The sequence below is a fragment of the Mesorhizobium sp. M0496 genome, assembly GCF_040321205.1.
Lineage (GTDB): Bacteria > Pseudomonadota > Alphaproteobacteria > Rhizobiales > Rhizobiaceae > Mesorhizobium.
Genome location: NZ_JAMYRC010000053.1, coordinates 1 through 42,041, shown reverse-complemented (window position 1 = coordinate 42,041; position 42,041 = coordinate 1). Strand labels below are relative to the sequence as shown.

Below are 42,041 nucleotides of genomic sequence, written 5' to 3'. Positions count from 1 at the left end.
CCGCCAACTTCGCCTAATGTCATCTCACCCGCAAGCCGCAGACGCGCGCTACCTCTAAACAACCGATAAGGCGGATAGCCTTTGCTCTTCAGACGCGCGGCGCCTGCATTGGCAACTTCTGGGCCGACGCAAAATGCTAACTGGCTAGTCGACGTTTCGTATCTCCGTCAAGCCAGCGACCAGGAGCGACTCGGCAAGGGCTGTGCGCCTTTGAAGGATTGCCCGCGTAAAACAAGGGGAGTCTGTATTGATTAGGTCCGCTTTTGGTCGGCATGCGTTTTCGGTTCATCGACCGAGATGACGCGCAAAGCAGCCATGCCGTTGTCCCGTGTGAGACTCTGATTTGGTGACAAGCAAAACAGCAGCCCCTTACGACTCGCCCCTCTCATCGCGCAAATTAGACACAACGCGGCGGTTCTGCGACCTGCAGGCGGCGTCGGGGCAGTCGCGGACGAGCCTGTCCTTGCCGTAGCCCTTGGCCCACATGCGGTTGCGGTCTATGCCGCCGGCGGCTAGGTAGTCCATCACCGCATCGGCGCGCTGCTGCGACAGCGCCGTTTCGCCTGCGCCGGGATCGTCGGCGAAACCCTGCAGCTTGAGCAGCCAGCGCGGATGTTTTGCTAACCAGGCGATCTGGGTATCGAGCGTGGCCTTGGCGACAGAATCGAGTGCGGCCGAACCTTGCGTGAAATAGGTGCGGCGGCCAACATTGAGGATAAAATCCTCCTCGCTGCCCGGCTGCACGTTCTGGAAGCCGGCAATCTCGGCGTTGGTGACGTCGGGCGTGGACGGGGCTAGCGTGTTGCTGGTCGAGCAGGATGCGGCCAGAACCAGCAGGCCGGCGGCGAGCAGCCGGCGCGTGTTTTCAATTATGCGGTTCATGATGCGCCAATCATTCGACGGTGGTGGAAGCGGGCGCCTGGTCGGCGATGTGCGGCAGCACCTCCACCGCGGTGCCGATCGGGCACCGCTGGTAGAGGTCGATGATGTCTTCCGGGAACATGCGGATGCAGCCGCTGGAAGCGTCGGTGCCGATGCTCCATGGCTCCAGCGTGCCATGCAGGCGGTAGCCGATGTCGGCGCCGTCGCGGTACAGATAGAGCGCGCGCGGCCCGAGCGGATTGTTGGACGCGCCGCCTGCGACCATGGGCGGTAGGTCCGGCTTGCGCTTGCGCATTTCGGGGGGCGGGACCCATTGCGGCCACAGCGCGCGGCGGTCGATCGTCGCGCGCCCGTACCATTTGAAGCCGTCCTTGCCTACGCCGACGCCGTAGCGGATGGCGGTCTTGTTTTCCATGATGAGGTAGAGGAAGTGGTGGCGGGTATCGACCACGACGGTGCCGACCGCCTCGCTGCTGAAATACTTGACGATCTGGCGATGCCATCTCTTGTCGATCTTGGCGAAGTTGGTCTTGCGATAGACAAAATTGTTGTCGCTGGCGGTGCCGGCGAAAAAGGATTTTGCCGCCGCGGCTTGAACAATATTGCCGGTTGCACCGACCGCGACCAGCGCCAGGCCGCCGAGCACGACACCCCTGCGTGATAAAACCATCGGCAATCCCCATGCCTTAAGCCTGGCGGACCATAGTTGAGAATTATTTCGCCTCAAAGTGGAAATGTTGCGTTGCTTTAGTCCGCCGCAAGCGGACAGACGGCTTTTGACATCAGAAAGGGGAGTTTCAAGTCACCGTAGCGCCAGTGAGGAATGGCATGATATCCACGCCGTCTCCCGGGAAGACGGTGAAATGCGGGTGGTTCTCGAACAGGCGGGCGGCGGTCTCGATGGTATCGGCCTCGATGACAATGTAGCCGCAGAAAGGGTTCACTGCGTCGGCGATGCCGTCCTTTGCAACGCGCGTCGTTCTGCCGACCATACCGTGGCGATGAGGGAAGAATGCGGCGTTTCTCTCCTCCCAGTCCGCCTACTGCTGCTAGCCGACGGTATCAATCGCATCTTGTTCTGCCCTGGGCAGGCTGCGAAAGCGGGCAAGTCTTCGGGCTGGCGGATTTGCAGCCTTTGAGGGATAGAGGCCGAATACATATATCGCCGCAGCGATCATCTAGTTTGGTCATGTTGCCGGCGCGCCTCCTCGATCACGTCCCGATTTGAATCTGCCCAGGTCACCAAGGCCATGACTGGGGCGAGAAGCGACCTGCCGACTGCAGTCAGCTCGTAATCCACGCGCGGTGGGATCGTCGGAAAGTGGGTGCGACTGATCAAACCGTCGCGTTCCAATTGACGAAGCGTAATCGTGAGCATCCGCTGCGAGATGCCGTCGATCTGCCGTCGCAATGCATTGAAGCGGACCGGCCCATCCTTCAGGGCCACGAAGATGTAAAGACTCCACTTATCGGCAATGCGATCGAGGATCTCCCGAACGGGACGGCAGTCGGCGTCTTCGCTTGGGGTAGGAAACTCGATGTCACTGAGTGTCATGAATGTGCCTTCTTGCGAACAGTCAGATAGTCACCTTAATAGTGTTGGTCACAGTTTGATACTACCCTATTCACTCAGGAGCCACCAATGACCAACATCCTACTCGTTATCTCTAGCCCACGCGGTCCTCAGAGCCTTTCCACCCGATTTGCCCGTGACATCGCTGAAAGCCTCAACGCCCGTTCTGGCGGCACAATTGTCGAACGTGATCTTGGGGCGGCACCTCTGCCGCATATCACGGCAGCCTATATCGACGGCCGCATTGCGCCGCCCGAGACGCGTACACCCGAACAGATCGAAGCCGTCAATCTCGCTCAAAGCCTGGTCGATGAGGTTCAGGCTGCCGACGTGATTGTCATTGGCTCGGGCATGATCAACTTCGGTCCGCCGACGCAGCTCAAGGCTTGGTTTGACTACATCACTTGGCCTGGCGTCACCTTTCGCTACGACGCAACCGGTGTGATGGGATTGTTGCCCGCCAAGAAAGTTTATCTCGTGACGGCAACTGGCGGCGTCTTTTCGGAAGGCAGGAATGCCCCGTTAGACTTCCAGACCACCTATCTCGCGCATCTTCTCGGCTTTATCGGACTGACGGATATCGAAGTGGTCCGCGTGGAAGGGACGCTCGTAAGCCCGGACGCAGCCAAGGCTGCGATCGCCTCCACCGAAGCACAGATCCGGGCTGCACTAGAGCGTGCCGCCTGAGCCGCAATCTCATCAGTCTGCTACCTCCGGATTGTCGTGCCGGAACGCGGCAATGGTGCGGTGATCCGGGGCCAGCCGGCGTATCAACCAAAGCGCTTGGAGGTCCCGGACGCCTGTCCGCTTGCAGGCACTTGTCCGCTGCAAGCGTCGCCGGTGACCTGCCGCGCGTCAGTCACGCGATATGGACAGCCCCGCGAGAAGCGGCGCGTAGGCGGCGAGCCTGCGGGATACGAACTCCGTGAAGAGCGCCCCCAGCCGTTCCTCGAGCTGAGCGATGCGTCGCAGCACGGTCAGATGCGATGGCGAAGCGCCTCAACGATCATCGCCATCGCAGGGGAGAGCTGTCGCCTGCTCGGATAGTAAAGGTGATAGCCCGCAAATGGCGGACTCCAGTCGTCAAGCACGAGCCTAAGGCATCCCTTGGCGATGTGGTGGCTGACGAGGTTTTCCGGGACATAGGCGATCCCAAAGCCGCTTATCGCAGCCTCGATCATGGGAATGGACGAATTGAAGGTGAGTCGGCCTTCCACCCGTACACGAAGGTCGCGGCCATCCCTGGCGAATTCCCAGGCATACAATCCGCCGAACGTCGCCTGCCGCATATTAATGCAGTCATGATCGACCAGATCCTGGGGTGCGGCCGGAACCGGATGGCGGGAAAAGTACTCCGGCGAAGCCACGGCCACGAGCCTCCAATCCGGCCCGATGCGCACTGCGATCATATCCCTGTCGATGCTCTCACCAAGCCGCACGCCTGCGTCGAAACGCTCCTCCACAATGTTCTTCATACCGTTGTCGCTGTAGAGTTCGACGCGCACGTCAGGATAGTTGCTGAGCAACGGCTGCAGCTTCGGCCAGACGGTCGTCTGGAGCGCATGGTCGGACAGCGTGATACGGACCGTTCCGGAGGGCTTGTCGCGAAAGGCCACCAGGCTTGCAAGGTCGGCTTCGATTTCCTCGAAGCGGGGAACAAGCGATTGGAAAAGTCGCTCGCCGGCCTCGGTCGGCGCGACGCTCCGCGTCGTACGTGTCAGCAGGCGGACGCCGAGACGAGCTTCAAGCTCCTTGATTGTCGAACTCAGGGTCGACTGCGAGGTTCCGAGCTTGGCCGCCGCCTTGGTGAAGCTGCGCTCCCGCGCGACCGCCACGAACCATAGCAGATCCTTCATGCCATCGCGCTGCATTAGGGCACCTCCGGTCGGACATTTATATCATGAACAGATAAGTCCATGCGAATTACTTAGTCTAATAGAATGGGTTCCTCTGCAATATCTTCTGGCATCGCGACGGGGATTGGCGGCTGATCCACCCGGTCGCCCAGCAAGGATGCCAATTATGGAAACGACGTACGACACAAGGCTTGTCGAAGACCGCGCCGCATGGGGCGCCGTGTTGTCGATGGCGCTGTGTGTTTTCGTGCTCATCGCGTCGGAATTCATGCCGGTCAGCCTGCTGTCGCCGCTAGCGGCCGATCTCGGCATCACCGAGGGCCGCACGGGACAGGCGATCTCGATTTCGGGCGCTTTCGCCGTCGTGACCAGCCTGTTGGTCGCCGGCCTCACGCGCCGGATCGACCGGCGGCTGGTCGTGACCGGCTTCACCCTTCTCCTCATCGTGTCCGGGCTGGCTGTCACCTTCGCGCCGAACTACGCGTTTCTCATGGTCGGCCGGGCGCTGCTCGGCATCGCGATCGGCGGGTTCTGGTCGATGTCGACCGCGATCGTCATGCGCCTCGTGCCGCAAGACATGGTTCCGAAGGGTCTCGCCATGCTAAACGCCGGCAATGCCATTGCAGCCACCATCGCCGCGCCGCTGGGCAGTTTTCTTGGCGCCTATGTCGGCTGGCGCGGTGCTTTTTTCCTCGTCGTGCCATTTGGGCTCCTGGCGCTGGCCTGGCAGTGGATAAGCCTGCCGGCGCTGCCCCCGCGCCAGAGGAAGCGTCCAGGCAATCCGCTGGCGCTGCTCGGCCGTCTTCCTGTCGCCATCGGCATGGCGTCGATCATGATGCTGTTCATGGGCCAGTTCGCGCTCTTTACCTATCTTCGGCCCTTCCTCGAGAGCGTCACCCGGCTCGACATCGCCGCGCTTTCGGCGATCCTGCTGGCGATGGGGCTGGCCGGGGTGCTCGGCACCCTCTGCATAGGCCGGCTTTTGCGCACGCGCCTGTTCAGCGTCCTCATCGTCATACCGCTGGTCATGGCCGCGCTGGCCGTAGCGCTCATCGCCTTCGGTGCGATGCCGATTCCTACAGCGTCGCTGCTCGTTGCCTGGGGTTTCTTCGGCACGGCCGCGCCCGTTGGCTGGGGCACCTGGCTTAGCCGGACGTTGCCGGACGACGCGGAGGCCGGCGGCGGATTGCAGGTAGCCGTCATCCAGCTCGCCATCACCGGCGGCGCCGCCATCGGCGGCACGCTCTTCGATACGGTCGGCTGGTGGGGTGCATTCACTTTCGGCGCGGTGCTGCTCTGTGGATCGGCGCTCGCCGCCCTTGGCGCATCGCATATGGCCCGGAGGTCCTTGCCATGACCATCGAGCGTGCGCCGCTTAACCGCCGAACATTGCTCGGCACCGCGCTCGCTATGGCGGCCCTACCTCGCGCAGCCGCCAGCCAAGAAGGCGAAGCCTCAGTCAGCCAGGAGTCAACCGACATGAAGATCAGGATGGTTTTCAACGGCCGTATCATGACCGCCACGCTCTACGACAATCCGTCGGCGCGCGACTTCTTGTCCATGCTGCCGCTCGATCTCAAGATCGAGGACTACGCGCATAACGAGAAGATCGCCTATCTGCCGCGCAAGCTGACGGAGAAGGGAAGTGGTCCGTTCGCCAACGAGCAGCCCTACGACCTCTGCTATTTCACGCCATGGGGCAACCTGGCCATGTTCTACGCCGACTATCGCCATCCCGGGCTGATCAGGCTCGGCCGCTTCGATGAGGGCGAGCAGGCCCTGCACATTCGCGGCGAGTTCCCGCTTCGCATCGAACGCACTTGAGGACACAAAGGAGATCACCATGGACATTCTTCGCGCTGGCACGAGGCCTTCCGGTAAGGGACCGACTGACTGGTTCACCGGAACGGTGCGGATCGATCCACTCTTCAATCCCTTCGATGCCGGGCGGGTCCAAGGCGCACAGGTGACCTTCGAGCCCGGTGCCCGCACCGCCTGGCACACGCATCCGCTCGGCCAGACGCTGATCGTCGTCTCCGGCCTTGGTCGCGTGCAGCGCCAGGGTGGCCCGGTCGAGGAAATCCGTCCGGGAGACGTCGTCTGGTTCGCGCCCGGCGAAAAGCACTGGCATGGCGCGTCGCCCCAGACCGCCATGACCCACATCGCCCTCCAGGAGGTCAAAGACGGCAAGGTCGTGGACTGGCTGGAACATGTCAGCGACGCCGACTACGGCGCTTGATCTTCTCCACTCGAAAAGGAACCAAAATGCTCGCAACCGTTCTTCACAAACCGGGCGACATCCGCTGCGAGGAAATCGCCGATCCGAAAATCGTGCGGCCAACGGACGCACTCATCAAGCTGTCGGCAAGCTGCATCTGCGGCTCGGACCTGTGGCCCTATCGCGGGCTGCAGCCGGTCGACGGCCCGATGCATATGGGCCACGAATATTGTGGCATCGTCATCGAGGTCGGCGCAGAGGTGCGCACGGTTCGTCCCGGCCAGTTCGTCGTCGGGTCGTTCTGCCTCTCCGACAATACCTGCCCGCATTGCCGCTTCGGCTTCCAGTCGTCCTGTGTGCAGCGCGAGTTCATGTCGGGCGCGCAGGCGCCTTACGCCCGCGTGCCTTTGGCGGATGGCACACTCGTCGCCACCGCCGAGGTGCCGCCGGCCGAACTCATCCCTGACCTGCTGGCTGTGTCCGATGTGCTCGGCACCGGCTGGTATGCGGCCGACGCGGCCGAGGTTCGAGAAGGATCGACGGTGGTGGTAGTAGGCGACGGTGCGGTCGGCCTGATGGGCGTGCTTGCGGCCAAGGAGATGGGCGCTGAGCGTATCATCGCCATGAGCCGGCACGAGAGCCGCCAAAAGCTCGCCCGCGAATTCGGCGCCACTGATATTGTGGCCGAGCGAGGCGAGGAAGGCGTCGCGCGCATCAAGGAACTCACCAAGGGCGTTGGCGCAGACTCGGTGCTGGAATGCGTCGGCACGGGAGAATCCTTCGACCAGGCGCTGGCCTGCTCCCGCCCCGGCGGCACCATCGGCTATGTCGGCGTGCCGCACGGCGTGAATTTCGACGGCCAAAAACTATTCTTCGGCCAGAAGCGCATGTTGGGCGGCCCGGCGCCGGTGCGCCGCTTCCTGCCCGACCTTATGGACCGTGTGCTCAAGGGCGCGATCAAGCCCGGCAAGGTCTTCGACCTCAAGCTGCCGCTGGCCGAGGTCGCTGAAGGCTACCGCGCCATGGACGAGCGGCGCGCCATCAAGGTCATGCTTTCGGTGTGAGCGAAGATTGGGCGGACGGCCTGTGCGCACCCACAACTCAGAAAAGGAATAACGACATATGACGATGAGATTGAAGATAGCCGCCCTGGCGCTTGCGCTTTCGGTCGCCACGCCGGCTTTCTCCCAAGAGTCCCCGATCATCGGCGCATGGCGCATGAGGTCGCTCGAGGCCGGCACCGAGGGAAATCTCAAGCCCGTGCCATATTCCGGCCAGGTCATCTTCACCGAGGCCGGCACTCTCTCGGTGCAGGCCCAGAACCCCGACGCCAAGGCGCCGGACACGCCTTACACGGCGAATGGCTACGAAGCCTATTACGGGCCGGTCGCCATCAACGACCAGGACAAGACCTTCGTCATCACGATCGAGTCCTCCCTGGTCCGCAACCTTGTCGGGAAGAGCATGAAACGCAAATTCGAAGTCTCGGACAACAAATTGGTCCTCACGCCGGACAATCCGGCCGAGGGCTGGCGCGTGACCTACGAACGTTACTGATCGGAACAGCCGGCTGTCAAAGTGTTATCGGTGGCCACAAATGGCGCGGACTTCAGACCGAAATGGCGCGATAGCGGAACTGGTGCCAATCATGGCGGCTGTCTTCGCCGGCTTCCTCCTGATCGGCTTGGCGCTACCCGTCCTGCCGCTGCATCTTCACCAGCAGCTCGGCTTCGGCCCCTTCGCAGTCGGGCTGGTGACGGGCAGCCAGTTCGTCGCCTCGATGCTGTCGCGCATTGGAGCCGGAAATTACGCCGATGGGCGCGGCGGCAAGCGGGCCGTCATCGTCGGCCTCATTGCCGCTGCCCTGACGGGGTTCATTTATCTCGGCTCGCTGGCATTGCTCGACCGACCGGTAGCGTCCGCATCGGCGCTCTTCGCCGGCCGGGCGGTACTGGGCGCGTCTGAGAGCTTCATCATCACCGGCGGCGTCGCCTGGGGACTTTCCCTTGCGGGCGGACAGAACTCCGGAAAGGTCATAGCCTGGGTGGGCACGGCGATGTTCGCGGCACTCGCGTTAGGCGCGCCGATCGGATCTGCGCTTTACGCGGCGAGCGGCTTCGCCGCGATCGCACTCGCGACGGTCGGCCTGCCGCTTGCGACGCTGCTTGCCATCCTGCCTATGCGTGGCACCAGCCTCGCCGCGAGCGCCGCGCGACGCTCATGGACGAGCGTGGCGCAAGCGGTCTGGCTTCCCGGCGTCGGAGCTGCTTTCAGCAGCCTTGGCTATGGCGCGATCCTGTCCTTTGGCGCGCTGCTCTTTGCCGAACGCGGCTGGCAGCCGGTCTGGCTTCCCTTCACCGCTTATGCCGCGGCGCTGATCGCGGCAAGGCTGTGCTTCGGCCACCTGCCTGACAGGTTAGGGAGCGCGCGCGTCGCCGTGATCTTCGTGGCGGTCGAGGCGGCAGGGCTGATGCTGATCTGGCTTGCGCCCGGGCCCGTTCTCGCCGCTATCGGTGCGGGCCTGACTGGCCTCGGCTACTCGCTGGTCTATCCCGGTTTCGGTGCCGCGGCCGTAAGCCGTCTTCCGCAACGCAGCCGCGGCCTGGCCATGGGGCTCTACACCGTCTTCCTCGACGTGGCGCTCGGCTTCGGCAGCCCGGCGCTTGGCTTGATCGCCGCGTCGGCCGGCCTGCAATTCGTCTTCCTCGCCGTCGCGACGGCGACGCTTCCGGCGTTGGGCATCGCTCTGCTGCTGGGTCGGCATAACCGTCCACTTTAGTGCCGGATATTCGGTGCTCGAGATGTTGGGCAACGACGATCGCTCCCGCTTCGCCGCCGACCTGCTTCCGGGCAATGGCGAGATCGACTTCTACGGCCGACATAGGGTGCAATGCGGTCGTTCACGTCGCGTCGTGCGTGAGCCAGCTCAGGGTCAAGAGTTCAACAGGTGGGCACCTTGTCCGACCGGCAATTCACTTGCTACTCTGCCTCCAGCTTCCCTTTCAGCTGTGCCCGGGCGTCCCGGATCGAGGCGGCATAGGTGACCAACGGACGCTTGACGCCGTGGTTGATCAGCATGCGCCGTATCTGCGGCGCAGCACCCGATATGATGAAGCGGACACCGGCGCGCCTGGCCTTGTGCGCGGCGCCCTCGATGACATTGGCCGCCGTCGAATCGAAGAATGGTACGGCCGAGCAGTCGAGGATGAAGTTCTTGCGCTGGTCGGCGATGCGGTCGAGCACGGTGCCGACGGTCGATGCGGCGCCGAAGAAGAAGGCGCCCGAGATGCGGTAGACGACGGTGTCGGCGTCGGTCGCCTCGCTCGAATCGTAGGCGTTGGTGCTGTCGGCCTCGTCCTCCCGCACCAGCGGCTGATCGGCCTCGACCGCGATGCTCTTGGCCATGCGGTCGATGAACAGGATCGACCCCAGCACGAAGCCGACGACGATCCCTTCGGTGAGGTCGCGGAAGATGACGAGCAGGAAGGTCGCCATCAGCACCAGCGCGTCGCCGCGCGAAGCGCGCAACAGCGTGGCGAAGGCCTGTTTCTCGAACATGTTCCAGCACACGACCGCCAGCACGCCAGCAAGGGCGGCAAGCGGGATGTAGCTGGCGAGCGGCGCAGCCACCAGCATCAGCGCCAGCAGGATGGCCGAGTGGACCACGCCAGAAATCGGCCCGTGGGCGCCGGCCCGCACATTGGTCGCCGTGCGGGCGATGGTGCCGGTGGCGCAGATGCCGCCGAACAGGGCGGACGCGACGTTGGCAAAGCCTTGCGCCACCAGTTCACAGTTGGAACGATGCCGCCGGCCCGTCATCCCATCGGCGACCACCGCCGACAGCAGCGATTCGATCGCGCCGAGCAAGGCAAAGGCGATGGCATCCGGTAGCACGTCAATCATCCTGTCTAGGCTGATCGGCGGCAAGGCAGGCATTTGCAGACTGCGTGGGATACCGCCAAATCGGGTGCCGATCGTCTCCGCGGGCAGTGAAAGAAGCGCCACGGCCAGCGATGCCAGCCCAATGGCGATGAGCATGGCGGGCCATGTCGGCCGCCAGCGCCTCAGGCCGGCGATGGTGACGATCGTCAACATCGCCACGAAGGTCGCCGCGGGGTTGATGGTGCCGGCCGCCTCGCCGACCGCGATCAACTTCGGCACCAGCGGTCCCGGCTCCTTGCCGGCAAGCTTCAGCCCGAACAGTTCGACGATCTGTCCTGAAAAGATGATGACGGCGATGCCGGCGGTGAAGCCGACCGTCACCGGATAGGGAATGAACTTGATGTAGGTTCCGAGCCGGAGATAGCCGATGGCGAGCAGGAAGACGCCTGCCATCATCGTTGCCAACAGCAGTCCGTCGATACCGACCCGGGCAACCGTAGCGGCCACCAGCACGATGAAGGCACCTGCCGGACCGCCGATCTGGAAGCGGCTGCCGCCGAGCGCCGAAATGATGAATCCGCCGACGATCGAGGTGTAGAGGCCGCGCTCGGGAGTCACGCCCGAGGCGATCGCGATCGCCATCGACAACGGTAGCGCGACGATGGCGACCGTCAGCCCGGCGATGGCGTCGGCCTTGAAGTTCGCGAGCGTGTAGCCCTCGCGCCAGACCGTCACCAACTTTGGCGTGAACAATTCGGAAAATGTCGGCTTTACCGACTTGTGGGCCGGTTGATGTACGGCCCGCTGCGTCTGATCCATGGACTGCCTTCCGTACCCTGAAAGGCGGCGGGATCGTCGGCAGGACTGTCGGCGGTCGCCGTCGCGACTTTATGCCGGCTCAGCCTTGGGATCTGGCGGCACGACAGGCTTGAGGCGCACGCCCCGGCCGCCGCGCTCGCTGGTCTGGTTCTCGCCGATCAATTCCACCCCGGCCCCGTCGAGGGCCTGGATGACCTTCATCAGCGTGTCGACCACGCCCCTGACCACACCGTCGCTTGCTTCCATGCGCTGTATCGTCGGAAGCGAAACGCCGGCACGCTCGGCGAGCGTCTTCTGATCGATGCCGGCCAGCGCCCTTGCGGCGCGCATCTGCGCGGCAGTGATCATCGGCCGGAATCCCCGTCTGAGTCTGCAGAAATAACGTATAATACCACCATTATGATGTTTCAAGCATCAATATGAACGTCTGAGACGTCAGCGTCATCGCCTGGTCGACCATTTTTTCAGATACTTCCCGAGAATTGCGGGCTAGGGTGTTCCATCTGGGGTGGGGGTAACGCGGTATGACTGTTCTCAAGACCTTCATGACATCGGCATGCTTGCTGTCGGTGGTTTTCCTGCTAACGGGCTGCGGGCACGGGCTGATCAACCGGCTGATCTAATCGCCGGCCTCGCTGTCGCCGTTCGGGCGCTGCCCGCGCCATCGCTGCCACGCCCAGGCCGTGAGCCAGCACAGCATTGCCCAGACGAAGCCGGCGCACCAGCCGGCCAGCACATCCGACGGCCAGTGCACACCGAGGTAGACGCGGCTGATGCCGACCAGCAGCGTCGTCAGCACGGCCAGCGACAGCACATAGATCTTCGTCGTTCGCCCCGGCAGGAAGCGCGCTGCCAGCGCGCCGAGCGTCAGATAGGTAACTGCCGAGAGCATGGCGTGGCCGCTCGGAAAGGACAGCGAGGTCTCGTTGACCAGATGCGAGACGAGTTCGGGGCGCGGCCGATCGATGCCGGCTTTCAGGAGGCTCGACAGGACCTGACCACCGGCCACCGCGGCGAAGACGAAAAGGGCGGTCGCCGGCCTGCGGATATGCAACAGATAAAGGATTACCGCCGTCACGATCAGCACCACCACGCTGCCGCTGCCCAAGCTGGTGATGTCGCGCATCGCCCCTTCCAGCCAGGGCGGGCCGATCGGGCTGTCGGGCTGACCCGCCTTGCGGAAGGCGAGCATGATTTCGGTGTCGAAAGCGTGCGGCGTCGTGGCCCGCGCCACCTCCATCAACTCCTCGAAGCCCCACAGGCCGGCGGCGATGACCATGCCGGCCAGCAGCACCGGGAATTCGACCCGGTTAAGCAGAGTGTTCGCGGCGTTCTTCATCGGCAATTCGCCTGTTACAACCGACCTTGCAGATAGGGTCCGAGCGTGATCAGCGCCACCGCGGCGATTGCCAGCATGATGCCGGTCGCCTGCAACGCGTTGACCCGTTCGCCGAAGAAGACCAACGCGACGACATTCACCGAGACCAGCTGGATGACGGCCGACAGGCTGAACGACACCGACATGCCGAATTCGCGGATCAGCCGCAGCATGATCAGATTGCCCAAAGAATAAAGCGCCAGCGTCAGCAGGATCTTGCCAAGGTTCGGCGCCATGCCCCATTGCTTGGCGGCGGTGGCCGCGAGCAGGAAAATGACGGTCGAAAAGCCGAGTTGCAGCAATCCCGAAAAACTCAACGTCCCATCCCCTCTCGAAGCGGCTCCCGCCGCGTGTGTCGCGGCCCTTGTTTCCGAAGCGCGCCGACACGTCAAGCGACCTCGACCAAACGTAGGCCTTGGCAACGGCGAGCCGGAAGCTCAATGTGCCGAAATCGCCCAGCCTATCGATTGAAGGGCGGTCAGGGGTTCATGATTCGTATTTTTCAAAACTTGGCGCGGCGCTGGGGCGAGCTTTCTCTTGCCCTGCAATTCGTCGTTGCCGGCGGCTTTGGCCTGCTTGCCGTCATGCTGGTGGTGGGTGCCTGGGTGACGGGGCAGATCCGGGACGGCGTGATCCGCAATTCGGCCGCCACAACGGCGCTGTATGTCGACAGCGTGATTGCACCGCTGCTTCCCGATTTGCGCAAGCAACAGGAACTCAGCGACTCCGTCAAGCAGGCGCTCGACGAGACGCTTGGCCAGGGCGCGCTCGGCAAGCGCCTCGTATCGTTCAAGCTCTGGAGCCGCGACGGCACGATTCTCTATGCCAAGGAGACGGCCCTGATCGGCCGCCGCTTCGAACCGAGCGACGGCCTGCGTTCCGCCTTCCAGGGCGATGTCGTCGCCCAGTTCGACACGTTCGATGAGAACGAACGCCAGGAAGAGGCGATCGGCGTGCCATTGCTGGAAATCTACAATCCCGTGCGCGAGCCGTGGTCGGGCGAGGTGGTCGCCGTCACCGAATTCTATGAGATCGCCGACGACTTCAAAGCCACGCTCGCCTCCGCTTTGTGGTCAAGCTGGCTGATCGTGGCCGGCGCGACGCTGGCGGCCTTCCTGCTCCTGTCGGGCATCGTCCTGCGCGGCAGCCGCATCATCGACGATCAGCGCGGCGCGCTGCGCCGCCAGGTGTCGGAGCTGCAAGGTCTGGTGACGCAGAACAGCGCCTTGCGACTGCGCGTGCAGCGGGCGTCCCGTCGCGCCACCGCGCTCAACGAAAGATATTTGCGCCGCATCGGCGCCGATCTCCATGACGGTCCGGCGCAACTCGTGGCGCTGGCGGCGCTGCGCATGGATAGTCCGGTGTTTTCCGGCGATGGCCATTCGGGCGAAAGCCGCTCGACCGAAGTCGCGATGATCCGCAAAACACTGGAGGATGCATTGCGCGAAATACGCGGTATCTGCACCGGCCTCGTCCTGCCGCAGATAGAGACGGCCGCGGCAAACGACATTCTGCGGCTGGCCGTCAATGAACACCAGCTGCGGACGGGAACGTCCGTGACCCTCACGCTGGCCGGGCAGTTGCCAGAGCCCGGCGCCTCGGAGAAGATCAGCATCTATCGGTTCGTGCAGGAAGGGCTGAACAACGCCTATCGCCACGCGCGAGGCAAGGATCAGGCGGTGAGTGCCGGAATGAAGGGTGGCAGGCTTTACGTTGAAGTATCGGATGCCGGACCAGGCTTCGATCCCGCCCGGGACGAGGGCCTCGGGCTCGCTGGTCTCAGGGAGCGGGTCGAAAGCATTGGCGGCCAGTTCGAAACCTTGACCGGGCCGCAAGGCACGCGTCTGGTAATCCGTCTATCGGTCGAGGAGCAAGCATGACTGGTGTCATTCGCATCGCCATTATCGACGATCATCCCCTCTTCCGCGAAGGCGTGACGCGCAGCCTGTCGGAGATCGGAGGCTTCGAGATGGTTGGCGAGGGTGCCACGGCGCAGGATGCCGAACGCATCGCCGCGACCGTGCAGCCCGACATATTGCTGCTCGACATCTCCATGCCGGGCGGCGGTCTGGCCGCGGTTGCCGGCATCCTCGCCGGCCATCCCGCCCAGAAGATCGTCATGCTGACCGTTTCGGAGGCCAATGCCGATGTGACCATGGCTCTGAATGCAGGGGTGTGCGGCTATGTCCTCAAAGGTATCGGATCTCGCGCGCTTGCCGACATCCTGCGCAACGTGGCGGCCGGCGAGAGCTATCTTTCGCCGACGCTGTCGGCCCGGCTGCTTTCGGATCTCCAGTCCCAGCAACCCACCAACGGCATAGCGGACCGCCTGCGGCAACTCACCGAGCGGCAGACGGAAATCCTGCGGCTGGTGGCTGAAGGGCTGAGCAACAAGGAAGTCGCCTTGCGGCTGGAGCTTCAGGAGAAGACCGTCAAGCATCACATGACCGGCGTGCTGTCGAAACTCAATGTGCGAAACCGCACTGAAGCAGCCTTGATGATGCGTGAGGCGCGCGACCGCGACGGGAACCACTAAAGCGGTCCGAGGAATTTGGAGCGGTTCAGCCATCGCGGCAACCGCCGGCCCAAAACCGAGGTCACCTCCGCCGGGGGGCGGCGGAGGTGACGTGTGAAGCTGGCCGTTGCCTGTTGGCCGGCTTCACAAGGCCTTGAGACGGCTGACATCGGCCGGCGTGGCCCGACGGTCGATGATCGTGCGACCGAGAGCATCCTCCATCTTGAAACGACCGTTCTCGACCTTTTCCGTTATGCCGTCGGGATGCCGGACTGTGATCTTGTTGCCTGTCACGTCGACCTTGTCGCCGGTCGTGGCATTGACATGATTCGCGCTCTTACCCTGATTAGATCCCGATTTGCCGTTGTTGCCGCTGTTGCCGTTCCCGTTGCTGTTGCCGCTATTTCCGCCGCTGCTATTACCGCCGCTGTTGCCGCCACCGGAATTGCCGCCACCACCGCCGTTTCCACCACCGCCGCCGTTGCCGCCGCCGCCGCCTCCACCACCGCTGCCGCCTGCAACGGCGGTGGCGGCATGGATCCCGGGAATGGAATCTTGGAGGGCAATTTGATAGGGGGCAATGATCAACGCCAGCGCAGCCGCGGATCTGAGCGCCAGCCAGCAACAACGGGTCGTGACCGATCTTTGCATCCTGATCTCCGTCGATTGAGTCCGGCGTGCCCACCCTCAACGTTACAGTTGCAACCAACATCGCCGAAAGACGTGGTGCCCGGAAGCGACCTCCGACCGTTGCGGTTGTCCCCTAGGACCTTTGCAAGCGCAAGGTTGGACTAAAGTCCTATTCGTATGCTATATTAGCTTCGTATGAACGGCGCCGCGACCGCCATCGCCGACGGGAGACTGGCTTTCCCGATGTCTGGGCGGCGGCAGACGCCGAACATCAAGGTCACCTCCGCCGGGGGCGGCGGAGGTGACTGCGAGGTTGGCCGTTGCTTCTGGCCTTGCCTCACAATGCCTCGAGGCGACTGAAATCGTCCGCCGTCGCCGGACGTTCGACGATCGTGCGGCCGAGAGCATCCTTCATCTCGAAACGGCCGTTCTCGATCTCTTCCCTGATGCCGTCGGGATGCTCGACCTCGATCTTGTTGCCGTCCACTTCGACCTTGTCGCCGGTGGCCGCATTGACATGACGGCCAGTTCCGCCATTGCCGGATCCGGAATTGTCGGTTCCGCCGTGAGCGTTACCGCCGCCATTGTTACCACCACCGGCCCCGGAATTGCCGCTGTTTCCACCGTTTCCACCACTTCCGCCACTATTTCCGCCATCCTTGGCGTGCGCGGCTGCGGCAACGATGCCGGGAGCGGAGCCGTGGAAGGCGAGTTGACAGGGAGCGATGGCCAGCGCCAATGCCGATGTCGCTCTCAGAGCCAGCCAGCGATAGCGGGTGGGGATCGATCCACGCATCTCGGTCCTCCTTTTCATCAGGCCGACGCCGGCGTTGGCAAACCGCCGATCATTGCCGACATAGCTGCCTTGGCATAAGGGGCCCGCGACCGATGCCGCGCCAACAGGGACCTTTGCGTGGCCGATCAGGGACCTTGGTCCCCCCGCGTTGCGCCATTGCGAAAGGGTCGGCTGCCTAGATCGTGGAATGCGATTGAAAGCGGTTTGAGATGTCACGAAAATGTGATCGACCGGATATAAGGGGTTAAACAGGCAACACGCTCCAGCCATCCCCCGAAGCCAGAGGCAAAGCCCAATGACCGAACTTCGCTCCCCCGACGCCCGATTCCGCACCAGCCTGCTCGAGGAAAACGACGGCCCGGCCACCAACCCCACCGACAACCGCACCATGGGCGAGATCATCGCCACGAGGTTCTCGCGCCGTGGCTTCCTCAAGGGCTCGCTTGCCGTCTCGGCCATCGCCGCCACCGTCAGCCCGCTGGCGCTGGTCAGCGCCGACGAAGCGCGGGCAGCGGAAGGCTCTGCCTTCGCGTTCGACGAACTGGAGGCAGGCATCGACGACAAGCACCATGTCGCACCCGGCTACGACGCCGATGTGCTGTTGCGCTGGGGCGATCCGCTGTTTGCCGATTCACCGGAGTTCGACCCGACGAAACAGTCGGCGCCGACGCAGGCGAAACAATTCGGCTACAACAACGACTATGTCGGCTATCTCCCGATCGACGGTTCGGCCGAACACGGCTTGCTGGTCGTCAACCACGAATACACCAACCCGCATCTGATGTTCCCGGGCATCGTCAGGATCGTCGACAAGGACGGCAAGAAGTCGGCCGAGGTCGCACCGCTCTCTAAGGAGCAGGTCGATGTCGAGATGGCAGCCCACGGCGGCACCATCGTCGAGATCCGCAAGGTCTCGGGCAAATGGCAGGTGGTGCGCGACGGCAAGCTCAACCGCCGCATCACCTCCAACACCGAAATGGCGCTGTCCGGTCCGGTCGCCGGCCACGACCGCGTCAAGACCAATGCCGACCCGTCCGGCACCAGGGTGTTCGGCACGTTCAACAACTGCGCCGGCGGTGTCACCCCCTGGGGCACTTACGTGATGGCCGAGGAGAACATCCACGGCTATTTCTCCGGCGACCTGCCGGAGGGCCACAAGGAGGCCGCCAACTACAAACGCCTGGGCATTCCCGAAGGCGCCTATGAGTGGGCCGCACATTACGACCGTTTCGACCTTGCCAAGGAGCCCAACGAGGCCAATCGCTTCGGCTGGATCGTCGAGGTCGATGTCAACGACCCGACCTCGACGCCGAGGAAGCGCACCGCCATGGGCCGCTTCAAGCACGAGGGCGCCGAATCGATCGTCGCCAAAGATGGCCGCGTCGTCTTCTATCTCGGCGACGACGAGCGCTTCGACTATGTCTACAAATTCGTCACCAAGGGTACGTTCAATCCGAACGACCATGCCGCCAACAAGGATCTGCTCGACGACGGCACCCTGCATGTCGCCAAGTTCGCCGAGGACGGTTCGGTCGAATGGCTGCCGATCGTCTTTGGCCAGGCGCCGCTGACGACCGAAAACGGCTTTGCCAGCCAGGCCGACGTGCTGATCGAGACACGGCGCGCCGCCGACCTGCTCGGCGCCACCAAGATGGACCGCCCCGAAGACATCCAGCCCAATGGTGTCAACGGCAAGGTCTACGTCATGCTGACCAACAATTCGAAGCGCAAGGCCGACCAGGTCGATGCCGCCAACCCACGCGCTGAAAACGCCTTCGGCCACATCATCGAGATATCGGAGGACGGCGGCGATTTCACTGCCACCAAGGGCAAGTGGGAAGTGCTTTTGAAATGCGGCGATCCCTCGGTGGCCGATGTCGGCGCCACCTTTTCGACGGCAACGACGGCCAATGGCTGGTTCGGCATGCCCGACAATTGCGCGGTCGATTCGGCTGGGCGCCTATGGGTGGCCACCGACGGCCAGGGCCCGAAAGCCACCGGCCGCACCGACGGCCTGTGGGCGGTGGACACCGAAGGCTCGGCGCGGGCGACCTCGAAACTGTTCTTCCGCGTGCCGATCGGCGCCGAAATGTGCGGTCCGCTGTTTGCGCCCGACGACCAGACCGCCTTTGTCGCCGTCCAGCATCCGGGCGACGGCGGCGAGGACTGGGAGCCGTTCGGCCGCCCGTCCTACTATGAGGACCTGTCGACACGCTGGCCCGACTTCAAGCCCGACATGCCGGTGCGGCCGTCGGTGGTTGCCATCACCAAACAGGGCGGCGGCAAGATCGCGGTCTGATCGCTTCTCGACGTTGGTAGAGCCGTACACGGACGGCGGAGCAGAATTCTGCACCGCCGTAACGCTTGGCTTGAAAGTCGCGGCATGGATCTGGGGTCTGCGCTGCATCGCTGCGCTCCTTGCTCCGCCCGTGGATAACGAAGCGACGGCTGAAATCATTCAAGCCTCGGGCCTCGATTCGAAATCAGCGTGCGGCGCCGGATGAGGAGCCAGCGATCCGCTTGGCGATCGCCTTGGCCAGGATGCCGGCATTGGCGAAACAGCCGCGAATGCTTGGCCGCATGCCGGTGAACCACAGGCCGGGCAGCTTCGGATCGGCTTGCCCGCCGTTGAAGAGCGGAACGCCCTTGCCGTCGAGCACGCCGAGCTTGCCGACCATGGGCTCGAGCCCGGTGCGGTAGCCTGTCGCGGCAATGACGATGTCGGGATGGATCAGGCTGCCATTGGCCAGGATCACGCCGTCGCGGGTGAATTCCCGTATCGCCGGCACCACGGTGATCTTGCCCGACTTGATGGCGTGGACGGCGCCATCGTCGGCGGCGATCGCGGTGTAGTCCGAGGTCAGCCGGCTGGCGCCGCCCGAGGGCGCCGGCGGCAGGCCGAATTTGGTCAGGTCGCCGAAGACCAGGCGCTGCGTTGCCGCCATCACCGCATCGGCGATCCGCAACGGCAAGCGCGCCATGAGCGGCGAAAGCTTATGCACGGCGATCTTGCTGATCCGCTTGGGCAGCAAAGCGGGGCCGTTGCGGGCCGACAGCCAGATGGCTGCCGTGTTGACGCCGGCCAGATGATTGAGCGCGTCGAAACCCGAATTGCCGGCGCCCACGACCAGCACTTTTTGGCCCGCATAGCCCTGCGCGTCGCCGAAATCCGCCGAATGGATGATGCGGCCGGCGAAACCTTTCATGCCTTTCCATTCGGGGATGAACGGCTGCCTGTCGCGACCGGTGGCGATGACGACATTGCGGGCCAGGCGCAGTCCGGCGCTGGTCGTCAGCGCCCAATGGTCGCCCTTGAAGGCTATCTCTTCGACAGCGACGCCAAACTGAACCGGCAGCCGGTTCTCCTCCCTGAAATCATTCATATGGCGGATGACGACCATCTTTTGCGGAAAGGCAGGCGTGCCCGGGGGATAGGCAAGGCCAGGCAGCGAAGAAAGATCGCGGTGGGTGTTGAGATGCAACTGCTGATGCCGCCGGTGCCAGGGCTCGGCCAGCCGGCTTTCCTTTTCCAGGATGGCCGTCGGTACGCCGGCGTTCATCAAGGCATGCGCCGCGGCCAGTCCGGCAACACCGGCGCCGACGACGATTGCCGGCTCGACTGTTATCGGCAGGTCCGCAACCGATCTGATCGTCGTATCAGCCATTCACTCTCGAATCCCATTCGACCATTTCAATAGGCTCGCAGGGCGCTGTAACCGTTTGATCCCGCGCAGGATCCATACAGCAAACCGCCACCGATTTTCGAGCCATACGATTTTCGAGCCACACGCCGAACCGTGGTTGCGCTGTATATGGCATATGCGCGATATCAGCGGTAATCAGGTCGCGGCAATGTGATTGATTCGAGGCTCGGGGGCTGGCGGGTCTCTGTTATCCCCCACGTGTGTGCCCGGAGCCGAGTTCGGTTTTCGAGGTCATGCGCAGAATCAAAGTGTTACAGCACCTTTGCGCGTCTTGAACGCGCGGCGCTGTGGCGGCACGCGGAATCTCGACCATGCCCTCCTTGCGGATCTATTTCGACAAAATCCTTGAGGGCGCCGCGCCCAAGGTGGCGCGGCGGGAGCTGACGCATGTCGAGCGCCTGGCGCTGGTTCGCCGCCACGGCGACTTCTCCCTTGCCTATTCCAGCGCCGTGCAAAACAAGCTTTCCTATTTCGGCGACGCCGACGGCTACATCGCCTTCGGCACCAAGATGAAGCATCATTTCGCGCTCGGCGATCCGGTGGCAGCTCCAATGCTGCGGCCCGATTACATCAGACGCTTCGTCGAGGCCGCCGGCAGCCCGTGGTTCGTGCAGATCGGCGAGGAGACCGCACGCGTGCTGGCCGGGCTCGGCTACAAGGTCAATCGGCTCGGCATCGATACCCGCCTCACCCTGCCCGACCATGATTTTTCCGGAAAGCGCAACGAGACCGTGCGCTACTCCGAGCGCTGGCTGCTGAAGAAGGGCTTTTCGTTCGAAGAGGACAGGCGCACGATCCACCTCGACGAGATCGCACGGCTTTCCCAAAACTGGCGCAGCGACCGCATCGTCAAGCGCTGGGAGATGGGCTTTCTCAACCGCCCGTTCGCCGACCATCTCGGCATCGACATGCGTCGTTTCGTGCTGCATGGGCCGGATGGCGAGTTGGTGGCCTTGCTCGACTTCGACCCGTTGTATCGCGACGGCAAGGTCATCGGCTACACCACCGCCTTCAAGCGCAAGCACATCGATGCCTCGCCACATGCCGAGATCGGCCTGACCAAGTTCGCCGTCGACCGTTTTCGCGAAGAGGGCATCTCGGTGGTCAGGCTCGGCCTGTCGCCGCTCGTCGACATCGGCCCGAGCGGATTTGCCGAGAGCGACTTCTGGCGCAACACTTTTCAGCGCGCCTACGATTCGCCATGGGTCAACCGGCGCAGGTTCAACCTGCAGGGCCAGGCGGCGTTCAAGCGCCGCTTCCACGGTGTCGAGGAGTCAGTCTACATCGCCTTCCGCGAGGGGACCTATGTCGAGATGCTGGGGTTGCTGCGGCTGGTCAAGGCCATCTAGGTCTGGCCGTGGCTCAGGGTATTTTCGTCGCTCAGTTCCTGAGCCGATAACCGGTCCTGAAGATCCAGGCGACGATCGTTATGCACGCCAGCAGGAAAACGACGGTCATGCCGAGGCTGATGCCCACCGAGACGTCGGACTTGCCGTAAAAGCTCCAGCGGAAGCCGCTGATCAAATAGACGACCGGGTTGAACAGCGTCACCGTGCGCCAGATGCCGGGCAGCATGTTGATCGAATAGAAGCTGCCGCCGAGGAAGGTCAGCGGCGTGATGATCAAGAGCGGCACCAGTTGCAGCTGCTCGAAACTCTTCGCCCAGATGCCGATGATGAAGCCGAACAGGCTGAAGGTCACCGCCGTCAGCACCAGGAAGGCGACCATCCAGAACGGATGCAGGATGGTGAGCGGCACGAACAGCGATGCTGTCGCCAGGATGATCAGGCCGAGGATGATCGACTTGGTCGCCGCGCCGCCGACATAGGCGATGACGATCTCCAGATAGGAGACCGGCGCCGACAGAAGCTCGTAGATCGAGCCGACGAATTTCGGGAAATAGATGGCAAAGGAGGCGTTGGAGATCGACTGCGTCAACAGCGACAGCATGATCAGGCCCGGCACGATGAAGGCGCCGTAGCTGATGCCGTCGATCTCGGTGATACGTGAGCCGATGGCCGAGCCGAAGACGACGAAATACAGCGATGTCGAGATGACCGGCGAGACGATGCTCTGCAGCACGGTGCGAAAGGCACGCGCCATTTCCATCCGGTAGATCGCCCATACCGCACGAAAATTCATGGCCGCGCGCAGGTTCATGGCTCTCTCCTCACCAGATTGACGAAGATCTCCTCGAGCGAGCTGTTTTGCGTGTCGATATCGCGGAACTGGACGCCACCGGCCTCGAGGTCGCGGATGAGCGAGGCGACGCCCGGCCGCTCGGCCTGGTTGTCATAGGTGTAGGTCAGCTGCCCGCCATCGGGCGACAGCTCCAGCGCATAGCTTGAGAACGCCTCCGGAATGGCCGTCAGCGGATTGCGCAGTTCCAGCACCAGCCGCTTGCGGCCGAGCTTGCGCATCAGTTCGGCCTTGTTCTCGACCAGGATGATCTCGCCGCGATTGATGACGCCGACGCGGTCGGCCATCGCCTCGGCTTCCTCGATGTAATGGGTGGTGAGGATGATGGTGACGCCGTCCTCGCGCAGCCGGCGCACCATCGCCCACATGTCCTGGCGCAGCTCGACATCGACGCCGGCGGTCGGCTCGTCGAGGAACAGGATGCGCGGCTCGTGCGACAGCGCCTTGGCGATCATTAGCCGGCGCTTCATGCCGCCCGACAGGGTGATCGCCTTGGCGTCCTTCTTGTCCCACAGCGACAGGTCGCGCAGCACCTTCTCGACGAAGGCCGGGCTGGCCGGCTTGCCGAATAGGCCGCGGCTGTAGTTGACCGTCGCCCAGACGCTTTCGAAAGCGTCGATGGTCAGTTCCTGCGGCACCAGGCCGATCAGGCTGCGCGCCGCGCGGTAGTCCCTGTTAATGTCGTGACCGTCGACGGTGACGGTGCCCGAGGAGCGGTTGACGATGCCGCAGACGATCGAGATCAGCGTCGTCTTGCCGGCGCCGTTCGGACCAAGCAGCGCAAAGATCTCGCCGCGTTGGATGTCGAGATTGACCTCCTTGAGCGCGGTGAAACCAGTGGCGTAGGTCTTGGAGACCCCGGAAATGGACAGGATGGAAGGCATGGCTGAAAACGGCTGCTTGAAAGAGGTCCCCTGATATAGGCCGAATGTCGTTCCGTGCAACTGGAAGTCAAGGCCGCTGCTGACAGTTCTCGACAATGATTGCAGGCCATGGGGATTGCAGGCCATGCCGATTGCAGGCCACGGGGATTTCAGGCCATGGGCCCATAGGCCGGGAATAGCATGCATGCGTCATATTGGCGGGGCGCTGCGGCGTTCCGCCTCGCGGCGGGACGCCGCTTTGACCAAGTCCGGCTCGCGCCCTATTCTTCAATCATTAGAAGCAGCCGGAGCCCACCATGGACCCGCTCATCCTGTCGCGCATGCAGTTCGGCGCGAATATTTCGTTCCATATATTGTTTCCGACGATCACCATTGCGCTTGGCTGGGTGCTGCTGTTCTTCAAGCTGCGCTACAACGCGACAGGCGATTCCGCCTGGATACGTGCGTATTTCACCTGGGTGAAGGTGTTCGCGCTGTCTTTCGCCATGGGCGTGGTTACCGGTGTCACCATGAGCTTCCAGTTCGGCACCAATTGGCCCGGCTATATGGAAAAGGTCGGCAATATCGCCGGGCCGCTGCTGGCCTACGAGATCCTCACCGCCTTCTTCCTCGAAGCGGCCTTCCTCGGCATCATGCTGTTCGGCTTCCGCCGCGTCTCCAACCGCATCCACACGCTGGCGACGGTGCTGGTGGCCGGCGGCACCACAGTCTCGGCCTTCTGGATCATCGCGCTCAATTCCTGGATGCAGACGCCGGCCGGCTTCGAGATCCGCGACGGCGTGGCGCATGCCGTCGACTGGTGGGCTATTGTCTTCAACCCGTCGATGCCCTACCGGCTCACCCACATGCTCTTGGCTTCCGGCCTGACGGTGTCGTTCCTGATTGCTGGCCTGTCGGCGCTGCGCTACCTCACCGGCGACCGCTCGGAATCGATGTGGAAAGCGCTGCGCACCGGCGTCTTCACCGCGGCGATCCTGATCCCGATCCAGATCTTCGCCGGCGACCAGCATGGGCTGAACACGCTGGAGCACCAGTCGCAGAAAATCGCCGCCATGGAGGCCAACTGGAACACCGGCCCCAACGTGCCGCTGGTGCTCTTCGCGCTGCCCGACGAGGCGGCCAAGGAAAACAGGTTCGAGATCGCCATCCCCGATGGCGCCAGCCTGGTGCTGCGGCACTCGACCAGCGGCGTCGTCCCGGGGCTGAACGATTATCCCGGCAACCATCCGCCGGTCTTCCCGGTGTTCTGGGGCTTTCGCATCATGGTCGGCACCGGCATCCTGATGCTGCTTGTGTCGTGGTCGGCGGCCTTTTTCCTCAAGCGCCGCCACAGCCTGCCGAAGCCGCTCGTTTTGCTGATGGTACCGATGGCGCTGTCGGGCTGGCTGGCGACGCTGGCCGGCTGGTACACCACCGAGATCGGCCGCCAGCCCTGGCTGGTGACCGGTGTGCTGAAAACCGCCGACGCGGTCGGCCCGGTGGCCGGCAGCCATGTCGCGCTGACGCTCGCCATTTATCTCGTTCTCTACGTGCTTCTGCTGATCGCCTATCTCGGCGTGCTGGTGCACCTGGCGCTGAAGGCGGCGAAGGACGGCGATAACTCGCCGCTGCCGGGCGTGCTCAACGCGCCGATGTCGCAGCCGGCTGCGGGGGAGTGAGAAGATGACCTTCGACTGGCCAACCGCGCTTCCCCTCATCTTCGCCGGCCTGATGGGCCTCGCCATCCTGATCTACGTCATTCTCGACGGTTTCGATCTCGGCATCGGCATCCTGTTCGCCGCCGCCGAAGATGCCGAACAGGATACGATGATCGCCGCGATCGGCCCGTTCTGGGACGCCAACGAGACCTGGCTGGTGCTGGCCGTCGGCCTGCTGCTGGTCGCCTTCCCGCTGGCGCATGGCGTCATCCTGACCGCGCTCTACATTCCGGTCTTCGTGCTTTTGGTCGGGCTGATCCTGCGCGGCGTCGCGTTCGATTTCCGCGCCAAGGTGCCGACCGAGCGCAAGCACCGCTGGAACCGTATTTTCTTCCTCGGCTCGCTCATCGCCTCGCTGGCGCAGGGCTATATGCTGGGCGTCTATGTGCTCGGCCTCGATGTCGGTCCGGGCGGCGTGGCGTTCGGCGTGCTGGTGGCGTTCTGCCTGGCCGCGGCTTACGCGGCGATGGGCGCGGCCTGGGTGATCTACAAGACCGAGGGCGAGCTGCAGAAGAAGGCCGTGCGCTGGCTACGCACGACGCTAGTGCTGGCGGCGCTCGGCATGGCTGCCATCTCGCTGGCGACGCCCTTCGCCAGCCCGCGCATCTTCGACAAATGGTTCGTCTGGCCGTCGATGCTCTATCTGTCGCCGCTGCCGATCCTGTCGGCGCTGCTGTTCCTGTGGCTGTGGCGGCAGACCTTCCATCTGCCGAAGCCCGGCGACCGCCATGCGCTCACGCCGTTCCTGACGCTGGCCGCCATCTTCGCGCTCGGCTTTGCCGGGCTCGCCTGGTCGTTCTACCCGTTCGTGGTGCCGGACAAACTCACCATCTGGCAGGCGGCCTCGGCGCCGGAAAGCCTGGCCATCATCCTGGCCGGCACCGTGGTCGTGCTGCCGGTCATCATCTTCTATTCGTTCTATGCCTACCGGGTGTTTGGGGGGAAGGCGACGGATCTGACGTATGACTGAGGAGGCATAATCTCCCCCCTCGAGGGGGAGATGTCGCCGCAGGCGACAGAGGGGGTCGCTGCGCGTGAAGCGCTAACCTTCTTCTGCCGCAAGGGGTCGAGCCCGGTCGGACCGACCCCCTCTGGCCGCTTCGCGGCCATCTCCCCCTCGAGGGGGGAGATCATGCGCCTCAATTGCTCGCCGACAGCACCAGCACCGGCTTTTCGCTGTACAGCGCCGGGAACAGCGCCTTCAGGTTCGCCACCTTGGGCAGGTCGTTGTAGACGATGTAGGGATAGGTCGGATTCAGCGTCAGGAAATCCTGATGATAGTTCTCGGCCGGATAGAAGGTCTTGCCGGTTTCCAGCGTGGTGACGATCGGCTTTGCAAACACCTTGGCCTGGTCGAGCTGGGCGATGTAGCTCTCGGCAATCTTCTTTTGCGCTTCGTTTTCGGCAAAGATCGTCGAGCGGTACTGCGTGCCGGAGTCCGGTCCCTGGAAGTTCAGCTGGGTCGGGTTGTGAGCGACCGAGAAATAGACCTGCAGCAGCTGGCCATAGGTCACCTCGGACGGATCGTAGGTGATCTCGACGGATTCGGCGTGCCCGGTGCGGCCTGAGCCGACCGTCTCGTAGACGGCGGTGTCCCTGTCGCCGCCGGTGTAGCCGGAGACGGCTTTGGTCACGCCCTTGACGTGCTGGAAGACGCCCTGCACGCCCCAGAAGCAGCCGCCGGCGAAGATTGCCTTTTCGCTGCCGGCGGCCGCCTTCTCGTCCAGGGCCGGCGGCGGGATCTTCACCGCGTCCTCGGCCGAAACCGCCGGCGTCAGCCAGAAAGCGGCGCCCGCGGCGGCCAGCGCAAGTGCGGCGAGCGCGCCTTTGACAAAGCCGAACGAACGGTTTGAAATCTTGATGTCGGTCATGGTTGCACTCCTCACGGCTTCCATTGGGATCAGTCTATTGGATCAGGGACGGCGGCGCGACGCACGAGTTGCGGCGGGGGCTCACATTCGCGTGCGCCGCCGGCAATCGGCCTAGGTGGCCGGCTTCATGGCATCGGTTGCCGGTTTCATCGCGTCAGCCGCCGGCTTCATGGCATCGGCGGCCGGCTTCATCGAATTGGTGGCCATCGGGTCGGCGGGCTTCATCGCATCGGTTGCAGGCTGCATGGCGTCCGCGGCCGGCTTCATGGCATCAGCGGCGGGTTTCATGGCATTCGCGGCCGGCTTCATTGCATTGATCGCGTCGTCGGCACGGGCGATGCCGCCGGCAAACAGCGCCGTCGAGCACAGGGCGAGAGCGAGCGCCGGCAGCGTCAGGCGGCGGGACAGATGGGTCATGGTGATGTCTCCTTGGGGTTGGTCGTCGGGCCTCTTGGCGGCCGTTCTATGCGGCGCCGCGCGTGCGGCGTTTGCGCAATCTCTTTTGAAGCGTGATCTAGTTGGTAGCGGCGGCCAGGATCGGCCCGCCGCCTGGCGACTGGACGAGCACGGCGGTGCTCAGGCCGTCCGAAGCCGGCGGCAGATCGAGCGCCGCGGCGACGCCAGTCCAGCTGCCGATTTTCTTGAGCGAATGCACGACATTGGCATGTGGCAAAGTGCGGCCGGTGTTTTCGCCGCGCGCCACCGGCACCTGGACGACTCCCCTGAGATAGCGCACCAGCCAGATATCGGCCCTGCCGCCAGGCGCCGAGCCGGCGCCGATGCTGATCTTGCCGCCGTCGAGCGACAGCGACGGGCCGCTCGTTTGGCCGCTCACCGAGATCAGCTTTTCGATCTCGCCGGGTGCCGCGCCGACGACATCGGCATGGCCGTTCACCACCACCTGCGGCGTGAACTGACCGTCATGGCCGAGCGCCGGCTCGTAGCTGACCTGGCGCTGGGTGAATTCCTGGCGGCCGAACGTGTCCTTCCAGCCGAGATAGTCCCAATAGGTGACGTTGAAGGACAGCGCCAGCACGCCCGGCTGGTCCTTGACCTTGATCAGATTGGCGTTGGCCGGCGGGCAGGACGAACAGCCCTGGCTGGTGAACAGCTCGACCACGGTGAGCGGCCGGGCAGCGGCCGCACCGAGCGACACTGCCAGCGCAAGCGCGCAGAGGCTGGCCACTGTGACGAATTTGCTGGACCCTGACATCGGCTTGCTCCATGGGCGGCGGCGCCTGGATGCGCCGCTCATGTCCCCACTTCGCCCCCGTCTGCCGCTTCGTTACAGCGCTCACCGGTTTGTGATCGTCAGAGAGATTCCCATGTGAGGCAGGCGGGACAGCACCCCCCTCTGGCCTGCCGGCCATCTCCCCCGCAAGGAGGGAGATCGACCCTCATCACGGCTTTCGCCAATCACCAAACTTCGCGAGAGGAGCGCGGCCAACGAAGCTGCCAATCTCCCCACTCGTGGGGGAGATCGGCAATTTCTACTGCGTCAGCAGCGTGTCGGACGGCCGCTTGTTGAAGTCGCACTTGCCCATCACGCTGTAGAAGAAGTCGGCGTTCGTAACGTCTGGCAGTGGAGGATTGTTGCCGCCGTCTTCCCATGCCTGGTCGCTGGTCTGGCTGCAAGGCACCACTTTGAAGATGTCGACGTCCGTGTTGCTGGCAACCTCGACGGGGAGGTATTTGGAAGGGTCCAGGGCCTTTTGTGCCGCGGTGCTGTACCCGGCGCCGAGGTAGAGCCGGTTCGACGTGTCTGTATTGTTCGACCTGAGCGGGTCGACCGGTCCGGACGGCACATCCATCTGCAGATAGAGCTTGTCCATCGTGTTCACGTTGATTGTTGCGCCACTGCTGTTTCCGGCGGAATTCGTGGTCGCGCACGTCGTCTTGAAATAGACCGTGGAGCCGTTCATCTTTCCGCTTTTTGCTACCGCGGTGCTTCTGTAAACTCCCGCGGTGGGAGTGAAATCGGTTTTTGATCCTACTGTCGTGCACACTTGGGTCTGAACCAGCGTATTGGTTGGTCCCGTGGAAATAGTTGTCGTCCCGTAACCTTTCGGCTCGGCAGCGGTATAGGTCTTACCCCCGCTCGTATAGGAATAATTGTACGCCTTGTATTTATAGTCGGCCTTCATCATGGCCGTCGCTGTGGTCGTGGGGGTCCAACCGAAGGGAAGGCCGTACAAGGTCATGGTCTTGTTCCAGTAGCCTGAAACGTGATCGACGTTGAATGTAGCCTCCACCAAAGCCGGCGTCTTGCTCACCGCCGACGAGACACCGACCGCCACCGTCGAGATCCTGGCGATCTGCATGAACACGGTCGGCATGGCGAAACTGGCCGTGGCCTGCGCGGTGGCGGTGCCGTTGGCGCTGACGTCGAAGCTGTTCAGCGTGGCGGTGCCCTGACCACCGTTTTCTATGTAGGTATCCTGTAGCACCACCTGGCGCTGCGGCTTCGTCGAGGCCGTATCCATCGTGGTGATCGACAGGAGCGCGGCATCGAGCGCCGCCTGCTCGGCCGACCTGGTCTGGACCGCGGAGGTGTAGTCGACCGAAAAGCCGACCGCGGTGATCAGCGGAATCATGATGACGACGAGGATCGGCGTGAATGCACCGCTCCTCGACCCGATAAACCTGCCTGCCAGCCCCCGCATGCCTTGATCCTTATAACAATATTTTCCCCTGCTAACATGGCGATCACGAATTATGCTCTAACGCGCTTGGTTAAAATTTATCGATTTTTCGAGAAATCACCTGATAAAGCCGACAAACGCCCGCGCCTGCCCCGGCAGCGGGCCGCTCGGCTTGCTCGGGCAAGCCGCCCCTGCTAAAGCGCGCGACATGAGCACACCCCTCGACCACATCCGGAATTTCTCCATCGTCGCCCATATCGACCATGGCAAATCCACGCTTGCCGACCGGCTGATCCAGCTGACCGGCGGACTGGAGCTGCGCGACATGAAGGAGCAGGTGCTGGACTCGATGGACATCGAGCGCGAGCGCGGCATCACCATCAAGGCGCAGACGGTGCGGCTGAAGTACCGCGCCAACAATGGCGAGGACTATATCCTCAATTTGATCGACACGCCCGGACATGTCGACTTCGCCTATGAAGTGTCGCGCTCGCTCGCCGCCTGCGAGGGCTCGTTGCTGGTCGTCGATGCCTCGCAGGGCGTCGAGGCGCAGACGCTGGCCAATGTCTACCAGGCCATCGACAACAACCACGAGATCGTCGTGGTGCTGAACAAGGTCGACCTGCCGGCGGCCGAGCCCGAGCGCATCCGCGAGCAGGTCGAGGAGGTGATCGGCATCGACGCTTCCAACGCCGTGCTGATCTCGGCCAAGACCGGGCTTGGCATTCCCGATGTGCTGGAGGCCATCGTCCACCAATTGCCGCCGCCGCGCGAGGGCGACGCTTCGGCGCCGCTGAAGGCGATGCTGGTCGATAGCTGGTACGACGCTTATCTCGGCGTCATCGTTCTGGTGCGCATCATCGACGGCGTGTTGAAGAAGGGCCAGACCATCCGCATGATGGGCACCGGTGCCAAATACCTGGTCGAGCGCACCGGCGTGTTCACGCCGGCCCGCATCAATGTCGACGAGCTCGGCCCCGGCGAGTTCGGCTTCTTCACCGGCTCGATCAAGGAAGTGGCCGACACCCGCGTCGGCGACACCATCACCGAGGACAAGCGCGCCACCGCCAAGGCACTGCCCGGCTTCAAGCCGGCGCAACCGGTGGTGTTCTGCGGCCTGTTCCCGGTCGACGCCGCCGATTTCGAGGATCTGCGCGCCGCGGTCGGCAAGTTGCGCCTCAACGACGCCAGCTTCTCTTTTGAAATGGAAACCAGCGCCGCGCTCGGCTTCGGCTATCGCTGCGGCTTCCTTGGCCTCTTACATCTCGAAATCATCCAGGAGCGGCTGGAACGCGAGTTCAACCTCGATCTGATCGCCACGGCACCCAGCGTCGTCTATCGGCTGCTGCTCAACGACGGCTCGATGAAGGAATTGCACAACCCGGCCGACATGCCCGACGTGGTGAAAATCTCCGCCATCGAGGAGCCGTGGATTCGCGCCACCATCTTGACGCCCGACGACTATCTCGGCGGCATATTGAAACTCTGCCAGGACCGGCGCGGCATCCAGGCCGACCTCTCCTATGTCGGCAAGCGCGCCATGCTGATCTACGATCTGCCGCTCAACGAAGTCGTGTTCGATTTCTACGACCGGCTGAAGTCGATCTCCAAGGGCTACGCCTCCTTCGACTACCAGCTGACCGACTACAAGGAGGGCGACCTCGTCAAGATGTCGATCCTGGTCAATGAGGAGCCGGTCGACGCGCTGTCCATGCTGGTGCACCGCACCGCGGCGGAAAAGCGCGGCCGGCAGATGTGCGAGAAGCTGAAGGAGCTGATCCCGAACCATCTGTTCAAGATCCCGATCCAGGCCGCGATCGGCGGCAAGGTCATCGCCCGCGAAACCATCTCGGCGCTGCGCAAGGACGTGACCGCCAAGTGCTACGGCGGCGACGTCTCGCGCAAACGCAAGCTGCTGGACAAGCAGAAAGAAGGCAAAAAGCGGATGCGGCAGTTCGGCAAGGTGGATATCCCGCAGGAGGCGTTTATCCAGGCGCTTAAGATGGGCGATTGAGGGCGAACTTCTCTCAAACTTTTAGCATCTGGTCCTGATGCTTTTTTCGCTCCAGAATCTCGCCCCGAATAGACGCGAAGGCATCTAGATAACTCTTCACGAGGTCTACGATGGGGGTTTCTGCGGCAGAAGCTTCGTCTATTTCGTCTAGATCGATGCGGAAGCTAATATCTTTTCGGTTCGCGTTTTCCTCCCTGCTGAGCCGTCGAAGCCAGCTACGGAGCTTTTGATAAGGGCCATGGTCGAACATAGGTCTATAATTCCTACGAAGAAATATAGCGAAATGTGAAATTGACTGACTACCGCGGGAGGGCATCGTAAAATATAGCTCAAATTCACCATCGGCTTCGATCTTTTCTAGTGACAGCGCCGAATAAAATAGTTTCATCTTCTTTCGAACTGACCGCAGCCGCTTTACTTGTTTGATAACGAATTCCAGCTTCGGCAAAATATAATCTTGCTCTACAAGCTCTCTGTTGGTCATTAGAGACAACTCAAGCACATCGTCATTTCCATTTTCATTAAATCTATCGAGCGAAGCGAAGACGTTAACTCCTCGCTCAGAGCATATGAACAATGCCGCTCCATACTCCTGAAATGATCGGTGCAGGAACGAGTATTGCTCTCCGTCTTTTACTATAATACAGAGAGATTCAACAAAATCACTAGCGACCGCCTTAGCATCTACCTCAATCGAGAGATAATTCGCTGACCTAACGATGAAATATTTCATTTGGTCGGCGTCGAAGCCAAACTTCCGCTCCGAATAAGAAAAGTAGCAAAATGTACGCCAGAGCCTGGTAAAAACATCTTCCGGCAAATCGGAGTGATAGTCTCGCTTATATAAGAACTTCATATCATCATGATGGCGATAGAGAGTTTCAAAAGCCTTCTTATAAAATATATGTTTTTGCTTCGGTATATCGCCACCCCTCATGAACGTCAAAATCATCATGTTGCAAAGCAGAGGGTTTGAGAGAAACTTCTTGTGGGTTTTGATATAACTATTTTCAACCTTGCCTCGAAACGCATCTTTCACCTCACCTTCGATCGGCGATCGGTCGACAAGATCCAGAATCTGCGGAAGATCATAGTCTCGAATCTTTACTATCGTTGCTGGCCCCCATCCATTGAAGATATCGGTTGGTCGGCTGGTAACGACGACTTTTGCAGCAGAAAAATCCCGAGTCAGTTGATCGATTTTACGAAGTGCGGAGGTGCGCTGAGACGTTTTGATTTCGTCGAAACCATCGAGCAGAAACAATACCTTCCCCGATCTAACTAATTTTTCGAAAGTTGTTTTTGAAAACAACGAGGACTGAGGAGAGACTTCGTCGAATGCTACATCAATTATGTTGGTTTTGTCGAAATCGACATCTCTTAGTTCTATAAATATCGGAATAACGTTAAAGTTAATTCTACAAAGACGGCAAAATATGTCCCTAAGGAACATGGATTTGCCGTGGCCTGCTATGGCTTGGACGACCACTACTTTTTTATCAAAAACGAAATCGATGGAATTTTCCCCTAAAACAGTTTTTGAACTACTGTCTAATCTGGGGTGTACATATATATCTTCAACACCTATCGGTTTATGCGGAGATAGCAGAGTATGAACCTTTGAATATCGATCGTACTTCCCTTCAATATACTTGGAAAACCCAAGCTGGAGATTTCGGTAGAAAGCATCCTTCGTAAGGCTTGCCACTGTCTTTGCTGATGAGTACAGGTCGCCGGCAACTTCATCCAAAATCTTTAAAGGCGCAAACACAATTGGCATCTGAAGCACTCCCCTCGACCTACTCGCGTACTATCATGCCGGATACGCTAGGGCTATAGGATTAGCAGAACGCTTTCGTTGGAAGTAACTTCGCTATCCATCTTGGCGTATCCTCTACCCGGCTTGAGGAACATCGTATGCGCAGCAACCCGCTGGACACCATCGCCGCGATCGGCCTCGCCATCGGCGGCGCTTTCGGCCTCGCCGGCACCTTCGTCGCCAGCGCTCCACTGCGCGAAACGCTGTGGGCGATCGACGGCGTGGCCCTGGTGGTGGCGGCCGCGCTGCTGACGATGAAGTACCAGCGCCTCGGCAATGACTGCGTGGCAGCCGGGTTCCTGACCTTCCTTGCCGGCGAAAGCCTGCTGCTGGCCGGCAATGCGGCGGGGCTTGAGGCCAGCGTGCCCTCCTATGTCGGCGGCATCTCGCTATGGGCGGCAGCGCTTGTCATGGTCAGCGCACCGAAAACCTTCGCTCTGTGGATGCGGCTCACCGCGCTTGTTGCCGCCGTGCTGTTTGTCGCATCGGCGGGCATGATCCTCTGGGGCGCGCCCTTGCTGCCGACCTCGGCGCCACTGCCCGCCGCCGGCTATCCGTTCCTGGTGCTGACCTTCGTCGGCTGGATCTGGACCTTGCTGAGGCCCGGCCGGTGAGCCTTTGTCCGCTTCCGTACCAAGCGTTCGGCCTGGTTGATCGTGCCGCGATGGGGCGCTAGAAAAATCGGGCGGCGGACCTCGGTTCGCCAGTGGCCGACGCGGGCTCAGGCAACTGCCTCACCGGCATTCGCGTCGGCCACTCTCCGACCGCTGGCGAGGGCGCGACAAGGCCGGATCGCCCGAGGGCTTCCCGACACCTCCGCCGTTTTCCGCTTTGCGCTTCCCTCCGGGCTTTGAGAACGTCCCGCCCAGGAGTATCCTCCGCGCGGCTTGGGGGAGATTTCACATGCGTTCCAATCCTCTGGATGTCGTCGCCGCGATCGGCCTCGCCATCGGCGGCGCATTCGGGCTTGCCGGCACCTTCGTCGCCAGCGCCGAACTGCGCGAAGCGCTGTGGACGATCGACGGCGTGGCGCTGGTGGTGGCGACCGCGCTGCTGACGATGAAATACCAGCGGCTGGGCAATGACTGTGTTGCGGCGGGATTCCTGACCTTCCTTGCCGGCGAAAGCCTGCTGCTCGCCGGCAATGCGGCGGGGCTGGAGGCCAGCGTGCCCACCTATGTCGGCGGCATCTCGCTGTGGGCGGCCGCGCTTGTCATGGTCAGCGCGCCGAAGACTTTCGCCGTGTGGATGCGGCTCACCGCGCTAGTGGCCGCCGGGCTGTTTGTCGTCTCGGCAGGCATGATCCTCCGGGGCACGCCCTTGCTGCCCACCTCGGCGCCGCTGCCCGCCGCCGGCTATCCGTTCCTGGTGCTGACTTTTGCCGGCTGGATCTGGACTTTGGTGAAGACCGAGAGGTGAACGGGCGCGCGCCTGTGTCTGCTTTCGTCGCATGTGAACGGGGCGCTGACGCTGCTGGCCTTCTTCCGCAGGGGGAAGGGAAGGCCAACGCTGGCGCTGCCCCTCACCTGCCTGCCGGCATCCTCTCCCTATAGAGACGGGGCGAGGGACGATGTCGTCGCCGCTTTCGCCAATCTCCAGCGTTGCAAGGAAAGCGCCGGCGATGCGGCCGGCTACATTCTCCCCGTCACTATACGGGGAGGTGAGAAGTGATCCGCGCAGCGGACGAAAAGCCAATTGCTTGGCTTTTCGAACGACGAACGCCCGGCAGGGCAATGAGGGGCGGTGCTGACCCGCGATATGCGCACGCTAGCCGGGGCCTCTATCCTCGATCCTGACCCGGTTTTGACTTTGCGAATGGCGTCCCCCACTCCGTCGCTGCTTCGCAGCGCCACCTCTCCCCCCTCCGGAGGGAGAGGAACCCAGGAAGAGCGAAGGCTCAACTCTCCAACCACACCTTCTCAAAGTGCTGCTCAAGCGCCTGGTGCTGTTCGCAGCCTTCGATGCCTTTGCGATACGTCCGGTAGACCGAGCGCCAGTAGGGTTGGATGATGATGCCTGAGTCGCGCAGATTCTGCTCGATCTTGGCCATGATCTCCTTGCGCGCCTTGGCGTCCGGGGTCGCCAGCGCCTTGTCGAGCAGCTCGTCGAACTCCTTGTTGGCGTAGGCGCTTTCGTTCCAGGCGGCGCCGGATTTATACGCCAGCGCCAGCACCTGGACGCCGAGCGGGCGGCCGAGCCATTCGGTGCAGGAGAAGGGGTATTTGCTCCAGTCGTTCCAGAAGGTGGCGGCCGGCAGCACGGTGCGCTTGATCTTGAGGCCGGCCTCGCGCATCTGCGCGCCGATGGCGTCGCCGGTGCTCTTTTGCCATTCGACATCGACGGAGATGAGTTCGAATTCGTGGTCGGCCTTGCCGGCCTCGGCGAGCAGCTTCTTCGACTGATCCATGTCGCGCCTGGCCGGGCCGATATCGGCATATTCGGGGTGCATGGGGCCGACATGGTGGTTGTCGGCGGGCTTGCCGCGGCCGCCGAGGCCGAGCGCCAGCACGGCGGAATTGTCGACGGCGAGCTGGGCGGCGCGGCGCACCTTAATGTCGTCATAGGGCGCGTTGCCGACATTGAAGCGGGCTACGATGGTGGAGCCGGTGGCGATCTCGGAATTCATCAGCCCCATCTGCTCGGTCTGCGAGACGGCATCGGAGGCGGTTTCGTGGTCGGTGTCGATCTCGCCGGATTCGAAGGCCGACAGCATGGCGTTGGGATCGGAGCCGTAATCGACCCATTTGATGCCGTCGAGGTGGAACTCGCCCTTCCACCACGGCTTATCCCTGCGTTTCACCTCGGCGCCCGTCTCGGCATCCCAGCTGACCAGCTCGCAGGGGCCGGTGGTAATGGCCAGCGCCTTCTTGGGATCGGCGTCGCCCTCATAGGAGCGGTGCATGATCAGCGCGGGATAATCGGCCATGCCGGCAATCAGCGAAATGTCGGGTTTTGGCAGATTGAGTTTTATGGTGAAGTCGTCGACCTTGGCGATGCCGCCGTCGACAACCTTCTTGGTGTCGGCATTGACCAGCGCGCCCATACGCGCGGCGACCGAATTGCCTGCCACCGAGGCATCGCACCAGCGGGTGAGGTTGTGGATGACATCGTCGGCGTTGAAGGCATCGCCGTTCGACCAGGAAATGCCCTTGCGGACATGCAGCGTGAGCGTCCTGGCGTCGTCGCTCGCCTCCCAGCTTTCGAGCAGCCAGGGCTCGAAGGAGAAGTCGGTGTTCCAGCGCACCAGATATTCGTTGCAATGGCGGGCGACGTTGGACATCTCGACGCCATCGAAGGTGCGCGGATCCTTAAAACCCTTGACGTTCATGGCGACGCGCAAGACGCCGCCTTTCTTGGGTTCCGCCGCGCGGGCAGGGGTGGGGGCCAGCCCGCCCAGCGCCAGCGCGCCGGCGGCGCTGACGCCGAGACCGGCCATCAAGGCCAGATATTCGCGACGGTTGATGCCGCCGGTCCTGAAATCGTCGGCGACGGGTTTTGCCCGCGGGTGCAATTTGCGGTCGGTCAGCATGAATTTCATCGTCGTTCCCCTGTTGTTGGGCGCCCCGACCGATCGACAGACGCGGGGAAGGATGCGATCGCCGGGACGCCTTTTGCCTGAGGGAATGATAGAGCGGGGTGACGCACGGGAGTGTTCGGTTTTCCGCAGTGATTGTGCGGTGCTCCGCAGGGGGAGGACAGCCAATCTCCCCCCTTGAGGGGGAGATGCCCGGCAGGGCAGAGGGGGGCGCCATAGAGCGCAACCTTCGGTGTCCTGATTATTCAATATCCGTTCGAGAGCACCGTCGACTTGACTGAGAAGTCGGCGGGACAGCGCCCCCCTCTGGCCTGCCGGCCATCTCCCCCTCAAGGGGGGAGATCGGCGCCTCACCGCTGGCGCCTTCCTTCCTCAGCGCCTCAATACGGCCACGCACCCCGGCCCAGCGCTCCAACCGCCGCCACGATCCGCGCAAACGCCTCCGTCGCTGCCGGTACAGTCGTGCGGGCGCGCAGGAAGCTGTGCACCAGCTTCGGCTCCTCGTGCCACCATGCTCTCCCGCCGCTAGCCAAAATCCGGTCGCGGTAGGCCTCGCCATCCGACGACAGCGGGTCGCATTCGGCGGTGACGATCACCGTCGGCGGCAAGCCGGAGAAATCAGTGTCGCGCAAAGGCGAGAAGGTCGGATCGTCGGGTGATTGCCGCTTAGCCGAGCGAACGTCGCGGTAGAAGGCAATGTCGCCCACGGACAGCAGCGGTGCCTCGGCGTGCTCGATGTAGGAGCCGGCGCTCTCGTCGCCGCCGAGGCCGGGATAGATCAGCACCTGGCCGATGGCCGCACTGGCGTGCCGGCGCGTCGCCTGCGCCACCGCCGCGGCGAGGTTGCCGCCCGCACTTTCGCCGCATAGCACCAGCGGCAGGCCTGATGTCGTTGCCGCCCATTCGAAGGCGCTGACGGCATCGTCGAAGGCGGCGGGGTGGACATGCTCCGGTGCCAGCCGGTAGTCGACCGACAGCACGTCGAAACCGGTGCCGGCGCAGAGTTCTGCGCAGATGTCGTCATGGCTTTCGAGCCCGCCGAGGATGAAGCCGCCGCCATGGTAATAGACGACCATCGCCTTCGCGGCCGTGCCGGCAGACTGGTAGCGACGGACCGGAATGTCGCGGCCGGCCGCGGCGATCAGGCCGTCGCGGGCCTTGACCCCGGGCGGGCGGCCCTGGTGGAAGGCGCGGCTCATCCTGTCGTAGACGGCGCGCTGCTTGTCGATCGGCAGGCCGAGGATTTCGGGCGGATACCAGGCGTTGACCGCATCGATATAGACCCAGAGCTCTGGGTCGAGCCGGGTTTCGTAGGAGCCCCGAGTCATGCTTTCGACAGTCATAGCTCGGCGTAGAGCGCGGCCGCATTCTCAAAACTGAAGCGCAGCGGCACCGAGCCTTCGACCTGCCATGCGGTGACGGTTTCGCCGGCCAGCAGCCGGCAGGCGCCTTCGGTATCGGTGACGGCGCCGCCATACAGCCGGTTGGCGAGGTTGATTATGCCGGTCTGGTGCATGGCCGCACTGCCGCTGCCGCAGGCATCCTTGACCAAGAGCACGCGAAAACCTTTCGCCACCGCATCCTTCACCGACGCGTCGATGCAGGCCTCGGTCCAGACGCCTGATACGACCAGCCATTCGATGCCGGCGGACTTGATGTCGCGGGCCGCCGGCCCGGTGCGAAAAGCGCTGGCCTCGGCCTTGATCAGCAGCGCTTCGCCATTGGCCGGCGCCACCTCATGGCAGATCTCGGTCAGCGGATCGCTCTTGTCGGAAAAGGCCGACTTGCCGTCGTCGCCGACCGGATGAAACGGCCGATCCTGCTTGTCGAGATCGACGATGTAGGCCCAGTGGTAGAGCGGCACGTTGTTTTGCCGCGCCGCCGCCTGCAGGCGCTGGACGTTGGCGAGGATCGTTGCGTAGCCCTCGACGAGGTAGCGCTTGTCCTGCCGATGCTCTTCTTGCAGGTCGATGAAGATCGCGGCTACGGTGCCGCGCTTGATGGAGATGGGGGTTTTCATGCCGCGCCTGCCTGATGCATGGGCGAGGCAGTCAAAGACCCTTTCGTATGCCGGCGGGACAGCGCCCCCCTCTGCCCTGCCGGGCATCTCCCCCTCAAGGTCGGAGATCGGCCGTCGCGAATGCCTTCGCCAATCACCAGAGCTGCAGGAAAAAGCGCCGTAGGCGACGCTGCAAATCTCCCCCCTTGCGGGGGAGATGTCCGGCAGGACAGAGGGGGGTGGGAAGGAATGAGGCGCCCGTTATGAGCGTTGGCTGCGGATATCAAACCTGCTTCTCCAGAAACTCGTCCTCATACGGGAAGCGCGACAGAAGTTCAGTACCGGTGTCGGTGATCAGGATCTCGTCCTCCAGCTTGACGCCCTCGCGGCCGCCCTTTTCGCCGATATAGCTTTCCACGCTCACCACCATGCCTGGCACGATATGGCCGTCGCGGCCATAGGTCTCGTAGTCCATGGCATGCGCGATGAACGGTGTTTCGCCATGCATGCCGACGCCATGCATGACCGAGGTGTAGCGCTGGTCGACGAAACGGTCCGGGATTTTCCAGGCCTTTTCGGCGATCTCGCGAAAGGCCATGCCGGGTTTGACGATCGAAATGTTGTGCTGAACCTGGTCGTGCGCCATGCGGTAGAGCGACTTCTGGTAGGGAGTCGGCTTGCCCGGCCCGCAGCGGAAGGTGCGGGAGAAATCGGAATAGTAGCCGTAGCAGCCGATCGTGTCGGTATCGAGCGCCAGCAATTCGCCGGGGCGGATCTTGCGGCCGCTGGCCTCGTTGAACCACGGATTGGTGCGCTGGCCGGAGGTGAGCAGCCGCGTCTCGATGAACTCGCCGCCCTGGCGGATGACCTCGCCATACATGATGGCGAACAGGTCGTTTTCGGAAACGCCGGGCTTGATCGCCTCGCGCACCGCATAGACGGCAGCCTCGGCGCCGGCCATCGACACCTGCAGGCATTTGACTTCCTCAGGCGTCTTGACGGCGCGCACCGCCAGGATTTCGCCCTGGCAATCGCGGACCTCGCAGCCGCGCTTTTCCAGGGCGAGCGCCTGCAGATGGCTGCAGCGGTCTAGCCCGAGCTTCATCGAGCCGCCGCCATGCTGCTTCAGGAGCTCGGCAATCTCGTCGGCGAAGGGGCCGGCGGTCTGGTCGTCGCGGCCGGAGACCGACGACCAGACCAGCTTGGAAGGACGCGCCTCGTCGATCGTGTCGAGCACCATCGAGACATGGTAGCTCTGCGGGTATTCGAACAGCACGATCGGCCCGTCGGTGGGGATGAAGAAGTAGCGGGTCGAGTTGCGCAGGAAATAGCCGAACATATTGCGCGAGCCGGTGGCGTAGCGCTGGTTGTACGGATCGAACAGCACCACGCCGCCATAGCCGGCCTCGCGCATCCAGCCGCGCAGTTTTTCCAGCCGGCCTTTTCGCAAAGCGTCGGCGTCGATGAAGGACGGCTCGGTGTCCGACAGCCACATGCCGCCCGCCGGATCGGCCGCCGCCGGGTGGCGCATGCGGTCCTTGAAGTCCACGTCCTCGGTGCTGTCGGGATCGAATACGACGATGCTCATGGGTACGGCCTTGGCTGGGTTGCGAGGGATGAGCATGGCGCAAGAGGGGTGGATGGATTGTGCGGAAAACCGCGTTTGTTGTGCGGGATGCCGCTGGGTACCTAATGCGGAACGCTGGAGGGCCAGCACCCCCCTCTGGCCTGCCGGCCATCTCCCCCGCAAGGAGGGAGATGGCAGTTTCAATGTCGCCGCTCGTCTTGCCACGTTAGAGATTGGCGAAAGTCGAGGTGACATCCGATCTCCCCCCTTGCGGGGGAGATGTCCGGTAGGACAGAGGGGGGTGCTGTCCCGCTAACATCTCATCGCGTCAGCGAGCGCACCCTAATGCCGTCTCGCCAGTTTCGGCGGATGGCCATGCTCCTCGCGAAAAGCCCGGGCAAAGCTCGACATCGAGGCGAAGCCGCAGGCGAGCGCCACGTCGCGTACGGCGAGCGTCGAATGCGCCAGGAGGTCGGCGGCGCGCTTCAGCCGCAGGCGCCGGTAGTAGCCATTGGGCGAGATGGCGAGTTCGGAGCGAAAGGAGCGTTCGAGCTTGTCGGACGACACGCCGAGCTTCGCGGTCAGCTCGGCCATGCCGAGCCGCTCTTCGACCGCGTCCTCCATGATGGCGATTGCCGACAGCACCAACTCGTTGCGGACGCCGGTGCGCAGCCGCAACGGCATCATCTTGCGGTCGATGCTGGAGCGCAGCTGGCTGTGCACGAACCATTCGGCGACGCCGGCGGCAAGCTCGGCGCCGTAGTCGCGGGTGATGATCTCCAGCATCATGTCGAGGCTGCCGACGCCGCCGGCCGAGGTGAACCGCTTGCGGTCGATGACGTAAAGGTGGCGCCTGAGCTCGATGTTGGGAAATGCCTCGGTGAAGGCGGCCTGGCTGGTCCAGTGCAAGGTACAGGCGTGGCTGTCGAGCAGACCCGCGCGGGCGAGGAAGAACGCCGCATCCGCCACCGCGCCGATGTGGGCGCCGCCGCGCAGGCTCTTGCGGATCCAGCTTGCCGCGTCCTCGGCGACGAGGTGATCGGCATCGCCGCCCGAGCAGACGACGATGCGGTCAACCTTCGGCGCGTCCTCGGCGTAAAAGCCCGGCTGGATGACGACGCCATTCGAAGCCTCGACCGAGCCTTGGGTGGCTCCGACGATGATCCAGCGATAGCACTGCCGCTTCGCCAGGACATTGGCGGCGCGCAGCGGCTCGATGACCGAGCTGAACGCCATCATCGGAAAGCCGGGGAAGACCAGCACGGCGAAGGTGAGGGGTATTTCGGTCGGTTTGGGTGGAGCGTGCGTGGCCATGGGGCGCTACACTTCGGGCAGATGCGGGTCGGGGTCAACGGCAATTGGCGAACGATGCTCGAAGCGCGGTTTGCTGTTGACCGTCGCTGCTGCGAAGAGGTCTGTCAAATGTTGGCGGGCCAGCACCCCCCTCTGGCCTGCCGGCCATCTCCCCCGCAAGGAGCAGGGCTGTCCGGGGAAAGTTTTGAGTGAATCGAAATGCCGCATGTGCATGCCCCGTAAAACGGGGTTTGTCCGTCTTCTCTCT

39 protein-coding genes and 1 pseudogene are annotated in these 42,041 nt (G+C 62.9%); 16 read left to right on the top strand and 24 right to left on the bottom strand.

Features of this window, described 5'->3' with window-relative positions; genetic code table 11:
* Window positions 1-369 precede the first annotated feature (369 nt).
* The 4 genes and pseudogenes from NKI73_RS29610 to NKI73_RS29595 form a co-directional block, all read right to left on the bottom strand.
* Complete coding sequence (locus tag NKI73_RS29610; protein ID WP_352635077.1) at window positions 370-882, bottom strand: OmpA family protein; 513 nt, start codon at window positions 880-882, stop codon at window positions 370-372.
* Between the two features lie 10 nt (window positions 883-892).
* On the bottom strand, window positions 893-1,552 hold the full coding sequence (locus NKI73_RS29605) for a L,D-transpeptidase (protein WP_352635075.1): 660 nt from the start codon (window positions 1,550-1,552) through the stop codon (window positions 893-895).
* A 127-nt stretch (window positions 1,553-1,679) separates the two neighbouring features.
* A pseudogene (locus tag NKI73_RS29600) lies at window positions 1,680-2,045 on the bottom strand (hypothetical protein).
* An 11-nt stretch (window positions 2,046-2,056) separates the two neighbouring features.
* Complete coding sequence (locus NKI73_RS29595) at window positions 2,057-2,437, bottom strand: winged helix-turn-helix transcriptional regulator (protein ID WP_352635072.1); 381 nt, start codon at window positions 2,435-2,437, stop codon at window positions 2,057-2,059.
* Window positions 2,438-2,524: 87 nt separating this feature from the next.
* Here NKI73_RS29595 and NKI73_RS29590 point away from each other — a divergent pair, with 87 nt between their 5' ends.
* The gene (locus NKI73_RS29590) at window positions 2,525-3,142 is read left to right on the top strand and encodes an FMN-dependent NADH-azoreductase (RefSeq protein WP_352635071.1); all 618 of its coding nucleotides are present in this window, start codon (window positions 2,525-2,527) and stop codon (window positions 3,140-3,142) included.
* A gap of 290 nt (window positions 3,143-3,432) precedes the next feature.
* On the opposite strand, the gene NKI73_RS29585 is transcribed toward NKI73_RS29590, so the two are convergent.
* Entirely contained in the window at window positions 3,433-4,326 is an 894-nt protein-coding gene (locus NKI73_RS29585; RefSeq protein WP_352635069.1) for a LysR family transcriptional regulator, read from the bottom strand.
* A 151-nt stretch (window positions 4,327-4,477) separates the two neighbouring features.
* On the opposite strand from NKI73_RS29585, the gene NKI73_RS29580 reads away from it, so the two are divergent.
* The 6 genes from NKI73_RS29580 to NKI73_RS29555 are packed head-to-tail and all read left to right on the top strand — an operon-like array spanning window position 4,478 to window position 9,308.
* Complete coding sequence (locus NKI73_RS29580) at window positions 4,478-5,668, top strand: MFS transporter (RefSeq protein ID WP_352635067.1); 1,191 nt, start codon at window positions 4,478-4,480, stop codon at window positions 5,666-5,668.
* Window positions 5,665-6,135 carry a cyclophilin-like fold protein gene (locus NKI73_RS29575; protein WP_352635065.1) on the top strand — a complete coding sequence of 157 codons (471 nt, stop codon included), beginning with the start codon at window positions 5,665-5,667 and terminating at the stop codon, window positions 6,133-6,135. Before NKI73_RS29580 ends, NKI73_RS29575 begins: the two co-directional genes overlap by 4 nt.
* A gap of 19 nt (window positions 6,136-6,154) precedes the next feature.
* Window positions 6,155-6,550, top strand: a complete 396-nt coding sequence (locus tag NKI73_RS29570) for a (R)-mandelonitrile lyase (protein ID WP_352635064.1) — start codon at window positions 6,155-6,157, stop codon at window positions 6,548-6,550.
* 26 nt (window positions 6,551-6,576) lie between these two features.
* Complete coding sequence (locus NKI73_RS29565; protein ID WP_352635062.1) at window positions 6,577-7,593, top strand: zinc-dependent alcohol dehydrogenase family protein; 1,017 nt, start codon at window positions 6,577-6,579, stop codon at window positions 7,591-7,593.
* A gap of 58 nt (window positions 7,594-7,651) precedes the next feature.
* On the top strand, window positions 7,652-8,086 hold the full coding sequence (locus NKI73_RS29560; RefSeq protein ID WP_352635060.1) for a lipocalin-like domain-containing protein: 435 nt from the start codon (window positions 7,652-7,654) through the stop codon (window positions 8,084-8,086).
* A 40-nt stretch (window positions 8,087-8,126) separates the two neighbouring features.
* Window positions 8,127-9,308: an arabinose transporter gene (locus NKI73_RS29555; RefSeq protein WP_352635058.1), complete on the top strand. Its 1,182-nt coding sequence runs from the start codon at window positions 8,127-8,129 to the stop codon at window positions 9,306-9,308.
* Window positions 9,309-9,508: 200 nt separating this feature from the next.
* Here NKI73_RS29555 and NKI73_RS29550 read toward each other — a convergent pair whose 3' ends face one another.
* The 4 genes from NKI73_RS29550 to NKI73_RS29535 form a co-directional block, all read right to left on the bottom strand.
* Complete coding sequence (locus NKI73_RS29550) at window positions 9,509-11,230, bottom strand: SulP family inorganic anion transporter (protein WP_352635056.1); 1,722 nt, start codon at window positions 11,228-11,230, stop codon at window positions 9,509-9,511.
* Between the two features lie 69 nt (window positions 11,231-11,299).
* Complete coding sequence (locus NKI73_RS29545; RefSeq protein WP_352635053.1) at window positions 11,300-11,578, bottom strand: helix-turn-helix domain-containing protein; 279 nt, start codon at window positions 11,576-11,578, stop codon at window positions 11,300-11,302.
* Between the two features lie 271 nt (window positions 11,579-11,849).
* Window positions 11,850-12,569, bottom strand: coding sequence for a phosphatase PAP2 family protein (locus NKI73_RS29540; protein ID WP_352635051.1), 720 nt, complete (start codon window positions 12,567-12,569; stop codon window positions 11,850-11,852).
* Window positions 12,570-12,583: 14 nt separating this feature from the next.
* Entirely contained in the window at window positions 12,584-12,925 is a 342-nt protein-coding gene (locus NKI73_RS29535; RefSeq protein WP_352635049.1) for a hypothetical protein, read from the bottom strand.
* 171 nt (window positions 12,926-13,096) lie between these two features.
* On the opposite strand from NKI73_RS29535, the gene NKI73_RS29530 reads away from it, so the two are divergent.
* The gene (locus tag NKI73_RS29530; protein WP_352635047.1) at window positions 13,097-14,488 is read left to right on the top strand and encodes a sensor histidine kinase; all 1,392 of its coding nucleotides are present in this window, start codon (window positions 13,097-13,099) and stop codon (window positions 14,486-14,488) included.
* Complete coding sequence (locus NKI73_RS29525; protein ID WP_352635045.1) at window positions 14,485-15,144, top strand: LuxR C-terminal-related transcriptional regulator; 660 nt, start codon at window positions 14,485-14,487, stop codon at window positions 15,142-15,144. The genes NKI73_RS29530 and NKI73_RS29525 overlap by 4 nt, the downstream gene beginning before the upstream one ends.
* Before the next feature lie 123 nt (window positions 15,145-15,267).
* Here NKI73_RS29525 and NKI73_RS29520 read toward each other — a convergent pair whose 3' ends face one another.
* Both NKI73_RS29520 and NKI73_RS29515 read right to left on the bottom strand, forming a co-directional pair.
* A complete protein-coding gene (locus NKI73_RS29520; RefSeq protein ID WP_352635043.1) occupies window positions 15,268-15,774 on the bottom strand; it encodes a hypothetical protein in 507 nt (168 codons plus the stop codon).
* 316 nt (window positions 15,775-16,090) lie between these two features.
* Entirely contained in the window at window positions 16,091-16,549 is a 459-nt protein-coding gene (locus NKI73_RS29515) for a hypothetical protein (RefSeq protein WP_352635040.1), read from the bottom strand.
* A gap of 295 nt (window positions 16,550-16,844) precedes the next feature.
* On the opposite strand from NKI73_RS29515, the gene NKI73_RS29510 reads away from it, so the two are divergent.
* Complete coding sequence (locus NKI73_RS29510) at window positions 16,845-18,848, top strand: PhoX family protein (RefSeq protein WP_352635039.1); 2,004 nt, start codon at window positions 16,845-16,847, stop codon at window positions 18,846-18,848.
* Between the two features lie 184 nt (window positions 18,849-19,032).
* Here the strand turns inward: NKI73_RS29510 and NKI73_RS29505 are convergent, their stop codons facing one another.
* Window positions 19,033-20,214, bottom strand: coding sequence for a flavin-containing monooxygenase (locus tag NKI73_RS29505; protein WP_352635037.1), 1,182 nt, complete (start codon window positions 20,212-20,214; stop codon window positions 19,033-19,035).
* A gap of 350 nt (window positions 20,215-20,564) precedes the next feature.
* On the opposite strand from NKI73_RS29505, the gene NKI73_RS29500 reads away from it, so the two are divergent.
* Entirely contained in the window at window positions 20,565-21,602 is a 1,038-nt protein-coding gene (locus tag NKI73_RS29500) for a phosphatidylglycerol lysyltransferase domain-containing protein (protein WP_352635035.1), read from the top strand.
* Between the two features lie 31 nt (window positions 21,603-21,633).
* Here the strand turns inward: NKI73_RS29500 and NKI73_RS29495 are convergent, their stop codons facing one another.
* Together NKI73_RS29495 and NKI73_RS29490 are read right to left on the bottom strand one after the other, a co-directional pair.
* A complete protein-coding gene (locus NKI73_RS29495; protein ID WP_352635079.1) occupies window positions 21,634-22,395 on the bottom strand; it encodes an ABC transporter permease in 762 nt (253 codons plus the stop codon).
* Between the two features lie 14 nt (window positions 22,396-22,409).
* Window positions 22,410-23,336, bottom strand: a complete 927-nt coding sequence (locus NKI73_RS29490) for an ABC transporter ATP-binding protein (protein WP_352635033.1) — start codon at window positions 23,334-23,336, stop codon at window positions 22,410-22,412.
* 296 nt (window positions 23,337-23,632) lie between these two features.
* Between NKI73_RS29490 and NKI73_RS29485 the strand changes: the two genes are divergently transcribed.
* Window positions 23,633-24,994 (top strand): cytochrome ubiquinol oxidase subunit I, encoded by a 1,362-nt coding sequence (locus tag NKI73_RS29485; protein WP_352635031.1) that lies wholly within the window; start codon window positions 23,633-23,635, stop codon window positions 24,992-24,994.
* 4 nt (window positions 24,995-24,998) lie between these two features.
* Entirely contained in the window at window positions 24,999-26,003 is a 1,005-nt protein-coding gene (locus NKI73_RS29480; protein ID WP_352635029.1) for a cytochrome d ubiquinol oxidase subunit II, read from the top strand.
* Window positions 26,004-26,172: 169 nt separating this feature from the next.
* On the opposite strand, the gene msrA is transcribed toward NKI73_RS29480, so the two are convergent.
* From msrA to NKI73_RS29460, 4 genes are all read right to left on the bottom strand, one after another.
* Window positions 26,173-26,904 carry a peptide-methionine (S)-S-oxide reductase MsrA gene (gene msrA, locus NKI73_RS29475; RefSeq protein ID WP_352635027.1) on the bottom strand — a complete coding sequence of 244 codons (732 nt, stop codon included), beginning with the start codon at window positions 26,902-26,904 and terminating at the stop codon, window positions 26,173-26,175.
* Between the two features lie 111 nt (window positions 26,905-27,015).
* Window positions 27,016-27,321: a hypothetical protein gene (locus tag NKI73_RS29470; protein WP_352635025.1), complete on the bottom strand. Its 306-nt coding sequence runs from the start codon at window positions 27,319-27,321 to the stop codon at window positions 27,016-27,018.
* A 97-nt stretch (window positions 27,322-27,418) separates the two neighbouring features.
* Window positions 27,419-28,117, bottom strand: coding sequence for a DUF1223 domain-containing protein (locus tag NKI73_RS29465; protein ID WP_352635023.1), 699 nt, complete (start codon window positions 28,115-28,117; stop codon window positions 27,419-27,421).
* Between the two features lie 277 nt (window positions 28,118-28,394).
* Window positions 28,395-29,567, bottom strand: a complete 1,173-nt coding sequence (locus NKI73_RS29460; RefSeq protein WP_352635022.1) for a TadE/TadG family type IV pilus assembly protein — start codon at window positions 29,565-29,567, stop codon at window positions 28,395-28,397.
* Between the two features lie 187 nt (window positions 29,568-29,754).
* Between NKI73_RS29460 and lepA the strand changes: the two genes are divergently transcribed.
* Window positions 29,755-31,560 (top strand): translation elongation factor 4, encoded by a 1,806-nt coding sequence (gene lepA, locus NKI73_RS29455; RefSeq protein ID WP_352635020.1) that lies wholly within the window; start codon window positions 29,755-29,757, stop codon window positions 31,558-31,560.
* A 13-nt stretch (window positions 31,561-31,573) separates the two neighbouring features.
* Here lepA and NKI73_RS29450 read toward each other — a convergent pair whose 3' ends face one another.
* Window positions 31,574-33,340, bottom strand: a complete 1,767-nt coding sequence (locus NKI73_RS29450) for an NACHT domain-containing protein (protein WP_352635018.1) — start codon at window positions 33,338-33,340, stop codon at window positions 31,574-31,576.
* Between the two features lie 137 nt (window positions 33,341-33,477).
* Here NKI73_RS29450 and NKI73_RS29445 point away from each other — a divergent pair, with 137 nt between their 5' ends.
* Both NKI73_RS29445 and NKI73_RS29440 read left to right on the top strand, forming a co-directional pair.
* Complete coding sequence (locus tag NKI73_RS29445; protein WP_352635015.1) at window positions 33,478-33,993, top strand: hypothetical protein; 516 nt, start codon at window positions 33,478-33,480, stop codon at window positions 33,991-33,993.
* Between the two features lie 289 nt (window positions 33,994-34,282).
* On the top strand, window positions 34,283-34,798 hold the full coding sequence (locus tag NKI73_RS29440; RefSeq protein WP_352635013.1) for a hypothetical protein: 516 nt from the start codon (window positions 34,283-34,285) through the stop codon (window positions 34,796-34,798).
* Window positions 34,799-35,276: 478 nt separating this feature from the next.
* On the opposite strand, the gene NKI73_RS29435 is transcribed toward NKI73_RS29440, so the two are convergent.
* The 5 genes from NKI73_RS29435 to NKI73_RS29415 all read right to left on the bottom strand — a co-directional run bounded on the left by NKI73_RS29435 (window position 35,277) and on the right by NKI73_RS29415 (window position 41,794).
* On the bottom strand, window positions 35,277-36,917 hold the full coding sequence (locus NKI73_RS29435) for an ABC transporter substrate-binding protein (protein WP_352635011.1): 1,641 nt from the start codon (window positions 36,915-36,917) through the stop codon (window positions 35,277-35,279).
* Window positions 36,918-37,294: 377 nt separating this feature from the next.
* On the bottom strand, window positions 37,295-38,242 hold the full coding sequence (locus tag NKI73_RS29430; protein ID WP_352635009.1) for an alpha/beta hydrolase: 948 nt from the start codon (window positions 38,240-38,242) through the stop codon (window positions 37,295-37,297).
* A gap of 11 nt (window positions 38,243-38,253) precedes the next feature.
* Complete coding sequence (locus NKI73_RS29425; RefSeq protein WP_352635007.1) at window positions 38,254-38,934, bottom strand: isochorismatase family protein; 681 nt, start codon at window positions 38,932-38,934, stop codon at window positions 38,254-38,256.
* A gap of 262 nt (window positions 38,935-39,196) precedes the next feature.
* Window positions 39,197-40,501 (bottom strand): M24 family metallopeptidase, encoded by a 1,305-nt coding sequence (locus tag NKI73_RS29420; protein WP_352635005.1) that lies wholly within the window; start codon window positions 40,499-40,501, stop codon window positions 39,197-39,199.
* Window positions 40,502-40,822: 321 nt separating this feature from the next.
* Entirely contained in the window at window positions 40,823-41,794 is a 972-nt protein-coding gene (locus tag NKI73_RS29415) for a GlxA family transcriptional regulator (RefSeq protein WP_352635003.1), read from the bottom strand.
* Window positions 41,795-42,041: the final 247 nt, after the last annotated feature.

What these genes read in the sequence shown, in the direction of transcription:
- NKI73_RS29425 (WP_352635007.1), bottom strand. Translation starts at nt 38,934, where the DNA reads ATGAAAACCCCCATCTCCATCAAGCGCGGCACCGTAGCCGCGATCTTC.
- NKI73_RS29420 (WP_352635005.1), bottom strand. Translation starts at nt 40,501, where the DNA reads ATGAGCATCGTCGTATTCGATCCCGACAGCACCGAGGACGTGGACTTC.
- NKI73_RS29545 (WP_352635053.1), bottom strand. Translation starts at nt 11,578, where the DNA reads ATGATCACTGCCGCGCAGATGCGCGCCGCAAGGGCGCTGGCCGGCATC.
- NKI73_RS29435 (WP_352635011.1), bottom strand. Translation starts at nt 36,917, where the DNA reads ATGAAATTCATGCTGACCGACCGCAAATTGCACCCGCGGGCAAAACCC.
- NKI73_RS29505 (WP_352635037.1), bottom strand. Translation starts at nt 20,214, where the DNA reads ATGGCTGATACGACGATCAGATCGGTTGCGGACCTGCCGATAACAGTC.
- NKI73_RS29560 (WP_352635060.1), top strand. Translation starts at nt 7,652, where the DNA reads ATGACGATGAGATTGAAGATAGCCGCCCTGGCGCTTGCGCTTTCGGTC.
- NKI73_RS29515 (WP_352635040.1), bottom strand. Translation starts at nt 16,549, where the DNA reads ATGCGTGGATCGATCCCCACCCGCTATCGCTGGCTGGCTCTGAGAGCG.
- NKI73_RS29605 (WP_352635075.1), bottom strand. Translation starts at nt 1,552, where the DNA reads ATGGTTTTATCACGCAGGGGTGTCGTGCTCGGCGGCCTGGCGCTGGTC.
- NKI73_RS29550 (WP_352635056.1), bottom strand. Translation starts at nt 11,230, where the DNA reads ATGGATCAGACGCAGCGGGCCGTACATCAACCGGCCCACAAGTCGGTA.
- NKI73_RS29525 (WP_352635045.1), top strand. Translation starts at nt 14,485, where the DNA reads ATGACTGGTGTCATTCGCATCGCCATTATCGACGATCATCCCCTCTTC.
- NKI73_RS29565 (WP_352635062.1), top strand. Translation starts at nt 6,577, where the DNA reads ATGCTCGCAACCGTTCTTCACAAACCGGGCGACATCCGCTGCGAGGAA.
- NKI73_RS29510 (WP_352635039.1), top strand. Translation starts at nt 16,845, where the DNA reads ATGACCGAACTTCGCTCCCCCGACGCCCGATTCCGCACCAGCCTGCTC.
- NKI73_RS29570 (WP_352635064.1), top strand. Translation starts at nt 6,155, where the DNA reads ATGGACATTCTTCGCGCTGGCACGAGGCCTTCCGGTAAGGGACCGACT.
- NKI73_RS29430 (WP_352635009.1), bottom strand. Translation starts at nt 38,242, where the DNA reads ATGACTCGGGGCTCCTACGAAACCCGGCTCGACCCAGAGCTCTGGGTC.
- NKI73_RS29415 (WP_352635003.1), bottom strand. Translation starts at nt 41,794, where the DNA reads ATGGCCACGCACGCTCCACCCAAACCGACCGAAATACCCCTCACCTTC.
- NKI73_RS29580 (WP_352635067.1), top strand. Translation starts at nt 4,478, where the DNA reads ATGGAAACGACGTACGACACAAGGCTTGTCGAAGACCGCGCCGCATGG.
- NKI73_RS29445 (WP_352635015.1), top strand. Translation starts at nt 33,478, where the DNA reads ATGCGCAGCAACCCGCTGGACACCATCGCCGCGATCGGCCTCGCCATC.
- NKI73_RS29595 (WP_352635072.1), bottom strand. Translation starts at nt 2,437, where the DNA reads ATGACACTCAGTGACATCGAGTTTCCTACCCCAAGCGAAGACGCCGAC.
- NKI73_RS29575 (WP_352635065.1), top strand. Translation starts at nt 5,665, where the DNA reads ATGACCATCGAGCGTGCGCCGCTTAACCGCCGAACATTGCTCGGCACC.
- NKI73_RS29470 (WP_352635025.1), bottom strand. Translation starts at nt 27,321, where the DNA reads ATGACCCATCTGTCCCGCCGCCTGACGCTGCCGGCGCTCGCTCTCGCC.
- msrA (WP_352635027.1), bottom strand. Translation starts at nt 26,904, where the DNA reads ATGACCGACATCAAGATTTCAAACCGTTCGTTCGGCTTTGTCAAAGGC.
- NKI73_RS29500 (WP_352635035.1), top strand. Translation starts at nt 20,565, where the DNA reads ATGCCCTCCTTGCGGATCTATTTCGACAAAATCCTTGAGGGCGCCGCG.
- NKI73_RS29440 (WP_352635013.1), top strand. Translation starts at nt 34,283, where the DNA reads ATGCGTTCCAATCCTCTGGATGTCGTCGCCGCGATCGGCCTCGCCATC.
- NKI73_RS29495 (WP_352635079.1), bottom strand. Translation starts at nt 22,395, where the DNA reads ATGAATTTTCGTGCGGTATGGGCGATCTACCGGATGGAAATGGCGCGT.
- NKI73_RS29450 (WP_352635018.1), bottom strand. Translation starts at nt 33,340, where the DNA reads ATGCCAATTGTGTTTGCGCCTTTAAAGATTTTGGATGAAGTTGCCGGC.
- NKI73_RS29480 (WP_352635029.1), top strand. Translation starts at nt 24,999, where the DNA reads ATGACCTTCGACTGGCCAACCGCGCTTCCCCTCATCTTCGCCGGCCTG.
- NKI73_RS29530 (WP_352635047.1), top strand. Translation starts at nt 13,097, where the DNA reads ATGATTCGTATTTTTCAAAACTTGGCGCGGCGCTGGGGCGAGCTTTCT.
- NKI73_RS29540 (WP_352635051.1), bottom strand. Translation starts at nt 12,569, where the DNA reads ATGAAGAACGCCGCGAACACTCTGCTTAACCGGGTCGAATTCCCGGTG.
- NKI73_RS29610 (WP_352635077.1), bottom strand. Translation starts at nt 882, where the DNA reads ATGAACCGCATAATTGAAAACACGCGCCGGCTGCTCGCCGCCGGCCTG.
- NKI73_RS29460 (WP_352635022.1), bottom strand. Translation starts at nt 29,567, where the DNA reads ATGCGGGGGCTGGCAGGCAGGTTTATCGGGTCGAGGAGCGGTGCATTC.
- NKI73_RS29485 (WP_352635031.1), top strand. Translation starts at nt 23,633, where the DNA reads ATGGACCCGCTCATCCTGTCGCGCATGCAGTTCGGCGCGAATATTTCG.
- NKI73_RS29465 (WP_352635023.1), bottom strand. Translation starts at nt 28,117, where the DNA reads ATGTCAGGGTCCAGCAAATTCGTCACAGTGGCCAGCCTCTGCGCGCTT.
- NKI73_RS29520 (WP_352635043.1), bottom strand. Translation starts at nt 15,774, where the DNA reads ATGCAAAGATCGGTCACGACCCGTTGTTGCTGGCTGGCGCTCAGATCC.
- NKI73_RS29590 (WP_352635071.1), top strand. Translation starts at nt 2,525, where the DNA reads ATGACCAACATCCTACTCGTTATCTCTAGCCCACGCGGTCCTCAGAGC.
- NKI73_RS29490 (WP_352635033.1), bottom strand. Translation starts at nt 23,336, where the DNA reads ATGCCTTCCATCCTGTCCATTTCCGGGGTCTCCAAGACCTACGCCACT.
- NKI73_RS29585 (WP_352635069.1), bottom strand. Translation starts at nt 4,326, where the DNA reads ATGCAGCGCGATGGCATGAAGGATCTGCTATGGTTCGTGGCGGTCGCG.
- NKI73_RS29555 (WP_352635058.1), top strand. Translation starts at nt 8,127, where the DNA reads ATGGCGCGGACTTCAGACCGAAATGGCGCGATAGCGGAACTGGTGCCA.
- lepA (WP_352635020.1), top strand. Translation starts at nt 29,755, where the DNA reads ATGAGCACACCCCTCGACCACATCCGGAATTTCTCCATCGTCGCCCAT.